Origin of the sequence: Oceanobacillus polygoni, assembly GCF_008304605.1 — a bacterium.
GTDB classification, from domain to species: Bacteria; Bacillota; Bacilli; order Bacillales; family Amphibacillaceae; genus Oceanobacillus; species Oceanobacillus polygoni.
The window spans coordinates 1-51,432 of the sequence record NZ_PIJY01000013.1 but is presented as its reverse complement, the minus strand read 5'-3'; the positions used below and the strand labels follow the sequence as shown (position 1 = coordinate 51,432).

Genomic DNA, 51,432 nt, shown 5'->3' with positions numbered 1-51,432 from the left:
ATTGAACCGCCGTATACGGAACCGTACGTACGGTGGTGTGAGAGGGGCGGAAAGTTATTTAATTTTCCCCTCTACTCGATTTTGGCTATGTAATTTGGTTTTGGATCGTATTTACTCGAGTTTGGATCATATTTATCCTAAATTGGACCGTATTAACCTTAAATTCGATAGTGAGCAAACAACAAACATCATGAAAGGAACCCTCGCTTCTACACATCAAACACTATAAATATACAATTTTCCCTATTGATTTCTGAAAATAAATACTATATAATTTTTTGTTACAATCAATATTTGTAAGAAATGTTCGAATAATAAAAGAGGAGGAATGAAAAATGGCGGCAACATCTGAGGAAACATTACTTTCTTATTTAAAGTCATACCGAGCTTATGAGCCATCTGTAATTCCAGGTCAACAATCAATTACATTTCTAACCAATAAAACTGGATTACCACAGGTTTGGAAATGGGATGGCCAAACATCCGAGGTTCAACAATTTATCGAGCTGCCAGACAGAGCGCTCACTGTAAATCATTCTCCATCTGGGACTAAAATGATAATAGGATCAGATACTAATGGGGATGAGAAACAGCAATTTTACTTAATCAGCGAACAAGGAGCATCAGTAGAGGAGCTTGTTGTCTCAAAAGAGCATTTTCATCACTTTGGCGGCTGGTCGCCAGATGAAACAAAAATCACTTTCTCCAGTAACCGCAGACATCCAGGTTATTTTGATGTGTATATTTTGGATATTGCAACAAAGAAGGAGGAAGTAGTGTATCCGTATGATGGAAATTGTAATCCTGTTTGTTGGACGAAGGATGGGAAAGGATTAATTTTAAGCATAGCGGAAACAAACATAGATAACTCCCTATATATAATTGACATAGAAACAAAAGAAATGACGAAGATTGGTAAGAAAGATATAAATGCAAGATATCATTCGATTCAACTAACAAAGGATGGAGAAAGGGGCTATCTTGTAACAGATGAAGGCCGTGATACGTTAGCTATTCATTCCTTTACATTCGATAATCCTAGTGAATTAGAACAACTTGCACAATTTGAAAAATGGGATATTGAGGAAATAAAATTATCTCCCGATGAAAAATTACTTGCGTATACGATAAATGAAGGCGGAATTTCAAGACTTCAAATTTATCATTTAAAAGATAAAGCAATATTTGAAGTGACAGGATTGCCATCTGGTGTATACAGCTCTTTATCATGGATGGATGATGTAGAACTTGTCATCGAAATAAAAAGTGCAATTCTACCAGGTGATCTATGGTCAGCAGACTTGAAGGAGAAAAATACGAAGCGGCTTACATATGTAGGCGAAAATAAAGATATTAACCATTTATGGGTAGAGCCGGAATTATGCCATTATTCCTCCTTTGATGGACTTGAAGTACCTTATTTCCTTTATGGTAAGAAGGAACATGCACAGCCTGTCATGATTTATGTGCATGGAGGTCCGGAGAGTCAGATTAGAAACGAATATAATCCTGTCATACAATTTCTAGCAGCTCAAGGCTATGCAGTAGTTGCACCAAATGTACGCGGCAGTATGGGCTATGGAAGGAAGTACGTACAATTAGATGATGTGCGCAAACGAATGGATGCTGTCGCCGATTTAAAATGGCTGGTAGAAGACCTTACTAGAGAGCACGGGGCTGATCCTGAAAAAATTGCCATTATGGGACGCAGCTATGGAGGTTTTATGGTATTAGCGGCAATTACGCAATATCCTGAATTGTGGGCGGCGGCTGTAGATATTGTTGGTATCTCACATTTTAAAACTTTCCTTGAAAATACAGGTCCTTGGCGTAGACGATTAAGAGAGAAAGAATACGGTTCATTGAAAGAGGATGTAGACTTTTTCGAGGAGATTGCTCCATTAAATCATACAGATAAAATTACAACACCATTGCTTATCTTCCATGGAAGAAATGATACGAGAGTACCTGTTAGTGAGGCAGAGCAATTGACTCGGGATTTAGAGAAACAAGGAAAAGAAGTGGAGCTTATTGTTTTTGAAGACGAAGGCCATCAAACAGAAAATATAAAAAACCAAATTGAAATGAATACGAAAATCGTTGCGTTTATGAAAAAGCATTTGCAATAGACGTCAATTATACTGGGGGAACAGTTATGAAAAGAATATCGAGAAATTGGCTGTACACATTTATTGCTATAACACTTATAAGTATCGTTCTCGCAGGCTGTGCTAGTGAGCCAGATGAAGCGGGTGGTACAGAAAATGATGGGAAACAGCATGGTGGGGATTTAGTTATTGCCACGGTATCTGACGCAATCTCATTAGATCCAGCTGGAGCAAATGATGTTCCATCGTTCGACATCCAATTTAATATTTTTGAAAAATTAATTAAGCACGATGAGAATATGGGATTGGAGCCGAGCCTTGCAACAAGCTGGGAAGCGGTTGATGATACAACATGGGAATTTAAGCTTCAAGAGGGAGTAACCTTCCATGATGGAACCGGGTTTAATGCGGAGGTAGTAAAGGCGAATATTGAGCGTATTATTGATGAAGACGTGTCAGCTCCTACAGCTTATTTGCTCGATATGATTGATGAAGTAATTGTTATTGATGATTATACGGTACAAATAAAGACAGCATATCCGTTTTCAGGACTGCCAGCACATTTAGCGCATTCAGCTGGAGCAATGATTTCCTTGGAGCAAATTGAAGCAGATTATGCAGCGATGGAAGAAGGGGCAGAACCAGGAAGTGTCATTAATGAAAGACCAATTGGGACAGGCTATTTTAAATTTGATGAGTGGAGTCCTGGTCAATATATCCGCTTAGTTAAAAATGAAGATTATTGGGATGGAACAGCATTGCTAGATTCGGTCACATTTAAGGTTGTTCCTGAAGACCTTACTCGTATTGCTGAACTGAATACAGGAGATTCGCATGTTACGAACCAATTAAGCCCTTCAGATGTGGGACAAATTGAGTCAACGGAAGGATTAGCTATGCTACAGCAAGGAAGTGTTTCGTTAGACTACCTTGGTTTTAATACAGAAAAAGAACCATTTAATGATGAACGTGTTCGTCAGGCTCTTACAATGGCAATCGATAAAGAAGTAATTGTTAAAGGTATCACTGATGGATATGCTTTACCTGCAGTAGGGCCAATTGCGCCAAATGTATTTGGCTATGATGAAAATTTAGAAGGTATCGCATTTAATGTGGAAGAAGCAAAGGATTTATTGGCTGAAGCAGGTTACGAAGATGGATTCTCCACATCAATTTGGACAAATGAAACGCGAGAACGAATGGATATTGCAACAAATGTACAGTCCCAGCTATCTGAAATTGGAGTCGATGTAGATATTGAGGTATTCGAATGGGGGGCTTATTTAGAACAAATTGGTGAAGGTGAGCATGATATGTTCATTTTAGGATGGTCGAATGGAACTGCAGATGCGGATAACGGATTATATCCACTATTCCATTCCGATAACATGGGACCTCCTGGAAATAGAACATTCCTTGATAATGAGGAGTTAGATTCCATATTAGAAGAGGCACGTCAAACTACGGATGAATCCGAACGTATAGAATTATATAAACAAGCACAAGAGTTACTTGTTGAATTAGCCCCAATGAATTATTTGATGCATAAGGATTATTTATCAGGGCTACGTGAGGAAGTTAAAGGATTATCGATGTTACCTACAAAATTTTTGCTTCTTAAAGATGTATATATTGAAGGGTAGACTTTTAAAGGCTGGTGGAGGATTCCGCCAGCCTGTTTTTTTAGTGTTATATGTTGAAGCGTGTTTTGTCACCACAATAAATAGGTTATAATGAACCATACAACTAGCTAGAAGGAGTACGAATACATGCAAACATTACAAAAACTTTCCGATCGCCTCTTTTACCTACCTGCATATCAAAAGACAGATCGTCCAATTTTAGCAGCTATTGCGGGGGATAATCAGACATTGTTGATTGATGCTGGAAACTCATCTAGTCATGCACAACTGTTTAAGGAACAACTAGCTAGCTATCATATCACTGGAGATGTTTTGGCTCTTACACATTGGCACTGGGATCATGTATTTGGCTTGCGTGAAATGGACATGCCAACCATCGCTAATTCCATGACCTATGATCAAGTAAAAGAATTACAGAAGTTGTCATGGGAAGATAAGGAATTGGATGAGCGTGTAGAGGCAGGAATTGAAATTCCATTTTGTGCGGATGCGATCAAGCTAGAGCTCGGAAGCCAGCGAGAGATTATCATCCCAGATCCCGTTCTTATTTTTGAAAAGCGAATGCAAGTGAATCTTGGAGGTGTGACTTGTACCGTAGAGCACGCCGGTGGAGATCATTCCCCTGATTCTAATCTCATTTATATACAGGAGGAAAAAGCGCTATTTCTTGGGGACTGTCTCTATGCAAATATGTACGCAGAGAAATGGCATTATACCATTGAAAAGATGAGCAAGCTTTTAGAGAAGATAGAAAGCTATGATGCAGAAGTCTTTTTCTTATCCCATCATCCGGCACCTCTAACAAAGGATGAATTCGCAAGGTTTGCTACATTATTAAAAACAAGTGCCGAATTAACAAAGAAACATAAAGGGGATCAGGGGGCAATTGTAAAAGAGATGTCTTCACGATTCCGGCGTGAATTAACGGAAGATGATTTTGAGATTATCGGTTACTTTGTGAATGGGTATGCGTAACGTGTTGCCACTGTAATTCCCATTATCTATTTCTATTCAAAGACAAAAAGGAGAAGCATTTATTTACTTCTCCTTTTTATTGATTATTCAACTGTTAACCCTTGCATATCAATCTCCAATACGCCCACTCGGTAATTCGGAAGCAATGCTTGTAGTGGTTCAGCTACTGTTTGTCCTCCACCTTTCGGAGCAAAAGAAATCATTGTTGGTCCAGCACCACTTATGACAGTTCCGTACGCACCATGTGATTTTGCCTCTTTACGTATCAGATCATAGTTCGGAATAAGTTCTGAACGATACGATTCATGGAACATGTCTTGTTCCATCATTTTTCCAGCAAGCTTGTAATCACTTGATAATAAAGCGGCGACAACGAGGTTACTAATTCCACTAGCTGTTGCTGCGTGGTCTCTTGAATAAGAATCTGGAAGAACCTGTCTTGCTGCTTCTGTCTTCAGCTCAACATCGGGAATATAGATAACCAGATCAACATCTAATGCTGGTGCTTGAAGCCAATTAATTTCATTGTCTGTTAAGGTCGAAATAATAAGGCCACCAAAAAGTGCTGGTGCGATATTGTCTGGATGACCTTCGATTTCTGTTCCATACTGGAGTTTATCTTCAGCACTTAAATGAAGCTCACAAGCTTGGTTCGCAAGTTCAATCCCGGCGAGAATTGCCGATGCGCTACTTCCTAATCCACGTGCGAGGGGAATATCACTGGTTTCGGTTATTTTACAAGTAGGTAACGTTGAATGATGTCGTTCTGCTATTTTTTTTGCAATCTGGTAGATAAAATGTTCCTCAACGTTATCATTAGAAGTAAGAGAAGGGGAGTTAAACTCCCACTTCTCTGATTGTGTTACTTCCAATGTCAAGTATAGATTTACTGCAAGCCCCATGGAGTCGAATCCAGGGCCGATATTTGCTGAACTTGCTGGTACAGAAATACGAAACGGTCTCATCGATTGACCAGCTCTTCAATATAATTCATAACAGCAGCTTCATCGTTTTCTAAGGAAACTGGATTTATTTCCAATTGGTCAATGGCTGTTTGCGGATCTTTTAATCCATTTCCGGTTAAGACAGCGACAACTTTGCTTCCTTTTTTAATCGTTCCTTGCTTGCATTGCTGGATGACACCCGCGATGGATGCACAAGATCCTGGTTCTGCAAAAATACCTTCCTTGCTCGGTAATAATTTAAACGCTTGAAGGATCTCTTCATCGGTCACGGAATGAATCATTCCACCTGATTCCTCTTTTGCATTTACTGCAAGTTCCCAGCTAGCAGGATTACCAATCCGAATTGCCGTAGCGACTGTCTCTGGATTCGTAATGACTTTATTTTGAACGATAGCTGCAGCACCTTCTGCTTCAAATCCAAACATTTGTGGTAGACCGGTTTGCTTTTTCTCGTTATATTCTTTAAAGCCTTTCCAGTATGCACTGATGTTTCCTGCGTTACCGACTGGAATTGCAAGGATATCTGGAGCAGCTCCGAGCTGGTCACAGACCTCGAATGCTGCGGTTTTTTGACCTTCCAAACGAAAAGGGTTGACAGAATTCACCAATGTAACAGGTGCTTTTTCACTTACCTTTCGCACCATTTGCAATGCTTCATCAAAGTTTCCATCAATTTCTACAATTTCTGCACCGTACATAACAGCTTGAGCTAGTTTGCCAAGTGCAACCTTTCCCTTTGGAATAACGATGATTGCACGGATTCCGGCACGTGCGGCATAGGCTGCCGCTGCTGCAGAAGTGTTCCCAGTAGATGCACAAATAATCGACTTGCTTCCTTCTTCGATTGCTTTTGCTACTGCTACAACCATTCCTCTATCTTTAAATGACCCGGTCGGGTTAGCTCCTTCTACTTTTCCGTATAATTCAATTCCTAATTCCTCTGACAGTGTCGGGAAATGAATAAGTGGTGTATTCCCTTCATGCAGAGTGAGCGCAGGTGTCTGATCGGTAACTGGTAAATATGCTTTGTAATGACTTAGAAGTCCTTGCCAGCTCATGAAATAGCATCTCCTTCAACTTTGTAATAGCTTTTTACTTCCAAAACAGCGTCTAGACTTTCAAGTTTTTCTAATGCTTGTTGGAAGTTTTCAAGTGATGTTTGGTGTGTGATGAAAATAATCTCAGCTACTTCTCCTTTGTTAACAGGAGTTTGTAAAATACGCTTAAAGCTAATATCCTGGTCATGGAATAGAGCTGAAATGGTTGAGAAAACACCAGCTTCGTCTTTTGCGAAAAGTCGTACATAGTACTGTGCATAACGTTTATCAGATGTCTTCAATTCTTTTTTGAAATGTGGTTCAACAAACTGATTCCCAGTTACACCTAAACGCATATTTTTGATAACTGTGACAACATCGGAAACGATAGCGGTTGCTGTCGGTAAACTGCCTGCTCCAGGACCATAGAACATTGTCTCACCAACAGCATCCCCATATACATAAACAGCATTAAATTCATTTTTAACAGCTGCAAGTGGGTGACTTTTTGCAAGCAATGTAGGCTGTACATTGATCTCAAGCTCATGATTATCAAAATTTGCATAGCCGATTAACTTCATGGTATAACCAAGTTGGTCCCCATACTGTAAATCTTCTAATTCAATCCCTTTGATCCCAGATACTTCAACATCCTCGAGATCTACTGGCGTTGAAAATGCAAGTCTTCCAAGAATCGCCATCTTTCTAGCAGCATCAAGCCCCTCGACATCAGAGGTAGGGTCTGCTTCAGCAAAGCCAAGCTCTTGCGCTTCTTTTAATGCATTCTCATAGCTAACACCTTCACTATCCATTTGCGTTAATATGTAATTGGTTGTACCATTTACAATTCCCATTACTTTTTGAATGCGATCAGATGAAAGCCCGTCAACGATTCCACGTAAAATTGGGATTCCACCAGCTACACTAGCTTCATAATAGAAGTCACATTTATTGTGTGTAGCAGCATCTTGCAGTTCTGGACCATGCAATGCTACAAGGTCTTTATTTGCTGAAACGACATGTTTCTTAGAAGTGAATGCTTTTAGAATATAATCCTTTGCTTCATTAACTCCTCCCATTACTTCTACAATAACATCGATATCTGGATCATTTAAGACATCATCCGGATTCGTTGTAAGAAGGTCTTCCTCTATGTCAACATCACGGGATTTATCCAAATCTCGAACTAATACACGTTTAACTTGTACATTACAGCCTAATTGATGTGCAAGTTTTTGTTGGTGGTTTTCAATTAGTTTGATGACACCAGAACCAACAACCCCTAAACCTAAAAGGCCAACAGTTACTTTCTCACTCATATAATCACCTCGTAGTTAATCCTTCTATAGAAGAAAAAAATTGTATATTTAATTCATTTAAACACGAATACTAAAGTATAGCAATAGCGAATTTTTGAACAATTCAGGTGAAGCGTTTTCAAAGGGTGTTTAATGAACAAACCATACGAAAGCAGTTAGAATTCATGTAACTACTATAACATTCTTGTACATATGAACAAAAATGAAGACGGAGCAATAAACTAATATAAATCACCCGATGATGAGGAGGGGGTAACATGAGTGAATCGATTGTAGGGGCTATATTTATCATCTGTTTAGTAATTGGAATTACTGTTGGGTATTTCATTGGGTATGTAGAAATCGGCAGCTCCATTGGACTTGGGCTTGGTTTAATCAGTTTACTTTTTTGGCGGAAAAAAAATCGATATAGATGAAACTATTCATGCTTCTAATCGTATTGAAAAATATACGAGATAGAAGGAGGCATAAAGCATGCAACCATTGAAATATACGTGTAAGGATGTTCTTTTCTTTTCCAAAAATCATAAAATGATTGTTTATGACAAAGATGGACAGGAAATCGGTGCAGTCATTCGAACGCATGATAATGAAGTAAGAAATGAATCGGTTCGAAAAGGGTCTTTCTATGCATTTGAGGATGAGAACGAAACTCTGCAGACTTCTATCAGTGTGAAGAAGCAAGGTTGGAAAAGTCTTGAAGGATATAGCTATCATTTATACGATTATCAGGAGGATAAAGTATATGATATTCAGGATGTGAAATGGGCATCCTTCGTTTATTTTCATATAAAAGGATCCATTCAATCGATGAAGTTTGAAGCTTATCAAGATTGGGATGGATCCCTCATATTGAAATCAGATAAGAAGAAATATGCTGCTATCAGTTTTAATGAGATTACGTTTATCGTAACATTTAAGATTATGGATCACCCAAATGACTTTTTAGTTTCCCCGGAGTTCTTGACGCAGATCTATTGTATGTATCGTTTGTATGATATGGAGAGTAAGGTGATTGAAGAGTTGTTGTTTTGATAATAAGGGTTCCAATGAGTATCGTTCTATTCATCTATTAATCGGTAAGTAAAAGAAATGCCGAGTCAATTTGTTGTAAAATAGTTGAGGAAATAAGATACCTGTCCCCCCTTACTTTATCAATCTAAAGTAATGGGGGACCTTTTATTTTATACAGCGTTTAGCAAATTTCTTTAGAAGCAAAATGATAGAACTGTAAAGCTTCCTCACTCGAGGCAAATCCCGCCTGAGCAGATTGAGCACTTCCACCCCCCTTGCCATTAAATGCCTTAAGATGTTCTTTGAAAAACACGCCACATGAGAATGTATCAGAACCGTTATGGGCTAGGATGACTTTGTTTTCTGTGGTCGTAGCAAATAAAACGGTCAACTGGTGCTCTGTTGCTATTTTGGCTGCTAGTTTCTGGATTTCTTTGAAAGGCTTACTCGAGAAAATATGGGTTAGAACAGTTCCTTCTACATTAGAAAGAAGCTCTTTAGTCAGATAAATATCATGCTGTTCTTTTAACACTGTAAGCTGTGATTGCATCTGTCTATGCTCTTGCTCCCATTTCTCAAAACGGTCAAGGATATCTTTTTTACCTGTATTGAATTTTTTTGATAGCGTGTCCGTAATTAGAAGTGTTTCTTTAAATTCCTCTAATGCACGGTAGCCGCATTTGAAATGAATTCTTGTGCCTCCTTTTAGTTTTTCAGTATGAAATAATTTAACCATCCCAATTTCGCCAGTTCGAGATACATGTGTGCCGCCACATGCATTGTATTCAATTCCCTCAATCTCAACGATGCGGATATTCTCCGTTACTTTTGGCAACTTCACTAACGGAATTTCCTTTATCTGTTCATTGGTAACGAAATAGGACTGTATTGGACGGTTGTGAGAGATCTGCTTATTGACTTCCGATTCAACTGCTTGTAGCTGCTCTTTGGTTATCGTTGACTGATCGACATCAATCGTTACATCATCTGTTCCTAGATGAAAGCTTATTGTATTTGCTTGAAGAAGCTCCCTAAAAATTGCTGATAATAAATGCTGTCCGCTATGCTGCTGCATATGATCGAATCGTCTTTGCCAGTCTAGTGTACAAGTTACTTCCTGGATCTTATCTGGTAGCTGTTCAACTTTATGTAAGATATCGTTTTCTTCTGTAAAAACATCCAAAACAGGTACTCCATTGATGCTCCCTAAATCGCTTGGCTGGCCGCCTCCTTGAGGGTAAAATGCCGTTTCCTCTAAAATGATATATAAATCTCCATTGCGCTCGATCGTTTGATTTATGTTTGTATTCCATATCGCTGTATAGGGTGATTTGTAATAAAGTTTTGATGGCATAAGTCGTTCCTTTCATTTATCATCGTGTATACGGATGGTGCGTAATTGTTTTCATTATACCATTAATCCTCACATATCCTGTAACTCTCTCCCCTTATAAATCGACTAAAGGAAGAAGGGGGATGATCAAAATGTTTCGTATGTTCCTGATTTTGGTATTATCCTTATTCATAGTAATCGGATGCTCGACTAAGTATACGGAGAAAGAGACAGGAAATATAGAAGAAGCAAATCAATTTAAAACACCACCACAGCTAACCTTAACAGTTGAAGAGGATTCGTTCACTGTTGCCCAAGGAGGTTATAGTTGGTCATATGAAAATATAGACGGCACGACTGTTTTTGTGGAAGCAGACTCCATGCCTCCAGGCGAAATCGTAAGTGACAAAAATCCGATAGAAGTGGATGAAGATACGGAAATAACACTGGACTTTGAAATGGAACCTACAGATTATAAAGTAAAAATTTGGGATGCTAATCATAATGTGCTGGCAGTTTATGATAAAATAAATCTATCTGAATACAAAGGGAATGTTATCTACGAAGTTTTTGCAAACTGGGAGCAAGGGTCGTCTAGCTATGCTTTTCTACTTTATATAAAGTAGTTAACCAGCAAAGCTTCGTAGTGCAGATACCTAATAAAGTGGTGAGAGAATATGCAAACGCTAGAATATGAAGCTTCGTGGGATAAGGCTTTACCGAGTATAGATCGTGAGAAAATTGAGGCTATTTTTCAGGAAACGAGTTTATCTGGTAATCAGGCAGTAGCATTTACGCCATTATGGCAGGCGATGAATTATAAAGGCGAATTATTGGTGACCGTTCTTGTCCATAATTTCACAGTTAACCAGTTTTCTTTTTCCAAGGAAACGATTCTCTATATCGAACATAATGACGTTCTTGCTGCACATGAATTTACCATCCCAGCGCTAACACTAGAGGCAGAAACAAGTATGCCGTGGGCGTTTATCTTTCCAGTTGAAAGCATGAAGGCTCCGCCGACGCTAGAGGATGGGAGATTAGAATTTATCAATGCTTTTTGATGAAAATGCTGAGAAGTCGATCTTGCACTTCTATTTGAAAAGCCCAGAAACAGCTTATTGCATGTTTCTGGGCTTACTTTTATTATTGAGAAGCAGCAGTGTCACGTCTTGTTGCGAGCAATGCAGTAACAAGTCCAAGTGCGATGATAACGCCTCCGACAATCGCATTATACTCAATGCTTACTCGGTCTACGACAATACTGCCGATAAATGATCCAACGGCAATACCAAGATGCAGCGATGAATTATTTAAGCTGATTAGAATATCCGAATTTTTTGGTGATAGCTCAATTAAATAGCTCTGCATTGGCGGTGTGATTGCCCAGCTCATGCTTCCCCATATAATCATGATAAAAAAGAAAAATGGTACGAAGAACGTCGTGAATGGTACTGCGATGATCGCAATGACAAAGATGATAATGACGGAAAGAATCGTTCGCTTCGTGCCGAAGAGATCTGCAGAAGATCCACCAATTGCTCCACCACTAACTGCTGCAACACCGAACACTAAGTAAACAATACTAATCCACAGACCTTCTAGCCCCATTGTTACTTGTGCAAATGGAGTGAGATAAGCATATAGGGTTGTATGTCCTGCTAATACAAGAAATGTAGTGGTATGTGCAAGTAGTACCTTACTGTTTTTCAATGTATTTAGCTGTTGCCCGATGGAAACCGCTCCCTGGCCAGGCTTTATCTGTTTCATGAAGAAATAGACACCCGCCATTGAACATAATGTTAGGATTGCAATCATAATAAATGGGGCGCGCCATCCAAATGCATTCCCGAGCATTAATCCAAACGGGATACCAAGAACAAGTGACCCACTAACGCCCATATTCACAATCCCAATTGCACGCCCGCGATATTGTGGCTCGACAATCGTTGAAGCCATTGTCACACATAATACAATTAGTAAAGATGCACTAGCGGCTGAAATTATCCTGCTTATAAATAGAACACTATAAACAGGGCTGAAGACAGCAAGGACATTACTTAAAAAGAAAATAAACAGTGTAATCAAAGTCAATTTCTTTCTTTCAATCCTTGCTGTTAGAAATAATAATATCGGTGAAGAAATTGCAAAAACAAGTGAAAATATCGTGATTAATAGTCCAGCCTGTCCAACGCTAACATCTAAGCTAGCTGCAACCAAATCCAATATACCACCTATAATTAATTCGACCATTCCTACGACAAAGGAAACGATCGTTAATAAATATACTCGTTTATCCATATGTTTACGCCTCTCTTATAAAGTGAAACTTCATTCTCTGGGAACTCCCTTTCTACCTAAGGAATGATAGTTGAACAGAATCAGGAATTTACAGGATGTTTATACCACAAGAGTATGACACAGGGCCTACCCAAATTTCATGTTTTCGATTTTCTCACATTTAAAGGTGGGGTATTATAGCCAGTTAATGCGTGAAAAAATACAATAGTACTATAGTAGCTTCTATTCGACATCACTGCAAGAGGAAATAATAGTATCCCTTTTTTGGGGCATGTTTCCTTTATCTCCTGCGTAGGAATGTTCAACCCGTCGAACCATCCTAAAGTTTGGGGCGCAGTCCGTACGTTGCTAACCGGGCGCTTCCGCTTTTGTGCCTCAGAAAACACTCTTCATATTAACGAAGAGTGACAGTCCCCATTGGGTTTGTTATACTTATGGTACCTCGTATTGGTTAAAGGAGGAGAAGTTGTTGAGTGGTCAAACAAGGTTGGACAAAGAAGCAATGCGCGTATTAAAGCTTACTAGCAGAACGTTTTATATACCGATTAAATTATTGAATCCAACATTACGGAAAACAGTTGGGTCTGCCTATCTTTGTATGCGTGCAATCGATGAGATAGAGGATCATGAGCAATTGGATGCTGAAATAAAACAACGATTGCTATTAGAAACAAGCAATTTGTTACAAAAAGAGTTCGATTCACAGGCTTATGAAGCATTGGTAGAGCCTTATAAAGCAGAATTGCCTGAAGTGACCCTAAGACTTGGCGACTGGATTGAGTTTTGTCCGGCTGAGATTGTTGATAAAGTAAAAGAATCAACGAGTGAAATGGCTGAAGGAATGGCAAAATGGGTTGTAAAAGAATGGGAAGTAAAAACGAAAGAAGATTTAGATGACTATACATATTATGTAGCTGGTTTAGTTGGTGTCATGCTCTCTGACATTTGGAGATGGTATGATGGCACAGAAACGGATCGAGAATTAGCAATTGGCTATGGCCGAGGTCTTCAAGCGGTCAATATTTTGCGTAATAAAGATGAAGATGCCGAACGTGGTGTGCGATTTTTCCCAGATGGGTGGAGTCGGGAAGATATGTTTCGTTATGCAGAGGGTAACCTCGCAAAAGCGGATTCTTATATGAGGCAAATTGAAACGAAAAATATTACGCTGTTTTGTAAGATTCCTTTATCCTTGGCGAAGCGAACGCTCAAAGCATTGAAGAGCGGTAAGGAAAAAATGACTCGTGCGGAAGTTGAATCTACTGTAGAAGAGATTATAAATGAATAGTGATTTATTAAAAGAATGACAACAAGCAGCAATATACTTGTTGTCATTCTTTTTTTATTGGGAAGTATAATTGTTTGTTAGTTACATAAGTGTGCAACCAGGTCGTTGACAAATACCAAGTCTACTGCCGTCCATGAAAGCTTCAAAGTTACAGCCAGTTGAAGCATTGCGTTATGAATAGTGGGGAATTTAGTTTGGTGGTGCCTGTCACTCCGTGAATGAGATGAATGTTTTATAAACCGAAGTTTTTTCTGTTTTCTTTCAGATAATTCTTCGGTTTTTTCATGAATAATAAATATTATTTACCGTTATCGCACTTAGCTCATCGTGTATATGGTTATTGAAAATGAATAAAAAAAGTGTTGGAAGGTAAAATAAATTTACTAGTTGTCGTGAATAAACACTAGTTAATATTATTTGCATAATTCATGAATCATACCTATAATGTTAAACTGTGTTAAAAATTTGAGCAAGTTGGTGGAATACTCGTCATTGGTTGTTCTTGTAGATAGACATTAGGGATTGAAATCAAATTCCATCCAACGGTCTTTAATGACAAAACGGACTACTATATTATAGACACTTGTTCCTAACAATATTAGGAGGAAAACGTGGATTCAAAAAAGAAGAAATTAGATTGGCCAGTATTTATTGGAAGTGGCGGATTTCTGATTCTATTTATCTTATTATCGCTATATGATAATGAGATGGTTGATAGTGCGGTGAATACATTATTTGCATATTCATCAGACCTTTTCGGTGCATATTGGCAGTTATTATTGCTTGGAAACTTTTTCATTGGACTAGGGTTAGCGATCTCAAGGTATGGGAAAGTTAAATTAGGTAAACAGGATAAACCAAAATATAGCTATTTTGGCTGGGTTTCTATGATTTTACTTTCTTTGTTGGCAAGTGGTGGCGTATTTTGGGCTGCTGCTGAACCGATGTATCATTATATGAATACTCCCCCATTAGCCGGCGGTGGGGAGTTTAATAATATGAATGCTGCATTTGCTCAATCCTTTATGCATTGGGGATTTACTGCGTGGGCAATTCTAGGTACGCTTTCGGTTATCGTGATGATGTATGTACATTATAATAGAGGGTTACCACTGAAGCCTAGAGGATTGCTATATCCGATTTTTGGTGAAAAAATATATCATAAAAGCGTGCTTGGTTCATCGGCTGATATCTTTTCCATTATTGCAACAGTTGCTGGTACACTGGGACCGATTGGATTCTTAGGATTACAAATATCTTACGGGTTTAATCATTTATTCGATGTTCCAAACACGTTAACTGTAAGCATTATTGTTGTGTTGGTTCTTGTACTGATTGCTGCGATTTCAGCTGCTACAGGGGTGGATCGAGGGATTTATTATTTAACCAATTGGAATGTCAAATTTACGATTTTCTTAGCAGTTGTAATACTCGTTGTTGGCCCTACAACGTTTATTATTGATGCATTTGTAGGGGGCACTGGATTTCATCTGCAAAACTTCTTCATGATGAGCATGTATCGTGGGGAAGAGGGCTGGCTTTCAGTATGGACGATATTCTTCTGGGGATGGTTTATCGGTTACGCTCCTATGCTGATTGTATTTTTTAGCAGGATATCTCGTGGAAGAACTATTAGAGAATTAATTATAGCTGTATCAATTGTTGCTCCATTAGTTAATAACTTCTGGTTTTCGGTTGTAGGTGGGACAGGAGTATTCTTTGAGAACAAAAATACTGGCTCCGTCTCGACTGCTTTAAACGAGGGTGGAATGCCCGCCGCAGTAATGGCCATTACCGATCAACTCCCATTGGGAACCTTAATGGGTTTATGCTTTTTGGTTGTAGCGATTATCTTTGTTGCAACAACAGCCGATACGATGGCTTATACTGTAGCTGCTACGCTAGAGGGAAATGATAATCCAAAACGCTGGTTACGTGTTTTCTGGGCAATGATCTTCGGTGCAACTACTGTAGCAATTCTATCGATTGGTGAGGATAGTATTGCATCGATTCAGAATTCAATTGTTATAACAGCAGTTCCGGTTTCCTTTTTATTATTGCCACCATTGTGGAATGCCCCAAGGATAGCAAAGAAAATGGCATTAGAGCAAGGACTCATCTGGCAACGTGAAATGAGAAAAAAAGTAGATAAAACAGATAAATAACGAATAGGCCATTTAGCTTTCCTGTATGGGGAGTTGGATGGCCTATATTTTTAGTTCTGTTTTCCATAAACGTTTAAGGAAACCTTAATGTTTTGGGGGGGCTATCACTTCCAGAATCATGTCGGAAATTAGGGGCTAATAGGTACTCAATACTAATATTTAACCGGAAAATCGTTTTGAATTCTTACTATACTGCTCTCCCACGACCCATACTCTAAAATATTCCTCTATATTTAAATTTAAAAGAAATATTACACTATTTAAATAAAATAGACATATTAAAATTGACTAAATAGTGTTAAAATATTATAATGAAAACGCTTTAATATATTATGAAAGGGGATTTACATGCGAAATAAGTGGATTGTTTTACTTTGTGTTGGTCTATTATCAATTGTCCTTGTTGCTTGTGGGGACGAGGGAACGACTGAAAACCAAGGAGATGAAGACGCCGCTGGACTAGAGACAAATATCCTTACGATCGCTACAGGTGGTGCATCGGGACCATATAACATTATTGCTACAACGCTTGCAGACATCTATACAACAACGTTTGATGTCAACTCACGAACACAAACAACAGGGGCTTCTGCTGAAAACTTAAACTTAATGGCGGACGGTAAAGTAGAAATGGCCTTTGTGATGAGTGACGCAGTGAGCCAGGCTTTAAATGGAGAAGCGAGTTTCCCAGAACCATTAGAAGGGATTTCGCAAATTGCAAACCTGTATCCGAATGTGGTTCAAATCGTTGCTCGTACAGATGCTGGAATTGAAACAATTGAAGATTTAGTAGGCAAACGAATTGCTGTTGGTGACCAAGGGTCTGGAGTGGAATTAAATGCCCGAGCATTATTGAATGGACACGGCATTACATATGACGACTTGCAAGTAGACTACCTTGGCTATGCTGAAGCATCTGATGGTTTAACTGCAGGAAGGATTGATGCAGCCTTTTTAACAAGTGGTCTTCCAAATGCTTCCGTATTAGAGTTATCTGAAACACTAGATATTACATTAGTACAAGTAAATGAAGAAAATATCACAGAAATTGCAGAAGAACATCCATATTTTGTAGCACTTGAAATCCCTGCTGATATGTATGATAATGCTGAACCTATTCCGACTGCAGCCGTGCCAAATGCTCTAGTTGTACGTAGTGATTTAAGTGAAGAAGATGTTTATCAATTAACAAAAACATTCTTTGAAAGTCTAGATACATTAGTTAACTCTCATCAAGCAGCAGCTGATATTTCATTAGAAAATGCTCAAGAGGGACTTATTGCGCCATTACATCCAGGAGCGGAAAAATACTTTAATGAGCAATAAGAAAAAACGAATCTGGATTGGGAGCGCGTTTCTAATCGTGCTCTCTTTTCTTCTGTTCTATCGTATTCCTGTCATCGAAGTAGCAGGTGATAATACCTCTTTTTTTATAAATGATGATGAGTTTGTTTTAGGTTGGATTCATTCGATTGAAAAAGAAGAATGGTTTGAAAGGTATCAAAGGCAAGATCGGAAAATCCTTTTAACAGAAACGCATTTTAAAACATATGGTGCTGGAACACCTTATCAGGCAAAGGAAACTTCAACTGAGAATGGTTTTATTAATATGGAAGTCCATATTGATTATGAGGAATTAAATTTAACAATTTCTAAATATGTACAAACCACGCTGTTTTTCAGTGGTCGCGAAGTACCTTTATACCGATATTTTGATCAATACGAAAATGTCATTATGAAAACACGGAATTTACCTATTTGGGAATACATAAGGGGTGATTTTTTATGAAAGATGATAAGTTGAATCCAACAGCCGATCCTGAGATTTCACAAGAGCAAGTACAAAAGGTACTCGAAAAGTTCGATTTGGAATCGAATGTACGAAAATGGAACAACAAGGGTATTGTGTGGTTTTTTAGCATTCTAGCGATTGGTTATGCCTTATTTCATTTATATATTACGTTTAACCCGCTACCTACCCTTCTGCAACGTAATTTTCATTTAATGTTTGGGTTGGCAATGGTGTTTCTACTCTATCCAACGTTTAAAAAGCAAGACCGTACGAAGATACCTTTTTATGATTGGATTCTTTTTGGACTAAGTATCGCCTCTTGTACTTATTTGTTTGTTGTCTATCAGGATATTGTAACAACACGAGGCGGGATGGCGAGTACGACGGATATTATGATGGCAATCTTGACCGTAACCTTAGTATTTGAAGCTGCACGCCGAGTTACAGGTTGGGTTTTACCTATATTAGCATTGCTATTCCTCATGTATCCTTTCTTTAGTCATCAGGATTGGCTTCCGAGGATGTTATTAACAAGACCCTTTGATTTAGCCGACATTTTCGGTCAACTTTATACGAAAACAGAAGGCCTTTTTTCTACGGCTATTGGTGCCTCCGTACAATTTATTTTCCTGTTTATTTTATTTGGGGCATTCCTAGCAAAATCAGGAATGGGACAATTTTTCAATGATCTGGCCCTTGCGTTAGCCGGTCATAAACAAGGTGGACCAGCGAAGGTAGCTGTTATTTCAAGTGCCTTTATGGGTTCGGTCAACGGTTCTGCTGTTGGGAATGTTGTTAGTACAGGTGCATTTACAATACCTTTAATGAAAAAAATTGGTTATGATAAAAACTTTTCAGGAGCTGTTGAAGCCAGTTCCTCGATAGGTGGACAAATTTTACCTCCTATTATGGGAGCAAGTGCATTTATTATGGCAGAAACAACCGGTATATCGTATGGAACGATAGCTCTTTCTGCAATCATTCCAGCACTGTTATTTTTCTTAAGTAGTATCATGCAGGTTCATTACCGTGCCGGACGTGCAAACTTAAGAGGCTTACCAAAAGCTGATCTTCCTCAAGTAAAGAAAGTATTGAAGGAAGGCTGGCATTTAACGATACCACTAATTACGTTGATTATTATGCTCTTTTCTGGTGTACCTGTTTCTTATGCTGCTTTTTATACAATAGTTGTCACCGTCATTGTATCTTGGTTTAGAAAACATACCAGAATGAATGTTAAAGATATTCTGGTGGCATTAGAAACTGGAACGAGACAAGCGCTATCGACGATTATCGCCTGTGGTGTTGTTGGTATTGTTATTGGTGTCGTTAACTTAACCGGTTTTGGAGCAACATTGACCTCTGCAATTACTAGTCTTGGTGCTGGTTCATTGATGCTAACGTTAATCTTAACCATGCTTGCCTCGATTGTTTTAGGAATGGGCTTGCCATCCATTCCAGCCTATATTATTACGGCTACAATGGCTGCTCCTGCTCTTGCAGCGTTTGATGTTCCAATTTTAATTGCTCATTTGTTTGTATTCTATTTTGGTATTTTTGCCAACATCACGCCACCTGTTGCATTGGCCTCCTTTGCTGCCTCTGGACTGGCAGGAGGCGACCCGATGAAAACTGGTTTTATATCGCTGAGGTTATCCATAGCAGGGTTCATCGTTCCGTTCATATTTGTTTATGCACCCGCAATGCTCTTGATTGATCCAACTGGATTGCCGGCCAATGCAACAGAATTTCCGTTTGCAGCGATACCAGATATCATTGTCGTTCTTATCAGCTCTTCCGTAGCAGTAATTGCAATTAGTGCTGCAGTTGAGGGGTATATTAAAACACACTTAAGCGTCATAACTCGGCTGATACTTGGGATCGGTTCATTACTTTTGATCGTCCCGGAATTGATTACCGATATAATTGGATACACAATTATTATTGCGATTTATCTATTAAACTATATCCAAAGTAAAAAAGAGCCTCCAGCTGCTCTTTCGCAAGGGAACAAAACTCATTCAGGATAAAGAAATCACGCCAAAAGCTTCTAAGCCCAAGTTTAGTAAACAGAACTTGGGCTTTTGTTTGAGGTCCCGTCACTTCATTAATTCAGATACAACCAGTTGAAGCATTGCGTGGTGAATAGGATGGATGGGAATTACAATATATTCTAGACGAATGAATACACGTCAATCGAGCTGACGTGTATTTTTAATTTAGTCTTGATTTTCCATATACGTTAGGGAAACCTTTAGATTCGCATTCTTCTCTCGAATCCGGTCAAGTAAGTCTTTGTCATTCGCTTCATTTCTACTGCGGATAGCGTAGGTGTACATAATCATCGTGCCCAGATTCGTTGTCTCAACCTGACGTAAGGAATGGCTAATCGTAAACTGCTGAAAAACATCATCAAGCAGATTTTCATGATTCAGGTTTTCCGGGACGGTCACTTTTAAAATTTGTGTATCTTTTCCTTTTCCATATTCAAATTTATAAAGCAAGTAAAATAAGATACTAGCAAAAAACGTTAAAATAATCGCCAAATCAAATTGATAGAGACCACTCGTCATGCCGACCGATAGCCCAAAGAAGATATAGGCAATATCCTTCGCATCTGTAACCGCGCTTCTAAAACGAATTAAAGAAAATACAGCGAATAATCCAAATGCAACCCCAGCATTTCCGCTCACAACATTCATAACAACGGATACAACAACACTCATAATAATAATTGTATGGACAAAATTCTGGGAGTATCGATCCCCCGTAAATGTGATTTGATATACTTTTGTAATAACAATACTCAAGATAGTTGCGATTGCCATCGCTAATAGACTCATGAAAATAGTCGATTCATTGCCGTTAATTTGAAATAATGTCTCCATTTTAAATTCCTCCTACTGTTACATTTTCTTTAACTGCTCCATTTGGAAGTGTTGGATTTTTTAACAATTCCAGACTGGTACAAAATTTTGATGCACTTCTTTGTTCGCAATTTAGATATTGTAAGATGCGAGTGAGCCATAGTGGAACACTGTCATTCACTTTTACTTCGAGTACAACGAGATCGGAGTCAATGAAATTCTCGCCATATGCACCGTTTTCCAAAGAAAGATCATCATTTCTGCATCGCAGGTTAAAATCAAAGGTGATCCGCAAATCGGGGTCCGTTATACAATGCAGTGCATGGCGATCATAACTAACGACCATTTCGGGTTCTAAGTTATATAAGTTGCGGAAATAATCAATTTCACGAAGTACTTGTATATTCGAGCCCTCATAATTATCTAGACTATGCTCCTGTCGATTGATATAACGGTAAGCTTCGGATAATGGGAGCAGCATCCGTCTTTTATTGACGACTTTTTTATGCTTTTGTTTTACTTCAAAAAACGCAGTCCCGTGAATGTCGGTATCATCGTAGATCCGTAAACGAAGCTTTTGCCGATACTTCAGTTTGTTCTTTGTTTCGAAGTAAATTTTGTGATCATCACTCTCGAAGTATAGGCTAGTAACCGTGTACTTCCCATTCTCACCAAACTTGTCAGGTCGCATGTAAGGTGAGATTTGCTGAATTAATTCTTCATATTGCGCAGTTGTAATTAAATACTTTTGCTCTTTCCTTCTAAAAATTTCAATTGCCATATGTTACATCCTCCTTACTAAAAGTACGTGAACAACCTCTAAAAACCATTCTATAACTCTCGTATAAGATACCAATGTGAAAGAGATTAGAATTGGATGAGAATGTGATGTGAAAAGGGAAATGGAGGTTTGGCAACAAGGTGAAGTTTGTAAGGAACTTATTTTAATTCAATAAAAAAGCCGTTCCTCATGGGAACGGCTTTTCAAATTAAAGCGATACATTTTCTTCAATTGCGTTTTTATCATTAAATTTCTTTAGATTCAAGTTCTTTAAGATTCGTGATGTTAATGTTCCAGAAACCATACTTCCATTAACATTTAATGCTGTACGCCCCATATCGATAAATGCTTCGATTGAAATTAACAGCCCGGCTAATGCTACTGGCATACCCATTGATGAAAGAACGATGATTGCGGCGAAAGTTGCTCCACCACCAACACCAGCGACACCAAATGAGCTAATCCCGATAATGAGAACCAATTGGATAATAAATCCTGGTGAAAGAGGATTAATATCGAGACTTGGTGCAATCATGACAGCTAGCATAGCAGGGTAGATTCCTGCACAGCCATTTTGTCCCATTGTAGCTCCAAATGAAGCAGACATATTGGCAACACCTTGTTCAACACCAAGTGAATTTTTCTGTGCTTGAATATTCAATGGAATTGTTCCTGCACTAGAACGTGATGTAAATGCGAATCCTAACACTGGAATTGCTTTTCTTAAATACGTTAACGGATTTAAACCAAATGCTCCGACTAAAACTAAATGAAGAATGAACATGATAAGCAATGCAACATAGGAAGCAATAACAAACTTCCCAAGCTCTAGGATACCTGCAAAGTTCGTACTTGCTACAGTATTAGCCATTAACGCTAAAATTCCGAATGGAGTTAAGCGTAACACTAATGTTACGATACGCATGACAACGGCATAGACTGCATTCACCATTTTCGTGAACATTTCTGCTTGCTCTGGATTTTTCCTGCGAATACCGAGTACTGCGATTCCAACAATAATAGAGAAAATAACAATAGCAATAACTGATGTTGGTCTTTCTCCAGTCATATCTAAGAAAATATTAGCTGGAATGAAATTAAGAATTCGTTGTGGTGTCGATTGTTCTTCCACTTCCCCCAACCGTGTTTCTAACGATGTGGCACGCTCTGACTCTGCTTGCCCCATTTCGATTTGTTCGGCATTCAGGTCAAATACGACTGCTGTTCCAATTCCGATTAAAGCAGCAACCATCGTGGTCGAGATTAGGATTCCGATAATCCATGCAGACATCTTACCAAGTTCTGCGGTCTTTTCTAAATTAATAATGGATTGGATGATGGAAACCATAACAATAGGTACGACAATCATCATGAGGAAACTAATATAGCCTCGCCCAACAATGCTGTACCACTCCGTTGTTTCCGTTAAAACTTCAGAGCCAGTACCATAAATTAATTGTAATAATGCACCAAGAACGATCCCTGTTCCTAAACCAGTGAATACACGCTTTGTAAAAGAAAAATGCTTTTTCTGCATCCATATTAGTAAACCGATAAGTGCTAATAATACTACGATATTTAATAAAATATAAATAGAGTCCATTTTGCTAAAACCTCCTCATTGATGTTATTCCTGTTGTTGGATGATTATATGCATGCAAGCTTATATTATTCTAGCATATAATTCCGATAACATTAGTATGACTTAAATTAAGATACACTGGTTTGAAAGAAGTGTCAAGAGAATAGTTTATAGCGAGGTTTATAAAACTAAACGAATGGAGGTTATTAGAATAGAAGTAAAGCATTTGATGACTATGTAATGGACAAGCTACTAAACCTGCCCACTGTGCTGTTTGTTAGCTACATCCAATTTTTATGAAATAGAGCTTTAATGGCTAAATAAAGCACTGCAAAGGCAAATACGATAACAGCAATTGCTCCTACAGCAATTAAGAAATTGACGATCGCCGTCGACGTAATAAATGAAGCTGCTAACGACGTTACAACGATTAATGCAAAGCCACTCAAGATTGCTGTAAGAAAGAGTAAAGCGAGTTGATTCATCATGATACCCCCCTTTCTTTAGAGTATGAATCAAGGTGGGATATCGTTTGTGCAGTCTTTTAGGATGCATTTATTTATAAAATGACATGGATTTAAGAAAAAATTAAGAATGCTGTGATATGCTTCCTGTGGATTTAAAAGGAGTTGATACATAATGACCATTAAAAAACGATTAATTTTATCAAATATCATGATGATTGCACTGCCAATTTGTGCGTTCTTTTTAATTGAAATCGTTTTGGCTACTATTCTTCTCTATCGAAATGTGGGTGAGAATTGGACGGAGCTGTTTATCACACTTAGGTTTGTTGGTATGGTTATCGTTTTAATTGTTACGAATGGATTATTAACTTACGTTGTAGCGAAGAGTATTATTAAACCAATTAATAAGCTATCTGAAGCTGCAAAGGAAATTAGTAATGGAAATCTTGACAACATGATTGAGGTAAAGGGCAAAGATGAAGTTAGTCGCTTAGCGGAAACGTTTGAAAGAATGAGAGAACAGCTAAAGAAATCTCAAGAGATTCAAGCGCAATATGATGAAGATCGCAGAGAATTGATTGCAAGCATTTCTCATGATTTGAAAACACCAATGACGTCGATTAAAGGCTATATTACTGGGATTCGTGATGGAGTTGCGAATACGCCGGAAAAAGTGGATCGCTATATGGAGATCATTCAAGAGAAAACAAATGATATGAATTATTTAATTGATGCACTCTTTTTGTATTCCAAACTCGATTTGCAGCAGGTTCCATTTCATTATGAAGCGTTAGATTTACAAGCATTTTTAGCTGACTTCGTCGACGAGTTTCGCTATGAATTTGTACAGGGTGACGAGCAATTAACCTATATGGTGGAACAGGATCAGGATTATATGATAAGAGCGGATCGAGAACAATTGAAGCGTGTCATCATGAATATCGTTCAAAACAGTGTGAAATATATGGATAAGTCACAAAAACAATTAAGTATCCAGCTGAAATCTGAGGATGAACAAGTCATTGTAGAAATAAAAGATAATGGAAGTGGAATCTCAGAAGAGGCCATCGACCATATATTTGACCGTTTCTACCGAGCGGATGCCTCGAGAAATACAGCAACCGGAGGCAGTGGTCTTGGGCTCGCCATTGTAAAACGAATTGTGAAGGAGCATGGAGGAAAGATTTGGGCAAAAAGTAAATTAGGTGAGGGGACTACCGTATGTGTTGCTTTACCAAAAGAAAGGGGAAATGGTCTTGCCGACTATATTAATCATTGAAGATGAGAAAGCAATTGCAGAATTAGAACGTGATTATTTAGAAGTGAGCGGATTTTCAAGTGATATTGCATTAACAGGAGAAGAAGGTTTGGAAAAAGCGTTAAGTGAAACCTATGATTTAATTTTACTGGATCTCATGCTTCCAGGAATTGATGGATTTGAGCTATGTCAGCGAATTAGGGAAAGGAAAGATATCCCGATTCTAATGGTTACGGCAAGAAAGGAAGATATTGATAAAATAAAAGGGTTTGATCGTGGAGCAGATGATTATATTGTGAAGCCGTTTAACCCGAATGAGCTTGTTGCAAGAGTGAAGGCACACATAGCGAGGTATAATCGGCTTGTTAATCGTAATCAAGCAGATCAAGACATCCATGTAAGAGGTTTACAAATCGATCAGCGGTCACGGAGGGTTTTTATAAATGAAGAGGAAAAGTCATTTACAGCAAAGGAGTTTGATCTTCTAACCTTTCTAGCGCAAAATCCAAATCATGTGTTTACGAAGGAACATCTTTTTGAACGAATTTGGGGCTATGACTCGATGGGAGATATCTCAACGGTCACGGTTCACATTCGAAAGATTAGAGAAAAGGTTGAGGAAAATCCTTCTAAACCAAAATTTATCGAAACCATTTGGGGTGTCGGCTATCGTTTCCTATAAAACATCGTTGGAGTTCTAACCGTGCTCCGGCGATTTTTTTGATTTAAGGAATTTTTAATAATTAGCTAATCGTTCATTTAGAATTGTCTTCTATGCTATAGAAAGCTGATTAGAAGGAGGCGTTCTTAATTGAATCGAAGAAAACAAATTGGAAAAAACATTTTTCTTGTATTAGCCATTTTATTTTTAATTGGAGTGATAGCACAAATTTTCCTGGCTGGTTTAGCTATATTTGCAAGTCCAGTCCACTGGATAAAGCACATCACACTCATTCATTTATTTGGATTTAATATCCCATTATTTATGCTTCTGTTTGCATGGATGGGAGCGATGCCGCGTTGGGCTTATGGCGCTGTTTTTGGGCTGCTTACCTCGGTTTTTGCGATGTACTTCACTGGTAACATGGCAGCAAAACTCCCGTGGATTGCCGCATTACATCCAGTTATTGCTATAGTTTTATTTGTTATTGCATTCGTTGTCGTAATCGAAACGGTTAAATTAATCTCAAATAAGAAAGGAGTTAAATAAGATGAAGGTAATGTTAGCTATAATTGTAGGGGTTTTTGGAGGATTTATTTCAGGTGTTGCCCTATCTAGCTTTATTGGTATTGTAGGATTTATGTTATTAAATGAGCCAATTGGTATCAAATACTTACCGTATTTCACAGCGGTTTTAGGTGCAATTTTAGTTCCGCTTTGGTCAAATAAAGGATGAGGAACAGTAGAAAAGACCGCAAAATGATAAGCGGTCTTTGCAGTTAGAAGCATTGAAATGATTGAATCTGGTTCAAATCAATACCGAAATACACCCATCTGAAACCGGTCCATCTAAAGCCTGCAATTGAATTTCTGCCAACAAACGTTGGGTAGAACCAAAAGGCATCTCTTCTTAACCAAATATAGGTGAATCGGAATAAACAGCCGCGAATTCCGCCTGGATCAACAGCAAATGTTTGGAACTGTGATTGTTCTGGTGTGAAGTTTGGCGGTGGAGAGCTAGGTGGTCCAGCTTGCTGTCCGCCACCTCCGCCAGGGAAACCTCCAGGACCTCCGGGACCACCTGGACCTCCAGGAAATCCTCCAGGGCCTCCGGGACCACCTGGACCTCCAGGAAATCCTCCAGGACCACCGGGGCCACCTGGACCTCCAGGGAAACCTCCAGGACCACCTGGGAAACCTCCTGGCCCACCGCCAGGGAATCCACCCGGTCCACCACCTGGACCAGGTCCGAAAATTTGGCCAAGTAAAAACCCTGGAAGATTAAATTGTCTTTCATCATCATCTTGCGGTGGTTGTGGCTGATGCGGATTATAGTGATAATTCATCTATTCTTTCCTCCCTTATCTACTCATAAAAATCGCTCCCTTTACTATATGGGGAATTCGTCTATTGTGGGATTGATTTCAGAAGATTGGGCGGCGAGGTGGTTTTTTAATTATACGGTTATTATAATTATTTAGTGAATTCAAAAAACGTTTTAATGTATTATGGGAGAGGGCGCCTGACATGGATATCATAGGCTGTTAGTAAGCTTTGCAGTTATTGTATTTGTCGTCTATATAATCTCGAGGATATTTCATCATTTTCATAACACCTCAAAAAGGTTAGAAGCAATTGAAAAAAAGCTAAATCAAATCAGTGAATCAATGCCAAAGAAAGACTCTTAGTCAAAAAGTATATGTAAAAGCAAGTTAGAATAGTTGCCTATATATGTGATTGGCATCTATTCTTTTTTGTCTCTTTTAGATTATACATAAAAAAACACTTGTCATGATAATACGATAATGGTAGTATTAAAAGGTTGTCAAGAAATGATGGATATAGCAAACAACAGATCAGGCTTATAAGGATTTGCGCATGAATAATCTTGCTGGATTCTGTAAATATAAACAAGTATGAGCAAAATACATGTTAGTAAAGGAGTTTTTCTATGACGGATCATAACAATCAGCAACAGAAATATGAATACCTTGCTGATAATCCTAATGTGAAGGTAATGCCAATCATGCTTTCTTTAATTATTGGTGCTTTCTTTGCAATATTAAATGAAACTTTATTGAATATAGCGTTAACGACACTGATGGCGGAATTTGGTGTAACACTAACAACGGTGCAGTGGATGGCAACAGGATTCATGTTAATTATGGGAATTATTATCCCTGCATCAGCTGTACTAATGCAGTGGTTTACAACACGTCAGCTATTTTTAAGTACGATGATCATTTTTACAATTGGAACAGCGATAAGTGCACTTGCTCCGAATTTTCCAATATTGCTTGTCGGACGACTTATACAAGCGGTTGGTACAGGGTTATTAATGCCGATTATTTTTAATGTGTTCCTGTTAATTTTCCCGCCACATCGAAGAGGGAAGGTAATGGGGCTAGTAGGTTTAGTTATCATGTTTGCTCCAGCTATTGGACCAACACTGTCTGGGGTAATCGTCGAATATCTAGGATGGCGCTATTTATTTATTTCGGTTATTCCATTTGCACTATTTTCCATTGCATTTGCTTCTAAATATTTAGTAAACGTATCGGAAGTTACGAAGCCCAAAATAGATATCGTATCCCTTATTTTTTCAACAATCGGGTTCGGTGCGATTGTATATGGCTTTAGTTCGGCAGGGGAAAGTGAAGCTGGGTTTTTAGACCCTAAAGTATATTCTGTAATCATCATAGGCTTTATTGCAGTGGCATTGTTTACATGGAGGCAATTAAGACTGGAAGAGCCGCTGATTGATTTGCGTGTATTCAAGTATCCGATGTACACACACGGGGTTCTTATGTTCCTAATCATTATTATGGCAATGTTTGCCTCGGAGATTATATTACCAATTTATATGCAAGGACCCCTAGCTTTAACAGCTGCTACGGCAGGGCTAGTTCTCCTGCCTGGAAGTATTTTAAATGGTGCGATGTCACCAGTAATGGGTGGACTATTTGATAAATTTGGTCCTCGGGTCTTGATGATCCCGGCAACACTTGTTTTATGTGGAACGATGTTTATGATGAGCAGACTAGACTTAAATACACCATTATGGGTGATTATTGTCGGTTATATTTTATTAATGCTATCTGTTTCTGCAATTATGATGCCTGCTGAAACAAATGGATTAAATCAGCTTCCAAAGCATTTATATCCACATGGAACTGCGGTGATGACAACATTGCAGCCTGTTGCAGGAGCAATTGGAGTATCTGTTTTTATTAGTATTATGAATGCAAGACAAAATGGGTTGTTGCAAAATGCCAATAATCCAACAGATCCTACTGCTATCAAAGAAGCGATGGTAGCGGGTGTAGAACTGGTTTATTTCATTGCTTTTGCAATATCCATCGTTGCTGTTATTATGGCATTTTTTGTTTATCGCGCTGTACCGAAAGAAACGGAAGAGCAGCCATTGGAAGAGAGTTAATAGATTGAGGAAAATAAGCTTTCACTCTGAAGGGATTCAGAGTGATGGCTTATTTTTTTATGGATTTTTATAAGTGAATCATCACGTGCTTTACATAGATGGTATATTACTGTATGTTATAAGTGAGTAATCACTCACTTATAACTGGCGAGGTGAAATGGATGCATAATCGAAAATCATGTATCTCGATTCAACATGTGTATAAGAAGTTTGGGAAGCATGAAGTATTAAAGGATATCAATCTTGAAATTGAGGAAGGGGAGATATTCGGACTTCTAGGTCCGTCTGGTGCTGGGAAATCAACCTTAGTAAAAGAATTAGCTGGGCTAGATGTTCCTACATCAGGTGAAAATTATATTTTTGATGAAAAAATGCCAACACTCAAATTGATGCAGCGAATAGGGTATATGGCCCAAGCAGATGCGCTTTACGAAGAACTATCAGCAAACGAAAATTTACATTTCTTTGCAAGCTTATATGGATTGAAAGGCAAAAAGAAAAAGGAAAGAATTAAAAAAGTGATGCAGCTTGTTGACTTATCCGATCATTTAAATAAACTCGTATCCAATTATTCTGGTGGAATGAAAAGAAGATTGTCACTAGCGATTGCACTGCTTCATGAGCCTGAAATGTTAATTTTGGATGAGCCGACTGTTGGGATTGATCCTGTTTTAAGAAAAAGTATTTGGGATGCTTTTTATGATTTGAATAAGAAAGGGACAACAATAATCGTTACAACCCATGTAATGGATGAAGCCGAAAAATGTGATCGGTTGGGACTCATGAGAGATGGAACATTGATCGCTGTCGGCACACCAGAAGCGTTGCGGAAAGAGACAAATTCAGAAAGTATTGAACAAGCCTTTCTTGTTTATGGAGGTGCAACATCATGAGAGTAATTGCATTAACAAAAAGAATTTTACAGCAGCTAATACGGGATAAGCGGACATTAGGCTTGCTTATCTTTGCGCCAATTTTAGTTCTAACAATGCTTCATCTTGTTTTTAATGGCGATGACTATGTACCGAAAGTGGGATTAGTAGAGATTCCAGAAACTATGGTTGACCAAATTGATAAGGCAGATGCTGAAGTAACCCTATATACGAATGAAAATGATGCGCAGCAAGCTGTCCGCTCTGGAGAAGTTGATGGTTATATTATACTTGATGATGCCACCACACCAGCTGTCTTTCTTGAAGGTAGTGACCCAAGTGTGAATAGCACAACATTGAGATGGTTTGAATCAGCATTTGGTTCACTGCAGCAGGGTGAAAGTGCTGGACAGCTTGAAATGGATTATTTATACGGTTCGAGGGATATGGGATCATTTGATTATTTTGGACCAGTATTGCTCGGGTTCTTTGTATTTTTCTTTGTCTTTATTATTGCTGGCGTGTCCTTTATTCGTGAGCGGACAACAGGGACGTTGGAGCGGCTGCTCTCTACACCATTGCGTAAATGGGAAATTGTGATGGGATATGTATTTGGATTTGGAATCTTTACGGTCATTCAATCAACGATTATTGCATGGTACGCTATTTATGTATTGGATATGATGATGGTAGGAGCATTTGTTTATGTGCTTTTAATTACATTGTCACTTGCTCTAACAGCACTAACTTTAGGCATACTCATTTCATCATTTGCGAATAATGAATTGCAAATGATTCAATTCATACCAATCGTTGTTATTCCGCAAATATTCTTTTCGGGGTTATTTAATTTAGAAACGATTTCCGACTGGTTAAGCTGGGTTGGTCCGTTTACTCCACTATATTATGCGGCAGATGCACTACGGGATGTTATGGTAAGGGGTCATGGCTGGAGCGAGATTTATGTTAATCTTATTGTTCTGTTTGGCTTTTCATTACTATTCATGTTATTAAATGGCTTGGCACTCCGTAAGTATCGGAAAATATAACTTAGGCTTTTCGTTGCGCCTTGTGACACTTATTCGATATGATGTTATATAGAAATGTTTAACTTGATAAGAGGCGAAATTTGATGACAAATAATGAAACGAAATTAACAAAAAAACAAATAGCGATATTAGAGGCGGCGACAGATTTATTCGCAGAAAAAGGTTATGCGGGAACTTCTACGAGTGAAATTGCGAATAAAGCGAATGTTGCAGAAGGGACGATTTTTAAACATTTTAAATCCAAAAAGGGACTGTTATTATCGATTGTCTCACCGATGATGGTAAAGCTAATTGCTCCAATGGTGAAAAATGATATGAACAAGGTTCTTGATCAGGATTTTGAACGTTTTCAAGACTTTATTCGAGCAATGATTGAGAATAGAAAAGTATTTATCAAAAAAAACTTACCCCTGTTACGAATACTAATTCAGGAAATTCCTTTTCACCCAGAGTTAAAGGAACAGTTTATTGAGCATATTGGCAAAGATATTTTTGCTAGACTTAGACAGATTGTCGAACATTATCAGGCTAAGGGGCAACTCATTCAAACCCATCCAGATACAATTATCCGAATCGTTGCCTCGTCTATTTTTTCTTATATTATTGCACGGTATGTTATTGTCCCTGAGGGGGATTGGAACGATGAAGAAGAGGTTGAACGAATTATTCAAGTTCTGGAGAATGGGATTGTGGCAAGAGAATAGATAGAAAGTTATTTCAAAAGATCCTTTTCTATGGATAAACGTAGAAAAGGATTTTTTATAATCTATAACACAAGGTTCAAGACTGATTGCAGAATCCCATAGAAACAACCAATTATTAACTAAAAATAAACTTTTAACTCGACGCTAAATCGATGAACTATACTGGAGTTAGAGAAGAGGGGGACCTATGGTAGAACAAAGCAAAATACTTATCGTAGAAGATGATTATGAAATTGCCCGGATTATGAGAGACCACCTGAATAGGGAAGGGTTTCAAGTAACCTGGGCGTCGACAGGAGTGGAGGGCTGGGAAGATTTTAAAGCGGATAACTATTCCTTAGTACTTGTAGATCTCATGATGCCAGAGATGGATGGTTTTACACTGTGTGAAAGGATTCGATTAGAAAGTGATGTACCGTTATTAATTGTTAGCGCTAAAAATGAAGATGAAAGTAAGATACTTGGATTAGATCTTGGCGCAGATGATTATTTAACAAAGCCATTTAGTTTGAAGGAGCTAACTGCTCGGGTTCATTCCCATCTTAGAAGATATCAACGCTATACAAAGAAACATTATAATGAGCAAATCTTTCATTATAAACATGGCTTATCCATTGATTTCTTAAATGAAGCTGTGTTTTTAGATGAGGAGCTTCTATTATTAACTGCTAAAGAACAGGATATTTTATTTTTGCTTGCTAAGAATCCATTTATTACGTTTGAAAAAGAAAAAATTTATGAACATGTATGGCAACTAATGAATGTAGATGGCAACAATACGGTAACGGTTCATATAAAAAGCCTTCGTGCAAAGCTAAAGGATACTGGAAGGCAAGCAAAATTTGTCCAGACCGTTTGGGGTGTTGGGTATCGTTTTATCGGAGAACAATTGGGATGAAGATTAAAAATTGGCTTATGATAAGTTATTTGCTCGTTATGCTGTTGCCGATTGCTGCTATTTATTTACTCTATATTAGTCTAAGCGCTTATGATCAAGAGCAGGATTTAATGGAATATCTAACTTTTCAAAATGCCGTTACAAATCTGGAAAGCGAGTTAAAGGATGTATCCTTATATAAAGTTCAGTCTGACGAAAACTACCAGCATTTGCGTAGTCTGGCAGATGATAATCTCAAGATCGATTTATATCGTTATGATGGCGTTCAGTTGTTTTCTACGATAACTACACCGGGAGAATCTCATTTTTTAAACTGGAATCGAGAGAAATTGTTTCAGAATTTAAATGAATATCAAAAAAAAGCGCGAACTTATTCGTTGAAAAAGCCAGTATTTGATGATGCGAGCCAGCTAGTTGGTTTATATGAAATTACTTTGGGTAGAAAAGCGTGGGTAGAGACATCCAATCAACGTACGACGGTGATGTTTATATTATTGGGTATCTTTTTCGTTGCACTCTATTCAGTGGTAATGCTCTCTATCAACCGTAAGTTGAATCGGCCTTTGAATCAGTTACAAAGGCATATGAAAGCATTTGCGGCAGGGAAGGAAATGGACCAGAAACTGGTTCAATCGAAAGATGAGATTGGAGTAGTTATCACGCATTTTGAGCAAATGAAAGCTCAAATAGTAGAAACAAGAGATGCACTTGCCAAGCAACAACAAGAGAAAGAATATATGGTTGCCTCCTTGTCTCATGATTTAAAAACACCATTAACCGTTATTCGAACATACGCAGAGGCTTTGGAAGATCAGCATTTATCAAAAGAAGAACGAGAAGAGTACCAAACAATACTTAATGGTAAATTGGATCACATGAAGCAAATGATTGATGATTTATCGATATTTACTGCGCTTCAGTCAGCTGATAATATGCTCCATATCGTACAAGTAAATGGAGATGAATTTTTTGAAATGTTATTTTCAGGTTATGAAGAACCGTGTTTAAAAAAAGGTATTGCATTAACAACTGAATTAAATATAAGAAATTCCTACATGCTTGATCCGAAACAAATGATTCGACTCGTCGATAATTTAATGGATAACAGTATTCGGTATACACCGAATCACAATCGTATTTGGTTAGCTGCTATTTCATCGAGAGAGACATTGCCTGATTGGGTTTTTCCTGAGTTTGTAGATGACGTGAATGCATGGAGAGAAGATGGAACTGTTATGCTTATTCAGAATGAAGGAAGAGGTATAAAGCATAGTCAGCTAGAAAAGATTTTCCAACCTTTTTATCAGGATGATGTATCTCGTGGAAAAGGGGCAACTTCTGGTCTAGGATTAAGCATTGCAAAAATAATTATGGAAAAACATGATGGAAAAATAACCATTTGGTCAACAGAAAATAAAGGTACATTAATTGCCTGTTGGATAAAGGAGAGGGGAAGATCATGAAGATTACATGGAAAAAATGTTTGATTTTATTTAGTGTTATGACATTAATTTTAGGAGGATGTTCACAAAATATGGAAGTGTCTGCTGAGGAAATTATCCAAAACGCTATCGAATCGGAAAAGGATGTAAATACTTATCAAGGGATATCGGAAATGAAAATGTTTGAAGGAGAAGAGCTGTCTGAACATATCATCTTAGAGGAATATGTTGAGGGGAAAAAAAGAAAGGTTGTTACAAGAGACCAATTACTTGATCAAGAAAGTGTGGCATTAAATGATGGTGAGACAATGCTTATGTATGATAAAGCAAATAACCAGGCAACTGAAATGGATATGACAGAGCTTGCAGACTTTGCAAATATAAGCCCGAAAGAGCAATTCAAAAACATAATAGAAATAATGAATGATTCTCATTCCTATGAAGTGGTTGGGGAAGAAAAAGTACTTGATTATGACACGTACCACATTCAGATGAAGGCGAATGAAACGGATAATTTATTTGGTGATATGGAATTATGGGTGGATCAGAAAACATGGTTTATTGTAAAAGTTGTCTCCGAAGTTGGCGATGCTCGAACAGAATTCGCTTATACGGAATTGGATTTTTCACCGAAATTTGCTGAAGATACGTTTACTCTCGATATTCCAGACGATGTTGAAATTGCTAACTTAGAAGAGAGCTTTGCTCCAGATACAGTTACATTGGAGGAAGCGGAAGAAGCACTAGGGCAAGCATTCCTGGTATTTCCAGAGGATGAATTTCTTCTCTCAAGTATGCAAATGTATGATTTCTCAGCTGGATTAGATCGATATGAGCTGGAATTAATGTATAGTTCCAAAGAGGATATTCCGCTGTTTTCGGTGTCTGTGTTTCCTACTCCAGATGACATGCCAGTTGAAAAAGCAGATTTAGAAGTACGAGGAAACGATGCGGAGTATGAAGAGTTAATTAATAGCATTCTTTGGGATGAAGATGGTTTACGTTATTCGATCGTAATAGCAAATCCAGATATAGAACAAGAAGAAGTTGTGAAGTGGGCTGAAAATATGATTTTAAGTTCGGAGAAGTAATTTGTAATCGAAAGAGTAAAGACGTTTTAGTACTTTGCTAGTATGGGGAGCAATGATGCGGAGGTTGTAGAATGAGGGAAATCGGGATACGGGCTATTAAACAGCTGAAAAAAGGAGATTATGGTGCTTTCAAAAAGGTTGTTGACCACTATCATCAAGCAGTCTATCACATATGTTACATGATTCTAGGGGACAACAAAAACGCTGAGGAGCTAGCGAAAGATACTTTTCTACATGTTTTTAATGATCGTGATAATTGCCAAGCAATCGATAAAAAGTTCTCGTTGTGGTTGTTTCAACAAACGATTGACCTGGCGCAAAAAAGATTTGGGATGAATTGGTGTACTATCTTTAGCGAATTTCCAGAGGAAGATCTTAAAATTCTGTTCATGCACGTTTCACTAAAAGAAAGATTAGCCCTAACCCTAAGATCTAGGAACCAATTATCCGTTGATGAAATTAGTAAAGTTCTGGAAACCCCAAACACTGAGATCGTATCCTATATTTGGCAAGGAAGAGAAAAAATACGCAAGCTGATGCGTTAATGATCTGTTAGAAAAACACCAGTTTCGTGAAATGAATCGGGACTGGTGTTTTTGGTGACTTTAAAACAATATAAAAACCTGAAACAGCGGAAGATATTTATGATTGTGCGGTTACTGTAAATGATGAGACATTTATTTTTCAAGCAGTAAATGACACAGGTGAGGATGGTATTTTTCAATATGAGCTCTTTTCCTATAAGCGGTAAAACAGAAGAAGTGAAGCTATTAACCATTCTAAAAGAACATACGCGAAATTCAGTGCTCAACCCTGATGGTAAGACAGTATATTTTATAGTAGATAAAAGTTTGGTAGATCTGAGCCTGACAATTACTTATATAAAAAGGATGTCAACCGTGATTATGTAGAAGAGGTTCCGCTCGATATGAAATAAAAAGGGGATGTTCAGCATCGACTTTATGCTTTTTGTTCTATTTGTAGTGATTGGTTCTTGTTTGTTAATTGGGATGACTTACAATGAACAGAAATGGAGATTGGGGGAATTTGGGGCCTGTTGGCAGTAACTTTTATTCTTGTTGGCCAGGTCATCAAGCTTCAATTAGGCATCCTAGCAGAACGTACTCTAGAAAATTCAGTTAGTGTTGGACAATGGGTAGACCTTTAGCAGTTTACTTAATCGGAATGATAAATTATCGTTGGAATAAAGCTGCGTGGAAATATCAATCATGGCTGAGATGGGTGCTAATTGGTTTAGTTTCGTTTACGCATGGGGCGGTTTGTTCGTATTATTTATTGTTGCGTTTTCTTATTTTCCGTTCGCGCCATAGACAGATTGTGATGGGGGATTATATAGAAGTAAAAGTGTTAACTTGATAGTTAGTTTACTAGTTAAAGGATATCCCAGTAGTTAAACTTCTGGGATATCCTCTCCTGCTTGATTCAAAAGCATCTAAATCTCCTCAATAGCCACAGCTATATCCTCTGCCTGTGTAACCACAGAGATAAATGAAACTCCATCGGCACCAGCTTGAAGGACTGAGCTCGCATTCATGGTGTTAATCCCACCGATTCCGACAATTGGCAGCGTTGGAAATTGGGTGCGTAATGTCTGAATCCATTCCAAACCAACAGCCGCTTTCGCATCTGTTTTTGTTGTTGTAGAGAAAATTGGACCAGCACCAATGTAATCAACGAGATCTAGTGGGCTTCTTTCAACTTCGTCCATATTAGATACGGAGAGCCCGATAATTTTAGTTGGAAAAGCCAGGCGTAATTCCTCTACCGATTGATCATCCTGACCAACATGAATACCGTCTGCGTCAAGTAATTCAACAAGCTCGACATCGTCATTTACAATAAACGGAATTTGGTACTGTTTGCAAATGGCTCGTAACTGCTTACCTAATTCCAGTTTCGCATTGGAAGTCAAGGATGCAGGTCCCTTTTCGCGGTACTGAAACGCTGTGATTCCAGCTTTGGCTGCAGCTTCCAGTATTTCTGCTGGGTCACGATCACAGTTTTGACTACCCATAATAAAATATTTTCGTAAGGATGGCTTAATTGGAAATGACATGTTTATTTTCCCTCCAGTTGTTCGGGTTCTAATGAAAGTGCGTCGATAAATGGAGCTATAAATGTTCCTGACCCATTCACTGACAGACTTGCTGCTGCATGGGAGGCGGCTAATCCGTAAAATCGAACAGCTGTCAATGCTTGGTCTTCAATTGGGGCATCTGTTGTTAAGCAGGCGGTCAGTATGGAACCTAGCAAGCAACCAGCTCCTGTTACTTTAGCTAAAATGGGGTGCCCCGTATGATTCTCCATGTAGGATTTTTCTGTGCAAATAATGTCTGTTTTACCTGTAACAACAGCAGTCGTTTGGTATTCCAGTGCTACGCTACGAGCTATCTCTGCAACATTACCCTCACCAAGGGATTCAACTCCTTTTGTTTGCCAAGGGATATTGACGAGATGTGCTAATTCACCTGCATTTCCTTTGATAGCGGTAGGCTTTACTTCATTTAAAATTTGTTTAACAGCAGCTGTACGAAATGTCGTTGCAGCAACACCTACTGGATCAAGTACAACGGGAATGCCTTTTTCATTTGCCTTTTTACCAGCAAGTATCATTGCATCTAGATCCTTTGCTGTTAAGGTGCCAATGTTGATTAAAAGACCATCCGCAATGGAAGCCATATCCTCTACTTCTTCTTCTGCTTTTGCCATTACAGGAACGCCACCAAAGGCTAACAGTCCATTTGCCGTAAAATTCATTACGACTTGATTCGTTAAATGATGGATTAACGGTGTCTTTCCCCGAACACTTTTAATGATTTGTGGATTCATGTTTAGCTCTTATCCTTTCGTGTTGCCCAGTGATTTGTTGGACCGCTTCCAGATCCAAGGTCGAAGGAATGCTTAATTGCTGCCGTGACAAAATCTTTTCCATTTTTAACAGCGTCATATAAGGACAAACCTTTACTTAAATAAGCAGTGATTGCAGCTGCATATGTACAGCCAGTTCCGTGCGTGTTTTTTGTATCAATCCGCTCTGCTGAGAAGCTGTGTATATTTGAGCCATCATAAAGGAAATCAATTGCTTCCCCTTCTCTGTGTCCGCCTTTGATTAAGGCAGCACTAACACCGAATTCCTTCACAAGTAGCTCGGCAGCTTGTTTCATATCGTCTGTGGTTTCAATCTTCTTTCCGATTAGAAATTCCGCTTCTGGAATATTTGGTGTAACAAGTGTTGTCAGTGGCAGAAGCTGCTTGCGTAAATAATCACGTGCCTCTTCTTCGATTAAAGCATCCCCGCTCGTTGCAACCATAACAGGGTCCATGACATATGGAACTTGAAGTGTTGCTATTTTTTTCTGGATAATTTTCATCATATCTTGATTAGCGATCATTCCGGTTTTCAGAGCGTGGATAGGCATATCGGAAATCACGGAGTCTAGTTGCTGTTCAATTATTTCAAGTGGTACATGGTGAATTGCTTGAACACCTGTTGTATTTTGAGCTACAACCGAAGTAATTACGGACATCCCATAGCTTTGCAGCTCTTGAAATGTTTTTAAATCAGCGTGGATACCTGCTCCGCCGCTTGGATCTGTACCGGCAATTGTAAGTGCACATGCTACTTGTTTCATTGGTTATACACCGTCCTTTTAGAAGATTTCTCACATATAAGTGTTGTTTTTTTTAAAAGCCTTTTATAAATAGTACAATTTAATTACGAATTAAACGTTTACTGGAAACTCTTGATACGATAAATAACCCGATAATAGAACCAGTAATACTACTAACAAGAAATGGTGGGATAAAGGCGAACGCTCCAGCAGAGCTTCCCATAAAGATGTAAGCAAATGGTACAGCGAAAAGTGCACCGAAAAATCCGCTTCCAACGCCTTCACCGATAGCGGCTAGTGATTTCTTGCTGGATTTTTTATAAAGATAACCTGCAAAAAAGGCGCCAATCATCGCACCGGGAAATGCTAATAATGTTCCAAGCCCGAGCATATTGCGAAGCAAGCTAATCATAAAAGCGATAACGACAGCTGGTCCTGGTCCAAGCATAACAGCGGCCATGACATTGATTGCATGCTGGACAGGATAGGCTCTAGCAATTCCGGCGGGAAACCATAATAGTTGAGCGGTGATTGTCCCGATTGCAATAAATACAGCCATAGTAGTTAATAAACGTGTTCGATTCATCATGTACCTCCATTTCTTTTTAGGGAAACCAAAAAAAGCTAGACCCATTTAGGACCTAGCTTGATACGCTTGAAAAATAGTTTGGACATACGCCCGACTACTTCCCTCCGCTGGTATTAACCAGATCAGGTCCATAAGAGTCGGGAAATGATACGTGCTTCCCTCTCAGCCCACGCTTTTTGGGCACCCCTAGTAGTTCAATCCTATATAATTGTGAATACAACTCTAAGCCTAACAAATTTTTTAACTTTTGTCATTATTAACTTGAAAAACGTGGTATAACTAATGTAGTCTGCTAATTATATAATAATGAAGAATACGAATGATTTAATTTTTATAGAAGTGACGTTACACTGCAAGTAGAGTCAATGTGGAAAATATCGTCAAAGTGGATCGGAAGGTACATACGAAAAACTGTGCGGAAGAAAGGCTGATATAATGAAGGTTTTAACGATGGAAAATATAGAAAAACATGAAAAAGATACACAGCTATTTCCTGTCTTTGATTTAGAAATTGCTGCAGGTGAGATTACAGCAATTTATTCAACATTGAACGTTCGAAGTACGCTTTTAAATATGATTATCGGAAAAATACCTATTATAAATGGTGAAATCCGAGTAAAAGGTGTAACCATTATAGAAGATAAACGAGCATTTTTGAATCAACTTGGTATTTGCTTTTTTGAAGAAGGGATGTACGAAAGGCTAACGGTTCATGAGTACTTTATGTTTTTTGGTGGTCTATATAACTTTGAACAAGATTTTGAACAAGTCTTCCAATTAACACAGCTGCAAGGAAAGAAGAACACAAAAATTAGAGATTTAACTTTTTCAGAGATGAAACGGGTGCAATATGGACGTTTGCTTATCCAGTCACCTTCTATATTTATTTTTGAGGAGCCTGATTTGAATGTGGATATGGAAACAAAGCGAGTGCTCATTAATATAACGAGAAGAATACAGGAAGAAGGTAAAAGCATACTTGTGTTAACTGGAAATATGGAGAGTGCTGTTACGGTTGCGGATCGTGTTTATCGTTTAGAAGAAGATGGACTACGTATCATCGAGACGGAAACAGACGAAGATACGGAAGTGAAAGAAGAAATTACAGAAGTAACTCCACCAGAAGAAACAGATAATGAAAAAGAGCTCAAGCCAATTCAATTGAATAAAATCCCAACGAAGGTCAACGACAAAATTGTTTTATTTGATCCACCGGAGATTGATTATATAGAGAGTAATGATGGCCAAGCAAACATTTACATAAAAGGGGAAGCATTTCCAAGCTCGCTCACTTTAACCAATTTAGAAGAGCGTTTGCAGCATTTTGGATTTTTCAGATGTCACCGTTCATATATTGTAAATTTACAAAAGGTTCGCGAAGTTATCACATGGACTCGAAATAGTTATAGTTTGATTTTGGATGATAAGGAAAAGACACAAGTTCCACTGTCCAAAACAAAAATGGCAGAATTAAAAGATCTGCTCGGCCTTAAATAAGCTCCGTTCATCGGAAAAATCGATAAAGCAGGCTTCGTTAACTGGATAATTGACCGTAAAATATGCTCCATTCACCTTGAAAAATACTCTTTTCACAGGAAATATGCTGTTTTCACTTCGTTTTCCATTTATTCTAGAGTCACAAACAAACGTGATCTACGGGGAGGAAAAATTTTGGAAAACATTATTGAAGTGAAATCATTAGCAAAGATTTTTGGTAATAAAGCTGCATTGGAAGATGTAAGTTTTCAAGTGGAAAAAGGGGAAACATTTGGATTTTTAGGACCGAGTGGTTCTGGGAAAACAACAACGATAAAAATTCTTACCGGACAGTTGCTGCAAACATCTGGAGATGCGACCGTATTCAATTTACCGGTAACTTCTTTAAATAAGCCATCCTATAGAAAAAGAATTGGGGTTATTACAGATAATAGCGGGTTGTACCAACGTTTATCGATTTATGACAATCTGAAATTGTATTGTGATCTATATGATGTACCAACAAAACGAATTGATGAAGTGTTAGAGATGGTTAACTTGACCGAGGATACGAAAAAGGTAGTTTCAAAGCTTTCCAAAGGAATGCTTCAGCGCGTTACGTTAGCAAGAGCCTTCCTGCATGAGCCGGAATTGTTGTTTTTAGATGAACCAACGTCTGCTTTAGATCCAGTGAACTCAAAGCATATTCATGATGGACTACGCAAATTGAATGAAAAAGGAACAACCATTTTCTTGACGACACATGATATGAGCGAAGCGGAATCACTATGTAAACGCGTTGCCTTCCTGCATAAAGGTAAAATCCAGTTGCTCGATGAGCCAAAAGTGCTTCGAAGACAATTTTCAGATTCCTCTGTAACCGTTGAATTAAAAGATGGTCGTGAATTAAACTTACCGGGTGGATCAAAAGGTGCGAATGAAATTTATAAGTATTTATCCACCGATCAAGTTGTTTCCATTCATTCAAATGAACCAACACTAGGAGATATTTTTGTAGAAGTAACAGGGAGGGAATTAGTATGACTTTTTCAATGAAACGTGTAATGGCTATTTTTCAAAAGGATATGAAGGACTTATATAAGAACATGTATGTATCGTCAACAATTCTGATGCCGCTCATTTTTGCATTTTTTTATGGCAGAATGGATGACCTTACAGTAGAAGTTCACTTTGTCGTAATTAACTTGACCTTAGCGATTGTTACAGCATTCCTGCAATGTTCGATTATAGCTGAGGAAAAAGAAAAGAACACGTTACGTGGTTTGATGCTTTCGCCAGCAACAATACCGGAAATACTTGGTGGTAAAAGCTTAGTAACCTTTATATTAACTGCTATTACGATTATTCTATGTACGATGTTAACTGGCTATGAGCCAACGAATATTGGAATTATAGCAATTGCAATTGTTATCTCGAGTTTGTTTTATATTGCACTAGGAACATTGATGGGATTAATTTCTAGAACCGTTATCGAAGCTTCTGTACTCATTTTACCAGTTATGTTTATTTTTGGGTTTGGATCAATGTTTGTTCCATTTGCGGAACAATACCCGATTCTTTCTGTTATCGATTATTTACCGAATATCCAACTTGTCGAACTAGCAGCTGCCGTTGAAGCTGGCTCAGGGTTTGGAGATGTATTGGGGAACTTAGGTATCATTGTAGCTTGGGTAATTATCGGAATGATTGCCACTGTCATTGTATTTAAAAAACGAGAGTTGGATGAGTAAGTTTAAATGGTACTGGGGAATTCGTTTCCCCAGTACCATTTATGAATTATAGAACGGCTTATGCTGTTTGTTTTACTTCCTACGTATTCCAATTGAACTTCCGGGTATGGTTTATTTATCTTGGAAGATAGTAGCACAAGGGAATTTTTAGGGGATTGGAAAGTATAAGATCTGCTTGCATTCCGTTCATTTTCAATTCATGGACTCAAACGTACATTATCTACTAAAAATCTACTATTTACAAAAGTATCGTTTTAGTAATATAATAATATAGCAATTTATATTGCTTCGCTTAATCTTATTGTAAGAGCGGGGGACCCAATCATTACGGCGGAATTTCCGCGTGGGGTGAATCCTATTTACGGAGGGGCTTACTTTACTGTTTCCTTAGTCCTAACCCGAAAGCTAACCTCGTCAGCGTTTAACGGAAACAAAAGAGTATATGATAACGTGCGAATTGACACAGCCCGTGTCTTTTTTTGTTGGTCCATTCACGTTTTTAGTCAAATCATCTTTGTTTCCCTTGCCTAGGCACATATATAACTAACAAGAAGGTAGGGTAATCAATGAAGAAATTTAGATTAAGTTTAGCCAATCAAATTTTTATTGGGCTAATTTTAGGTGTTATTGTTGGTGGTATTTTCTACGGAAGTGAAACAGCGCAAAGTATCTTACAACCATTTGGCGATCTGTTCCTTCGTTTAATTAAAATGATTGTTGTTCCAATTGTACTATCTAGTATTATCGTTGCAATTGCTGGTGTTGGAGATTTGAAATCCGTTGGTAAGTTAGGCGGTAAATCGTTAACTTACTTTATTGGTATGACATTTGTTGCGATTGCGGTTGGTTTAATCTCAGCTAACATATTCCAGCCTGGTGCTGGGCTAAATATGGACAGCCTGCAGCAAAGTGATATTTCAGGCTATGTCGAAACAACAGAAGAGCAAGAAGGTAAATCGATTGCGGATACGCTTTTGCATATAGTACCTACAAATCCAGTGCAAGCGATGGTTGAAGGGGACATGCTGGCGATCATCTTCTTTGCAGTTGTATTTGGTCTTGGAATCGCAGCAATTGGAGATAAAGGTAAACCAGTACTTCGTTTCTTCGATGGTACAGCAAATGCTATGTTCTATGTTACAAACCTATTTATGAAGTATGCACCAATTGGTGTATTTGCTTTAATTGGTGTAACGATCTCTAAGTATGGTTTTACATCGTTGATTCCATTAGGAAAGTTAGCCCTTACTGTTTATGGAACGATGATTTTCTTTGTTATTGTTGTATTAGGTTTAATGGCTAAAATCGTTGGATTGAATATCTTTAAATTATTAAAGTTGATTAAAGAAGAATTAATTTTAGCATTTTCCACATCAAGTTCAGAAACCGTGCTTCCAAGAATTATGGACAAGATGGAGCAGGCAGGAAGTCCAAAACACATTGCTACTTTTGTTATCCCAACGGGTTACTCTTTTAACCTAGATGGATCAGTTTTATATCAAGCAATCGCGTCGCTATTTATTGCACAGATGTTTGGTATAGAATTAAGTATTTGGCAGCAAATTACATTAATGTTAGTCTTGATGGTCACTTCTAAAGGTATGGCTGGAGTACCGGGTGTATCCTTTGTCGTGTTACTAGCAACATTTAGCACAATTGGATTACCTGCTGAAGGGTTAGCATTTATTGCTGGTATCGACCGAATTCTTGATATGGGACGTACAGCAGTTAATGTTGTAGGAAACTCATTAGCAGCGCTCGTTATTGCTAAATGGGAAGGTCAATTTAACCCACCAGTTGAAGATCACGAAGAAGTAGTGGATCAAGCGATATAATATATTGGAAAAAGGCACTCACAACGTTATTACATGTTGTGGGTGTTTTTTTCTTATGCAAATTATCATAGATTTGGATGTAAAGGACAATTGCGATGACAACAACAATAGGGGGATTTGCAGACGTCGCGTTCCATCGCGCGCACCTGCTACAAATGCTCTTATTCCATCTAATCTTGCCATATTTGTCATCCTTCTCAGTAATTAAAAAACAACAATTGGAACTTGTAATTCCAATTGTTGTTTTTTAATTTGCATCTATTTTAAAAGAGCAAAGGCAAAATAGAAGCCAATAAAAGTAGTTTTATTACACTGGGATTATTATAAAGATATTGACTATTCAATATTTTTATAATAATATATGAGAACACAGCATACTGTATACAAAAAGGGAGGTGAGAATTATTGTTGGGATTGTGAAACTAACTCTTAAAAGTCAAGTTTATGATTATTTAAAACAACAGATAATTACCGGAAATATTAAGCCTGGAGAAAGACTAATTGAAGAGAAAATTGGGCAAGCATTGGAGGTTAGTCGAAGCCCAATACGGGAAGCGATTCGCATGCTTGAAAAGGATGGTTTTTTACATTTAACAAAAACAGGAGGAGTAAAAGTAGTAAAACCATCGCTTGCTGACTTTCAGTATCTATATGAATGTAGACTTGAAATGGAGTCAGCTGCTGCTTATTATGCTGCTGGTAGACGAACAGAAGAACAATTAGAACAAATCAAAAATGCTATTGATATATATAGTACTGAGTCAATAGTTAGTGATAATTCAGATGTAAAGGTTAGTTTTCACGATATTATTATTGAATCTAGTATGAATCCTTTTCTCATATCTATGCTAAGACAGCTACGTGGCGTGAATAGTTTTTATAGAAAAGCCATTGTTGATACTGCTCCAGAACATATAGGTATAGCCTTGGTTGATCATGGAAAAATATACGACGCAATCGCAGCTCGTGATAAAAAGTTAGCAAGAACTTTAATGAAAAAGCATATTGAAAATGATTATAGTAGATTTGTAGGCTTGCTGAAGGAAAGAATGGAGGAGTAGAATGTCTAAAAATAAACCTCTTGAAGGGATTAAAGTTCTTGAACTCGGTAATATTGTTGCAGCCCCGTTCGCTGGAAAACTCTTCGCTGAATTTGGAGCTGAAGTAATCAAAGTTGAAGAACCTACTAATGGTGATCCATTAAGAAATTGGCGTGTGATGCACAAAGATACATCCGTTTGGTGGCATGTGCAGGCTCGTAATAAAAAATCAATTACAGTGAACATGAGAAAAGAAAAAGGGCAAGAAATTATCAAAAGTTTGGTAAAAGATGTTGATGTAGTGTTGGAGAACTTTAAGCCAGGTACTATAGAAAGATGGGGGCTAGGTTACAATGTATTAAAAAAAATTAACCCATCGATTATATTAACAAGAATATCTGGTTATGGGCAGACTGGACCTTACAGGGAGAAAGCTGGATTTGGAAGTGTTGCTGAAGCAGTTGGTGGTTTACGATACTTAACGGGATATCCAGAATTGCCACCTGTTCGTGTAGGAATTGCGATAGGAGATATGGTTGCGGGGCTTTATGCTGTAATTGGAACATTAATGGCACTAAGATCAAGAGAACACGATAAAAACAAATTAGGACAAGAAGTGGATGTAGCACTATATGAATCCGTGTTTAGTTTACTCGAAGGTATGCTTCCAGAGTATGACTTGACTGGTACGATACGTGAAAGAACAGGAAGTACATTGCCAGGAGTTGCACCATCAAACTCCTACAAATGTTCAAATGGGTCATATATTGTAATTGGTGGAAATGGGGACAGCATCTTCCAACGTTTAATGGTAGCAATTGATAGAGAAGATCTTGCTAATAACCCGGAGTATGCAACAAATCAGGGAAGGGTTAAGAATGTTGAATTTATTGATGGAGTCATTCAATCTTGGGCAAGTAAACATACAATTGAAGAAGTTCAACTTATTCTTGATGAAGCATCTGTTCCAGCAAGCCCAATTTACAGTATTAAAGATATTATGAATGATGAACATTATAAGGCTCGTGAAATGATTCAAGAAATTGAATTAGATGATGGAATGAGACTTGTCACACCTGGGATTGTACCTAAATTATCCCAAACACCTGGGAAGATTGAATGGAATGGTCCAAAGTTAGGAGAACATAATGAAGAAATTTACAAAGAATTTTTGGATTTTTCCTACAATGATTTCAAAAAGCTAAAAGAGGAAGGAGTTATCTGATGCGAGAAGTCACGATTATAGACGTTAGTCCTCGCGATGGGTTACAAATCGAACCAAACATTATTTCTACAAATGACAAAGTTGAACTGATTAATAGATTGGTAGCATCTGGAATAGAAAAAATAGAAGCAACTTCATTCGTTCATCCAGCTAAAGTTCCTCAAATGGCAGACGCATCTGAAGTTCTAAATGAAATCGTTTCCAAAAATGATATAAAACCAGTTGTTTTGATACCTAATATGAAAGGGTTTGAACGAGCAAGTAAGCATCAAGTGGTTGAGTTGAATTGGGTAACTTCTGCGACGGAGACATTTAATAAAATAAATATTAATATGAGCACCGAAGAAAATTTCGAAATATTTAAATCGGTGCTTCGAGAAGCAAGATTAGCAGATATTCAAGTTTGTTTTTCCATTGCTGTTAGTTTTGGTTGTCCATATGAAGGGCGCGTTCCAGAAGAGAATGTTCTACAGCTTGTTGAAAGAGCAAAAAAATTAGGTGTAAATAGAATTGGCATTGCAGATACAATAGGTATGGCTACACCAAATGAAGTAGATCGTTTAATTAAAAAAGTGCTAAAAGTAGCTGGAGACAGACCTGTTTCTGTTCATCTGCATGATACCAGAGGATTCGGTGCTGCAAATGCATATGCAGCATACTTGGCTGGGTTACGAATTTTTGAGACTTCCGTAAGTGGTATTGGCGGTTGTCCGTTTGCTCCAGGTTCAGCTGGGAATTTAGCAACCGAAGACCTCGTGTACCTGTTCGAAAGAATGGGGATTAAAACAAATATTAATTTCGAAAAGCTGTTAGATACTGCAGATTTTGCTGCAAAACTTTCTTCAAAAGAACCTTTAGGAAGAGTTCGTCACTTAGATAGAGAACGAACGATCGAGGAGTTGTGCCTATGAATAATATATTTAAAATAGCATTGTTTTCGGTGATATTAGCTTTAGTATTAATTGGATGCGATGATAGTGAATCGGAATCAGTTGAAGCCCAAACTTCTGTAGATGGTTACGAGGAAACTACTATCCGATTAGCTTACAATTTACCGCCAGATCATCATATCTCTCTCGGAGTAGAGGAGTTTGCTAAAAATATAATAGAAAAATCTGACGGTCAAGTGAATGTACAAGTTTATCCCAATGGACAACTTTTGACAGATAAGGATATGAACCAATCCGTTTTAACTGGCGGAATAGAGATGGGGGTAAACTCATCTACGATGTGGGCAGCGACAGTTCCTGCAATGGGGATATTTGATGTTCCTTATATTTTTGATAATTATGAAGAAGCTGGAGAAGCACTGAATGGAGAATTTGGTGATAAGCTTCGTTCTGAGATGGAAGAAAGAGGAGCTAGAGTACTTATGTTTGCGGATTATGGTTATGCACAATTTGCTAACAATGTTAAACCAGTAGAATCTCCAGAAGATTTCCAAGGGCTTAAATTTCGTAGTATGGGAAACCTGCCTTCCGAGTTAATTAAAGCTTATGGAGCATCCCCTGTATTTATGGGAGGTGGAGAAGTATACATGGCACTTCAAAGAAATACGGTTGATGGTGCTACATCTGGAACTACTGCGATGGTACAGCGTAATTATAATGAGGTTGTTAATTATTTGACGGTCAATAATTATGCTTACTTAGAGTTTGTATTAGCGGTAAATAATGAATTTTGGGAAGAACTTCCCGAAAAAACACAAACATTAATTGAAGTAGAAGTTATGAAAACGGAAGAATGGATCCGTCAACAAGCAAAAATAGAAGATGAACGCACGAAAAATGAGCTGGTAGAAAGAGGAATGGAACTATATGAAATATCTGAAGAAGAAATACCAATCTGGAGAGAAGCGGCAATGCCAGTATGGGATGTATTTGTAGATCAGGCTGGTGAGGTAGGTCAGGAATTATTGGATATAGTAAATGTAGAGTAAAGTCCTCTTGAAAGGAGCTAATGTATGAAAAAAACATATGACTTTTTCGATTATTTAATAAAGATAGGAGCTTATATTGCAGGCTTTTTTATTCTATTAACCACAGTTATGATTTTCTTTGAAATAGTTTCAAGAGCGATATTTGGATTACCAACATCATGGACAACTGAATTATCAATCTATGCTATTATTGGAAGTTGTTTTTTAGGTTCAGCATACGCGGTAAGAACATATTCACACATAACAGTTGATTTAGTAATAAATAATGTGAATGATTTTTGGAAAACCATATTAGCATATATATCGAATGCATTAGGTCTTGTGTTCAGTATTATATTTATGGTATATGGATTTATACATGTGTTCAACACATTCAGTCTTGGAGTTACATCTGCATCTTTATTAAGGATACCAATGTTTCTTCCTGAACTCCTACTTCCGTTAGGTGGGGTATTGTTAGTTGCAGCATTTGTATTGCAATTAATTGATGGTGGAGTTCATGAAGGGGGAGATCAACTGTGAGTTTCTTTTTTGCTGGCGGTTTAACAACATTATTATTAATAGGGTTACCTGTTGCTTTTGCATTGGGGCTATTAGCGGTGCTCGCGATGTTCTTCTTTGATGGAGGTACATTTGCCTTTTCAGCAGTACCAATTAAATCTTTTTCGGCTTTAGACGACTTTACTTTAACTGCTTTACCCATGTACGTGCTGATGAGCCAGGTGCTCGTAGTAAGTGGGGTAGGTAGAGATTTATTTGAAATGGCAAGCAGATGGTTTAGACATTTTCCAGGTGGTCTGGCAATCGCTACTGTTTTTTGTTGTACAGTCTTTTCCGCGATTTCTGGTTCAAGTGTAGCAACAGCAGTAACAGTTGGAGCGATTGCTCTTCCTGAAATGATCCGTCGTGGCTATCCTAGAAGATATGTATTAGGGTTATTGGCAGCTGGCGGAACACTGGGGATTTTAATCCCTCCTAGTATACCTATGATTATTTATGGTTCTGTTACCGGCGAATCAGTTGGTAAACTATTTATAGCAGGGGTTGTTCCCGGGATTGTTTTAACATTAGCATTCATGATTTTCTCCTCATACCAAATGAGACATCTAAAAGACAAGCCCGCAACTTGGACAGAGAGATGGGAAGGATCTAGGCAGGCTATTTGGGGCTTGATATTACCAGTAATCATTATTGGTGGTATCTATTCAGGTATATTCACTCCGACAGAAGCTGCAGCAGTAGGTGTAGTCTTTTCGTTTGCAATTGCCTTTTTTGTTTATAAAAACCTCAATATGACTATCCTTAAAAAAATAACTTTATCAACCGTAAAAATAAATGCAATGATTTTGTTTATTATGATTGGTGCAAAGTTGTTAGGGTATATTTTGACAATTCTACAGATACCTCAAATGATTACGCAATTTGCACTATCTATGGATGTGTCGAAATGGGTTGTTTTTATACTTATCAATATTGTATTAATCGTATTAGGTATGTTCTTAGAGACCGTTTCAATTTTAGTAATTACGTTGCCAATTCTTTATCCAATCATAACTGGATTAGGATTCGATCCAATCTGGTTTGCTGTTATAATGGTTATCAATATGGAACTAGCATTAATCTCACCACCAGTTGGTCTTAACTTGTTTGTATTAAAAGGATTAGATAAAAAGAATACAATTAGTACAATTGTTAGAGGGGTTATTCCTTATGCGATAATTATGATCTTATTTATTATTGCACTGTCATTCTTGCCTGAAATAGCAACATTTTTGGTGGATAATGTGGAATGATAATTAGAAGAATAAACAGCAAGTAATGCCACTTACTAAAGTAGGTGGCATTACTTGTGTATTTTATTTTGATTTTATTGGCGTTTTTCCTTCTCTCCATATTTTTTGTTTAATTAAAGCACACTATTGTTTTAGTTGTTATTTTACAATCTCTAATATATTTTTAGTTATATAAGACGATGGTATTCGACAATTTATCACAATTAAACATCGTTTTTATGATATTAACGTGGTAACTTTATATAAGTAAAAATAATAACTCGTCATATAGATATTTTTAGAAAGAGAGTAATAGCTCAAAGGGATTTGCCCCAAAAAACCTATACTAATAATTAAATAGTAAACTGTATCAAAATTAAAAACGCTGTCCCCCTTAATAAGAGTTACAGCGTTTCTATCTTAATGGAGCATAGGGGGCTCGAACCCCTGACCTCTTGCATGCCATGCAAGCACTCTCCCGAACTGGATGGTTTCACTACCATAATAAATATGGCTTCTACAACCTTCTTTTATATTAGAAAACACTCCTCTCATTCTGTAATAGAATAAGCAAGAGTGTTGAGATTTGATCGAGAACTGGGTTGTTTTAATTATTAACTTTGACGTTTAGTCAAGAATGGAGCTGACGGGATTCGAACCCGTGACCCCTTGTCTGCCAGACAAGTATTCTCCCACTGAACTACAGCCCCATGATAAAATTCAAGTAGGTAAAATTCGTAAACCATTTTTATTATATAACTTTGATGGAATTGCATCAAGTTTTTTGTTATGGGATAAGAAAAAGTATAATATTCAAATAATTATTTACTATAAAATCAGATATTACTATAATTTTTAAACTTGATCATGGGGGTGAAAACTTTGAAGGGATATTTTATATTTTTCAGAATACCTTCTTATCCAGCAGATTTAATTTTGGTTTTTTAAAAGAGTTTTGCCTGAAATAGTAGTTCAGTTAGTGTAAACTGAATTTATAAAATGATTAAAAGAATATATGAAGTTTGTGAAAAAAACACTTCAACTAAACCAGCTAATAGTTTGTCAATATTTTTCAATGAAAATTTTAAATTAGTCATGTTATACTAAAATGAGCACGCCAAA

Annotated in this window: 51 protein-coding genes, 1 tRNA gene and 2 riboswitches; of the genes, 37 read left to right on the top strand and 15 right to left on the bottom strand. The window is 37.8% G+C overall.

What is annotated here, in order from left to right; translation table 11 throughout:
- The 4 genes from F1560_RS22285 to F1560_RS04905 form a co-directional block, all read left to right on the top strand.
- Positions 1-229 (top strand): hypothetical protein (locus tag F1560_RS22285; RefSeq protein ID WP_223116397.1); only part of this gene is annotated, 229 nt, incomplete at its 5' end.
- A 106-nt stretch (positions 230-335) separates the two neighbouring features.
- Entirely contained in the window at positions 336-2,129 is a 1,794-nt protein-coding gene (locus tag F1560_RS04915; RefSeq protein ID WP_149473528.1) for a S9 family peptidase, read from the top strand.
- Between the two features lie 26 nt (positions 2,130-2,155).
- A complete protein-coding gene (locus F1560_RS04910; protein ID WP_149473527.1) occupies positions 2,156-3,751 on the top strand; it encodes a glutathione ABC transporter substrate-binding protein in 1,596 nt (531 codons plus the stop codon).
- 126 nt (positions 3,752-3,877) lie between these two features.
- The gene (locus F1560_RS04905) at positions 3,878-4,726 is read left to right on the top strand and encodes an MBL fold metallo-hydrolase (protein ID WP_149473526.1); all 849 of its coding nucleotides are present in this window, start codon (positions 3,878-3,880) and stop codon (positions 4,724-4,726) included.
- An 83-nt stretch (positions 4,727-4,809) separates the two neighbouring features.
- Here the strand turns inward: F1560_RS04905 and thrB are convergent, their stop codons facing one another.
- The 3 genes from thrB to F1560_RS04890 are packed head-to-tail and all read right to left on the bottom strand — an operon-like array spanning position 4,810 to position 8,047.
- Positions 4,810-5,691 (bottom strand): homoserine kinase, encoded by an 882-nt coding sequence (gene thrB, locus F1560_RS04900; protein WP_149473525.1) that lies wholly within the window; start codon positions 5,689-5,691, stop codon positions 4,810-4,812.
- Positions 5,688-6,749 carry a threonine synthase gene (gene thrC, locus F1560_RS04895; protein ID WP_149473524.1) on the bottom strand — a complete coding sequence of 354 codons (1,062 nt, stop codon included), beginning with the start codon at positions 6,747-6,749 and terminating at the stop codon, positions 5,688-5,690. Before thrC ends, thrB begins: the two co-directional genes overlap by 4 nt.
- Positions 6,746-8,047, bottom strand: a complete 1,302-nt coding sequence (locus F1560_RS04890; RefSeq protein ID WP_149473523.1) for a homoserine dehydrogenase — start codon at positions 8,045-8,047, stop codon at positions 6,746-6,748. Before F1560_RS04890 ends, thrC begins: the two co-directional genes overlap by 4 nt.
- A 257-nt stretch (positions 8,048-8,304) precedes the next feature.
- On the opposite strand from F1560_RS04890, the gene F1560_RS22045 reads away from it, so the two are divergent.
- Together F1560_RS22045 and F1560_RS04885 are read left to right on the top strand one after the other, a co-directional pair.
- Positions 8,305-8,463, top strand: coding sequence for a hypothetical protein (locus tag F1560_RS22045; RefSeq protein ID WP_187773631.1), 159 nt, complete (start codon positions 8,305-8,307; stop codon positions 8,461-8,463).
- Between the two features lie 58 nt (positions 8,464-8,521).
- Positions 8,522-9,082, top strand: coding sequence for a hypothetical protein (locus F1560_RS04885; protein WP_149473522.1), 561 nt, complete (start codon positions 8,522-8,524; stop codon positions 9,080-9,082).
- Positions 9,083-9,242: 160 nt separating this feature from the next.
- On the opposite strand, the gene F1560_RS04880 is transcribed toward F1560_RS04885, so the two are convergent.
- Positions 9,243-10,415 carry an alanyl-tRNA editing protein gene (locus F1560_RS04880; protein ID WP_149473521.1) on the bottom strand — a complete coding sequence of 391 codons (1,173 nt, stop codon included), beginning with the start codon at positions 10,413-10,415 and terminating at the stop codon, positions 9,243-9,245.
- A gap of 131 nt (positions 10,416-10,546) precedes the next feature.
- Between F1560_RS04880 and F1560_RS04875 the strand changes: the two genes are divergently transcribed.
- Together F1560_RS04875 and F1560_RS04870 are read left to right on the top strand one after the other, a co-directional pair.
- Entirely contained in the window at positions 10,547-11,020 is a 474-nt protein-coding gene (locus tag F1560_RS04875) for a hypothetical protein (RefSeq protein WP_149473520.1), read from the top strand.
- A gap of 51 nt (positions 11,021-11,071) precedes the next feature.
- Complete coding sequence (locus F1560_RS04870; RefSeq protein WP_149473519.1) at positions 11,072-11,458, top strand: SLAP domain-containing protein; 387 nt, start codon at positions 11,072-11,074, stop codon at positions 11,456-11,458.
- Positions 11,459-11,540: 82 nt separating this feature from the next.
- On the opposite strand, the gene F1560_RS04865 is transcribed toward F1560_RS04870, so the two are convergent.
- The gene (locus tag F1560_RS04865) at positions 11,541-12,695 is read right to left on the bottom strand and encodes an MFS transporter (RefSeq protein WP_149473518.1); all 1,155 of its coding nucleotides are present in this window, start codon (positions 12,693-12,695) and stop codon (positions 11,541-11,543) included.
- A 469-nt stretch (positions 12,696-13,164) separates the two neighbouring features.
- Between F1560_RS04865 and F1560_RS04860 the strand changes: the two genes are divergently transcribed.
- The 5 genes from F1560_RS04860 (at position 13,165) to F1560_RS04840 (ending at position 19,970) form a co-directional block, all read left to right on the top strand.
- A complete protein-coding gene (locus F1560_RS04860) occupies positions 13,165-13,983 on the top strand; it encodes a squalene/phytoene synthase family protein (protein ID WP_149473517.1) in 819 nt (272 codons plus the stop codon).
- A gap of 611 nt (positions 13,984-14,594) precedes the next feature.
- A complete protein-coding gene (locus F1560_RS04855; protein WP_149473516.1) occupies positions 14,595-16,148 on the top strand; it encodes a BCCT family transporter in 1,554 nt (517 codons plus the stop codon).
- A 348-nt stretch (positions 16,149-16,496) separates the two neighbouring features.
- Positions 16,497-17,474 (top strand): TAXI family TRAP transporter solute-binding subunit, encoded by a 978-nt coding sequence (locus tag F1560_RS04850; protein WP_149473515.1) that lies wholly within the window; start codon positions 16,497-16,499, stop codon positions 17,472-17,474.
- Positions 17,464-17,937 (top strand): DUF1850 domain-containing protein, encoded by a 474-nt coding sequence (locus tag F1560_RS04845; protein WP_187773630.1) that lies wholly within the window; start codon positions 17,464-17,466, stop codon positions 17,935-17,937. Before F1560_RS04850 ends, F1560_RS04845 begins: the two co-directional genes overlap by 11 nt.
- On the top strand, positions 17,934-19,970 hold the full coding sequence (locus tag F1560_RS04840) for a TRAP transporter permease (protein ID WP_149473513.1): 2,037 nt from the start codon (positions 17,934-17,936) through the stop codon (positions 19,968-19,970). Before F1560_RS04845 ends, F1560_RS04840 begins: the two co-directional genes overlap by 4 nt.
- Positions 19,971-20,159: 189 nt before the next feature.
- On the opposite strand, the gene F1560_RS04835 is transcribed toward F1560_RS04840, so the two are convergent.
- The 4 genes from F1560_RS04835 to F1560_RS04820 all read right to left on the bottom strand — a co-directional run bounded on the left by F1560_RS04835 (position 20,160) and on the right by F1560_RS04820 (position 23,655).
- Positions 20,160-20,828 carry a DUF4956 domain-containing protein gene (locus tag F1560_RS04835; RefSeq protein WP_149473512.1) on the bottom strand — a complete coding sequence of 223 codons (669 nt, stop codon included), beginning with the start codon at positions 20,826-20,828 and terminating at the stop codon, positions 20,160-20,162.
- A gap of 1 nt (position 20,829) precedes the next feature.
- Positions 20,830-21,588 carry a polyphosphate polymerase domain-containing protein gene (locus F1560_RS04830; RefSeq protein ID WP_149473511.1) on the bottom strand — a complete coding sequence of 253 codons (759 nt, stop codon included), beginning with the start codon at positions 21,586-21,588 and terminating at the stop codon, positions 20,830-20,832.
- Between the two features lie 208 nt (positions 21,589-21,796).
- Positions 21,797-23,191: an L-cystine transporter gene (locus F1560_RS04825; RefSeq protein WP_149473510.1), complete on the bottom strand. Its 1,395-nt coding sequence runs from the start codon at positions 23,189-23,191 to the stop codon at positions 21,797-21,799.
- Positions 23,192-23,451: 260 nt separating this feature from the next.
- Positions 23,452-23,655 (bottom strand): hypothetical protein, encoded by a 204-nt coding sequence (locus tag F1560_RS04820; protein WP_149473509.1) that lies wholly within the window; start codon positions 23,653-23,655, stop codon positions 23,452-23,454.
- Between the two features lie 154 nt (positions 23,656-23,809).
- Between F1560_RS04820 and F1560_RS04815 the strand changes: the two genes are divergently transcribed.
- The 4 genes from F1560_RS04815 to F1560_RS04800 all read left to right on the top strand — a co-directional run bounded on the left by F1560_RS04815 (position 23,810) and on the right by F1560_RS04800 (position 26,292).
- A complete protein-coding gene (locus tag F1560_RS04815) occupies positions 23,810-24,916 on the top strand; it encodes a sensor histidine kinase (protein WP_149473508.1) in 1,107 nt (368 codons plus the stop codon).
- Positions 24,894-25,577, top strand: a complete 684-nt coding sequence (locus F1560_RS04810; RefSeq protein ID WP_149473507.1) for a response regulator transcription factor — start codon at positions 24,894-24,896, stop codon at positions 25,575-25,577. Before F1560_RS04815 ends, F1560_RS04810 begins: the two co-directional genes overlap by 23 nt.
- Positions 25,578-25,706: 129 nt before the next feature.
- Positions 25,707-26,105 carry a DUF6220 domain-containing protein gene (locus F1560_RS04805; protein WP_149473506.1) on the top strand — a complete coding sequence of 133 codons (399 nt, stop codon included), beginning with the start codon at positions 25,707-25,709 and terminating at the stop codon, positions 26,103-26,105.
- 1 nt (position 26,106) lies between these two features.
- A complete protein-coding gene (locus F1560_RS04800; RefSeq protein ID WP_149473505.1) occupies positions 26,107-26,292 on the top strand; it encodes a DUF5957 family protein in 186 nt (61 codons plus the stop codon).
- A gap of 43 nt (positions 26,293-26,335) precedes the next feature.
- Here the strand turns inward: F1560_RS04800 and F1560_RS22040 are convergent, their stop codons facing one another.
- A complete protein-coding gene (locus tag F1560_RS22040; protein ID WP_187773629.1) occupies positions 26,336-26,902 on the bottom strand; it encodes a hypothetical protein in 567 nt (188 codons plus the stop codon).
- A 605-nt stretch (positions 26,903-27,507) separates the two neighbouring features.
- Here F1560_RS22040 and F1560_RS04790 point away from each other — a divergent pair.
- The 9 genes from F1560_RS04790 to F1560_RS04750 all read left to right on the top strand — a co-directional run bounded on the left by F1560_RS04790 (position 27,508) and on the right by F1560_RS04750 (position 36,428).
- Positions 27,508-28,995, top strand: a complete 1,488-nt coding sequence (locus tag F1560_RS04790; RefSeq protein WP_149473504.1) for an MDR family MFS transporter — start codon at positions 27,508-27,510, stop codon at positions 28,993-28,995.
- 161 nt (positions 28,996-29,156) lie between these two features.
- The gene (locus F1560_RS04785; protein ID WP_149473503.1) at positions 29,157-29,888 is read left to right on the top strand and encodes an ABC transporter ATP-binding protein; all 732 of its coding nucleotides are present in this window, start codon (positions 29,157-29,159) and stop codon (positions 29,886-29,888) included.
- Positions 29,885-30,916, top strand: coding sequence for an ABC transporter permease (locus F1560_RS04780; protein ID WP_149473502.1), 1,032 nt, complete (start codon positions 29,885-29,887; stop codon positions 30,914-30,916). Before F1560_RS04785 ends, F1560_RS04780 begins: the two co-directional genes overlap by 4 nt.
- 83 nt (positions 30,917-30,999) lie before the next feature.
- On the top strand, positions 31,000-31,620 hold the full coding sequence (locus tag F1560_RS04775; RefSeq protein WP_149473501.1) for a TetR/AcrR family transcriptional regulator: 621 nt from the start codon (positions 31,000-31,002) through the stop codon (positions 31,618-31,620).
- A 187-nt stretch (positions 31,621-31,807) separates the two neighbouring features.
- On the top strand, positions 31,808-32,518 hold the full coding sequence (locus tag F1560_RS04770; RefSeq protein WP_149473500.1) for a response regulator transcription factor: 711 nt from the start codon (positions 31,808-31,810) through the stop codon (positions 32,516-32,518).
- Positions 32,515-33,981, top strand: a complete 1,467-nt coding sequence (locus F1560_RS04765) for a HAMP domain-containing sensor histidine kinase (RefSeq protein WP_149473499.1) — start codon at positions 32,515-32,517, stop codon at positions 33,979-33,981. The genes F1560_RS04770 and F1560_RS04765 overlap by 4 nt, the downstream gene beginning before the upstream one ends.
- Complete coding sequence (locus F1560_RS04760; RefSeq protein ID WP_149473498.1) at positions 33,978-35,051, top strand: LolA family protein; 1,074 nt, start codon at positions 33,978-33,980, stop codon at positions 35,049-35,051. The genes F1560_RS04765 and F1560_RS04760 overlap by 4 nt, the downstream gene beginning before the upstream one ends.
- 71 nt (positions 35,052-35,122) lie before the next feature.
- On the top strand, positions 35,123-35,596 hold the full coding sequence (locus F1560_RS04755) for a sigma factor (RefSeq protein ID WP_149473497.1): 474 nt from the start codon (positions 35,123-35,125) through the stop codon (positions 35,594-35,596).
- A gap of 607 nt (positions 35,597-36,203) precedes the next feature.
- Positions 36,204-36,428, top strand: coding sequence for a hypothetical protein (locus F1560_RS04750; RefSeq protein WP_149473496.1), 225 nt, complete (start codon positions 36,204-36,206; stop codon positions 36,426-36,428).
- A 76-nt stretch (positions 36,429-36,504) separates the two neighbouring features.
- On the opposite strand, the gene thiE is transcribed toward F1560_RS04750, so the two are convergent.
- The 4 genes from thiE to thiW all read right to left on the bottom strand — a co-directional run bounded on the left by thiE (position 36,505) and on the right by thiW (position 39,269).
- The gene (gene thiE / locus F1560_RS04745; protein WP_149473495.1) at positions 36,505-37,128 is read right to left on the bottom strand and encodes a thiamine phosphate synthase; all 624 of its coding nucleotides are present in this window, start codon (positions 37,126-37,128) and stop codon (positions 36,505-36,507) included.
- 2 nt (positions 37,129-37,130) lie between these two features.
- Positions 37,131-37,901, bottom strand: a complete 771-nt coding sequence (gene thiM, locus F1560_RS04740; RefSeq protein ID WP_149473494.1) for a hydroxyethylthiazole kinase — start codon at positions 37,899-37,901, stop codon at positions 37,131-37,133.
- 2 nt (positions 37,902-37,903) lie between these two features.
- On the bottom strand, positions 37,904-38,704 hold the full coding sequence (gene thiD, locus F1560_RS04735; protein ID WP_149473493.1) for a bifunctional hydroxymethylpyrimidine kinase/phosphomethylpyrimidine kinase: 801 nt from the start codon (positions 38,702-38,704) through the stop codon (positions 37,904-37,906).
- Positions 38,705-38,783: 79 nt separating this feature from the next.
- Positions 38,784-39,269: an energy coupling factor transporter S component ThiW gene (thiW, locus tag F1560_RS04730; protein WP_149473492.1), complete on the bottom strand. Its 486-nt coding sequence runs from the start codon at positions 39,267-39,269 to the stop codon at positions 38,784-38,786.
- Positions 39,270-39,354: 85 nt separating this feature from the next.
- Positions 39,355-39,470: riboswitch (TPP riboswitch) on the bottom strand.
- A 252-nt stretch (positions 39,471-39,722) separates the two neighbouring features.
- Here thiW and F1560_RS04725 point away from each other — a divergent pair.
- The 11 genes from F1560_RS04725 to F1560_RS04680 all read left to right on the top strand — a co-directional run bounded on the left by F1560_RS04725 (position 39,723) and on the right by F1560_RS04680 (position 50,331).
- Complete coding sequence (locus F1560_RS04725; RefSeq protein WP_245347890.1) at positions 39,723-40,769, top strand: LytTR family transcriptional regulator DNA-binding domain-containing protein; 1,047 nt, start codon at positions 39,723-39,725, stop codon at positions 40,767-40,769.
- 174 nt (positions 40,770-40,943) lie between these two features.
- A complete protein-coding gene (locus tag F1560_RS04720; RefSeq protein ID WP_149473490.1) occupies positions 40,944-41,792 on the top strand; it encodes an ABC transporter ATP-binding protein in 849 nt (282 codons plus the stop codon).
- Positions 41,789-42,499: an ABC transporter permease gene (locus tag F1560_RS04715; RefSeq protein ID WP_149473489.1), complete on the top strand. Its 711-nt coding sequence runs from the start codon at positions 41,789-41,791 to the stop codon at positions 42,497-42,499. Before F1560_RS04720 ends, F1560_RS04715 begins: the two co-directional genes overlap by 4 nt.
- Positions 42,500-42,778: 279 nt before the next feature.
- A riboswitch (cyclic di-AMP (ydaO/yuaA leader) is annotated at positions 42,779-42,934 on the top strand.
- A gap of 131 nt (positions 42,935-43,065) precedes the next feature.
- Positions 43,066-44,334: a cation:dicarboxylate symporter family transporter gene (locus F1560_RS04710; protein WP_149473488.1), complete on the top strand. Its 1,269-nt coding sequence runs from the start codon at positions 43,066-43,068 to the stop codon at positions 44,332-44,334.
- Positions 44,335-44,429: 95 nt separating this feature from the next.
- Positions 44,430-44,585 (top strand): hypothetical protein, encoded by a 156-nt coding sequence (locus tag F1560_RS22035; protein WP_187773628.1) that lies wholly within the window; start codon positions 44,430-44,432, stop codon positions 44,583-44,585.
- Between the two features lie 144 nt (positions 44,586-44,729).
- A complete protein-coding gene (locus F1560_RS04705; RefSeq protein ID WP_149473487.1) occupies positions 44,730-45,395 on the top strand; it encodes a GntR family transcriptional regulator in 666 nt (221 codons plus the stop codon).
- 1 nt (position 45,396) lies between these two features.
- A complete protein-coding gene (locus tag F1560_RS04700; RefSeq protein WP_149473486.1) occupies positions 45,397-46,599 on the top strand; it encodes a CaiB/BaiF CoA transferase family protein in 1,203 nt (400 codons plus the stop codon).
- Positions 46,599-47,510, top strand: a complete 912-nt coding sequence (locus F1560_RS04695; RefSeq protein WP_149473485.1) for a hydroxymethylglutaryl-CoA lyase — start codon at positions 46,599-46,601, stop codon at positions 47,508-47,510. Before F1560_RS04700 ends, F1560_RS04695 begins: the two co-directional genes overlap by 1 nt.
- Positions 47,507-48,538 carry a TRAP transporter substrate-binding protein gene (locus F1560_RS04690; protein ID WP_149473484.1) on the top strand — a complete coding sequence of 344 codons (1,032 nt, stop codon included), beginning with the start codon at positions 47,507-47,509 and terminating at the stop codon, positions 48,536-48,538. Before F1560_RS04695 ends, F1560_RS04690 begins: the two co-directional genes overlap by 4 nt.
- Positions 48,539-48,562: 24 nt before the next feature.
- Positions 48,563-49,060, top strand: a complete 498-nt coding sequence (locus F1560_RS04685; RefSeq protein WP_149473483.1) for a TRAP transporter small permease — start codon at positions 48,563-48,565, stop codon at positions 49,058-49,060.
- Positions 49,057-50,331, top strand: a complete 1,275-nt coding sequence (locus tag F1560_RS04680) for a TRAP transporter large permease (protein WP_149473482.1) — start codon at positions 49,057-49,059, stop codon at positions 50,329-50,331. The genes F1560_RS04685 and F1560_RS04680 overlap by 4 nt, the downstream gene beginning before the upstream one ends.
- Before the next feature lie 617 nt (positions 50,332-50,948).
- Here F1560_RS04680 and F1560_RS04675 read toward each other — a convergent pair.
- Positions 50,949-51,020 (bottom strand) — tRNA-Ala (locus F1560_RS04675).
- Between the last annotated feature and the right edge of the window lie 412 nt (positions 51,021-51,432).

Bases quoted from the DNA above. Each gene is read 5' to 3' on its own strand.
- F1560_RS04800 (WP_149473505.1), top strand. From the start codon at position 26,107: ATGAAGGTAATGTTAGCTATAATTGTAGGGGTTTTTGGAGGATTTATT.
- F1560_RS04825 (WP_149473510.1), bottom strand. From the start codon at position 23,191: ATGGACTCTATTTATATTTTATTAAATATCGTAGTATTATTAGCACTT.
- F1560_RS04875 (WP_149473520.1), top strand. From the start codon at position 10,547: ATGTTTCGTATGTTCCTGATTTTGGTATTATCCTTATTCATAGTAATC.
- F1560_RS04685 (WP_149473483.1), top strand. From the start codon at position 48,563: ATGAAAAAAACATATGACTTTTTCGATTATTTAATAAAGATAGGAGCT.
- F1560_RS04750 (WP_149473496.1), top strand. From the start codon at position 36,204: ATGGGTAGACCTTTAGCAGTTTACTTAATCGGAATGATAAATTATCGT.
- F1560_RS04770 (WP_149473500.1), top strand. From the start codon at position 31,808: ATGGTAGAACAAAGCAAAATACTTATCGTAGAAGATGATTATGAAATT.
- F1560_RS04865 (WP_149473518.1), bottom strand. From the start codon at position 12,695: ATGGATAAACGAGTATATTTATTAACGATCGTTTCCTTTGTCGTAGGA.
- F1560_RS04845 (WP_187773630.1), top strand. From the start codon at position 17,464: ATGAGCAATAAGAAAAAACGAATCTGGATTGGGAGCGCGTTTCTAATC.
- thiM (WP_149473494.1), bottom strand. From the start codon at position 37,901: ATGAATCCACAAATCATTAAAAGTGTTCGGGGAAAGACACCGTTAATC.
- F1560_RS04910 (WP_149473527.1), top strand. From the start codon at position 2,156: ATGAAAAGAATATCGAGAAATTGGCTGTACACATTTATTGCTATAACA.
- F1560_RS22040 (WP_187773629.1), bottom strand. From the start codon at position 26,902: ATGAATTATCACTATAATCCGCATCAGCCACAACCACCGCAAGATGAT.
- thiW (WP_149473492.1), bottom strand. From the start codon at position 39,269: ATGAATCGAACACGTTTATTAACTACTATGGCTGTATTTATTGCAATC.
- F1560_RS04850 (WP_149473515.1), top strand. From the start codon at position 16,497: ATGCGAAATAAGTGGATTGTTTTACTTTGTGTTGGTCTATTATCAATT.
- F1560_RS22035 (WP_187773628.1), top strand. From the start codon at position 44,430: ATGACAACAACAATAGGGGGATTTGCAGACGTCGCGTTCCATCGCGCG.
- F1560_RS04760 (WP_149473498.1), top strand. From the start codon at position 33,978: ATGAAGATTACATGGAAAAAATGTTTGATTTTATTTAGTGTTATGACA.
- thiE (WP_149473495.1), bottom strand. From the start codon at position 37,128: ATGTCATTTCCAATTAAGCCATCCTTACGAAAATATTTTATTATGGGT.
- F1560_RS04870 (WP_149473519.1), top strand. From the start codon at position 11,072: ATGCAAACGCTAGAATATGAAGCTTCGTGGGATAAGGCTTTACCGAGT.
- F1560_RS04780 (WP_149473502.1), top strand. From the start codon at position 29,885: ATGAGAGTAATTGCATTAACAAAAAGAATTTTACAGCAGCTAATACGG.
- F1560_RS04765 (WP_149473499.1), top strand. From the start codon at position 32,515: ATGAAGATTAAAAATTGGCTTATGATAAGTTATTTGCTCGTTATGCTG.
- F1560_RS04880 (WP_149473521.1), bottom strand. From the start codon at position 10,415: ATGCCATCAAAACTTTATTACAAATCACCCTATACAGCGATATGGAAT.
- F1560_RS04710 (WP_149473488.1), top strand. From the start codon at position 43,066: ATGAAGAAATTTAGATTAAGTTTAGCCAATCAAATTTTTATTGGGCTA.
- F1560_RS22045 (WP_187773631.1), top strand. From the start codon at position 8,305: ATGAGTGAATCGATTGTAGGGGCTATATTTATCATCTGTTTAGTAATT.
- F1560_RS04700 (WP_149473486.1), top strand. From the start codon at position 45,397: ATGTCTAAAAATAAACCTCTTGAAGGGATTAAAGTTCTTGAACTCGGT.
- F1560_RS04890 (WP_149473523.1), bottom strand. From the start codon at position 8,047: ATGAGTGAGAAAGTAACTGTTGGCCTTTTAGGTTTAGGGGTTGTTGGT.
- F1560_RS04785 (WP_149473503.1), top strand. From the start codon at position 29,157: ATGCATAATCGAAAATCATGTATCTCGATTCAACATGTGTATAAGAAG.
- thrB (WP_149473525.1), bottom strand. From the start codon at position 5,691: ATGAGACCGTTTCGTATTTCTGTACCAGCAAGTTCAGCAAATATCGGC.
- F1560_RS04755 (WP_149473497.1), top strand. From the start codon at position 35,123: ATGAGGGAAATCGGGATACGGGCTATTAAACAGCTGAAAAAAGGAGAT.
- F1560_RS04835 (WP_149473512.1), bottom strand. From the start codon at position 20,828: ATGGAGACATTATTTCAAATTAACGGCAATGAATCGACTATTTTCATG.
- F1560_RS04885 (WP_149473522.1), top strand. From the start codon at position 8,522: ATGCAACCATTGAAATATACGTGTAAGGATGTTCTTTTCTTTTCCAAA.
- F1560_RS04840 (WP_149473513.1), top strand. From the start codon at position 17,934: ATGAAAGATGATAAGTTGAATCCAACAGCCGATCCTGAGATTTCACAA.
- F1560_RS04905 (WP_149473526.1), top strand. From the start codon at position 3,878: ATGCAAACATTACAAAAACTTTCCGATCGCCTCTTTTACCTACCTGCA.
- F1560_RS04820 (WP_149473509.1), bottom strand. From the start codon at position 23,655: ATGAATCAACTCGCTTTACTCTTTCTTACAGCAATCTTGAGTGGCTTT.
- F1560_RS04790 (WP_149473504.1), top strand. From the start codon at position 27,508: ATGACGGATCATAACAATCAGCAACAGAAATATGAATACCTTGCTGAT.
- F1560_RS04815 (WP_149473508.1), top strand. From the start codon at position 23,810: ATGACCATTAAAAAACGATTAATTTTATCAAATATCATGATGATTGCA.
- F1560_RS04715 (WP_149473489.1), top strand. From the start codon at position 41,789: ATGACTTTTTCAATGAAACGTGTAATGGCTATTTTTCAAAAGGATATG.
- F1560_RS04775 (WP_149473501.1), top strand. From the start codon at position 31,000: ATGACAAATAATGAAACGAAATTAACAAAAAAACAAATAGCGATATTA.
- F1560_RS04725 (WP_245347890.1), top strand. From the start codon at position 39,723: ATGGAAAATATAGAAAAACATGAAAAAGATACACAGCTATTTCCTGTC.
- thiD (WP_149473493.1), bottom strand. From the start codon at position 38,704: ATGAAACAAGTAGCATGTGCACTTACAATTGCCGGTACAGATCCAAGC.
- F1560_RS04915 (WP_149473528.1), top strand. From the start codon at position 336: ATGGCGGCAACATCTGAGGAAACATTACTTTCTTATTTAAAGTCATAC.
- thrC (WP_149473524.1), bottom strand. From the start codon at position 6,749: ATGAGCTGGCAAGGACTTCTAAGTCATTACAAAGCATATTTACCAGTT.
- F1560_RS04690 (WP_149473484.1), top strand. From the start codon at position 47,507: ATGAATAATATATTTAAAATAGCATTGTTTTCGGTGATATTAGCTTTA.
- F1560_RS04830 (WP_149473511.1), bottom strand. From the start codon at position 21,588: ATGGCAATTGAAATTTTTAGAAGGAAAGAGCAAAAGTATTTAATTACA.
- F1560_RS04695 (WP_149473485.1), top strand. From the start codon at position 46,599: ATGCGAGAAGTCACGATTATAGACGTTAGTCCTCGCGATGGGTTACAA.